Raw genomic sequence first — 53,321 nt, 5'->3', positions numbered from 1 at the left:
GTTCGCGTCTTCAAAACAAAAGCGTGTACCGGCGTCGCCGCGATCGGTCCACCAGTTAATCTGTTTTCCCTTTGCGATGCGCGAAGCTTCTCCGCGAAGCAGGTCCAATTGTCTTCCAGCAGCATGTACGATCAAGCAATGTTCGTTGGGCATTAGATCTCCGAAAGCGGAATTCGCAGAATACGAAGGCCGCAGCTGGGGCAGCTGCGGCCCGGGCATTGGTCAAAACTTCCGGGTGAAAAATTTAAGTGAAGTATCAGCCAGCCCCGGTTTACCGAATCTTCCCGGCACCACTAGTTCCGGCCACAACAAATGTGAGTCGCGGGATTTATTTTCAGACGAACGGTCCCGAGCATCTCGGGGGCTGGAGACGAGACGCTCCGAGACCGCCCGACGCACCAAACTCAACCCGGCACGCCGGTTCATATCCTTCTGCTCGGGATTCAATCCCTCAGTCTAAAAAGATACAGTGTTCTAAATTTAATCGGCCGTTTGGGTGTGGCGTTCTCTAGGGCGATAGATGGTCCTAGGCCCGCGCCTTGCGCTCGAACAGCGGCAGCTCGCGCAGATCATCGCCCTCGGGCGCCACCAGGTCGAAGGCGTAGAGCTGGGCTTCTCCGTTATCCGGCAGCAATGTGCTTCAAATAGCTACCGGAGGGCACGGTAATCCGACAAGCTACCGGGTTTGCTTGCGTCGAGGCCCCGCTTTGGCGGGGTTTGTGTTTTAAGCGGAATGTCCGAGTTGGGTCACAAGCAGCGGTCGAAGTGAGCACGGGCCCCGGGTCCGGTCTGCCGCCGATAGCCGACAATACAATGGTTTCAGCGTTGTTCGGCTGAGGGCCATAGGCAGACATGAACCGATGCCTGCGGACACCCGGTTATTGCTCAGGTCCCTTTAGGCAGCAAGAACCGATAAGCAAGCCGGTGCGATTATTCAGCGCGCGCCAAAACTGGCGCGAGGCGAATTTGTATCATCAATTTGAGTGCCGCCGAAGCGCTTCGAGCGTGAAGCAGATGCCACGCGTGAGCTATCGCAATGCGCAACAATGGCGGCGAGATCGCGACCTCGAAGGTACATCATTTTTGTCGTCAACCCGCCGCGCCGTGCGATCCAAGCGCGCACCGGAGCTGGATAGGTCGTCATTAGTTCTTGCGTCCCGGATGCGCTGACGACGCGTTTGCCGGAGTCATCGAACATCCAGGCCGCATGAAAACCAAGCACCGCATCAGGGGTGGCGCAGACTCGGTCGCTCGGGACTAATCCGAGCACCATGGTGCAGGCCGAAACGCATTTGCCCGTAATGATGACGGACTCACCGGAGTCGCGCACATGTCGGAAGTGCGTCGCATAGTCCCGCATCTTACCGCCGATGTCGGCGCTGATAATTACGGTCGCGGAAGCCGATGTAACGCTTAGCGCCATCAAAACAACAGCAGCAATCAGGTGCGCTCGCATGTCCTTTTCCTCGGCAGTAGCGGATCAATCCCGCGCCACGCGTCGCAAGTCGCGTGCCACCAGCCGATGCCGTTTAGAACGGTCACCTAAAGGCGTGATCTGAATTAGTTTTCTTTTGAAGAGCGCCCCGCTTTCACAAGGGCAGGCAGGTAAGACGGTTCGCTGAGGCTAAAAAATAGGCACGCTCACAGCTCTTTGATGAAGATGAGTGCAGCAGGGGTGTAACCTGCCAGCAACACTTTGGAGTAAGTGCCGGAGGAAAATCATGACTATCAAATACGTCCTTGCCGTCGCACTCGTCACGCCATTCTTGACTGTGTCCAGCATGGCTCAGCAGTACCAAGGCGGCCCCAAATCGTCTGCCCCCATGACACGGCAAAGCGGTGGCGATATCTATGCGCAAGGAATTGATATTTACGCGCCGCGAAGCGACATCTACGCGCAGGGCGTCAGAACCGAAAAATCCCACGCTTATGGCGGTGGCCCAAAGACTGTCGTTCCGCACGGTAGATGAGAGGACTGCGCTTCGGGATCACGCTCTCTATGAGCGAGAGTGACGCGCCATGATGCAAGACATGATGGGCGGCGCCGGTATGTGGGGCATGGGCTTGATCGGCCTTTTGCTGGTGATCGTGCTGATCCTCGCGGCTGCCGCTCTTATTAAGTATCTGTTCAAGGAATAAGGCATCTCTGGATAGATTTCGGCGCTCGCCAGGACAAGCATTGCCCCTGGCCCGCGCCCGCAGCTTTCTAAGAAATTTGCGCTGCTCAAGAATGTTCTGGCGCACCATCGCTCGAAGCTCGTTGGCTCGCTTTTGCTTCTGGAGCAGGAGCGTCTTCTCATTTGTGGGGAGGCTTTGTTGTTCTCCCAACAAACGTCGAGGGGGCGCTCTGTTGAAGCAGTGCTTCGGAGTTTGCGAGGGCCTCTCTCGCCCGGGCGATCAATTTGGCTTCCCGTGCTGCTATGCGAGAATGGCGGGCGAGCATGGCGGCTCAAGGAAGCAGGGGCGGTCGTCATCCCAGCCGACTATCGCATCAGTCGCTGGCCTACGCGCCCGAGGCCATCACGATGGTCACCGCCGACCTCTACATGCCCACCAAGGGCGTGATCGACTCGGCCCGCGCCCAGTACGATGGCATTTCGATGCGATCGATCTCGGCCTATCTGCCGGGCTCATCAACCGCGACGATGCGTCGTGTCGGAGACTGCATCGTTGACGGACCTCGATGAGGGGTGCCGCCACTTCGCTGATCCGCCAGAAGCGGGGGTGCCACGATCTCTGCTTTTGCGTCACTCGTGTCGCAGCAACAAGCGTCAAGCCGTGACCACCGGATCGAAGGCGCCAGCCGATGCTTTGCGGCCAATCAAGAACCACGTCTGCATTTCTCCTTTTCCCTTGATATCGATTGGGCCGCGCCTCTCGAAGCTGAAGTCGTCCTTTAGGCCCTCGTATGCTTTGTCGGTAACTTGAATCTGGCCGGGAATACCCGTTGACTCCATACGCGAGGCCACGTTCACGGCATCGCCCCAAACGTCGTAGAAGAACTTTCGCGTACCAACCACGCCCGCTACAACAGGACCGGTGGCAACACCAATCCGCACCGGCACCGCACGACCCTTTCCATCAACGAGACCTGCCAAAGCCTCGCGCATATCGAGTGCTAACCCGGCGAGCGCGTGAAGGTGATCAGGTCTCCGTGCGGGCACTCCGCCAACAACCATGTAGGCGTCGCCGGAGGTCTTGATCTTTTCCAGCTCGTGCTGTTCGACCAGACCATCGAGTTGGGAAAATACGCGGTTCAAGAAGCTCACAAGTTCTTCCGGCGTTGTGTCGGCTGTACGGAGCGTGAAGCTTGCCATGTCGGCAAATAGGATGGACGCTTCGGCATAAGAGTCGGCGATGATCGTGCCCGGCCGTTCCTTCAATCGATCTGCGACCTTGGCTGGAAGAATGTTAGCCAGCAAGGCATCGGAGCGCTTACGCTCCCGTTCCGCAGCCTCTTCGGCTCGTTCCATTTGCCACACGGCATAAAAGATAATGCCGTAGAGGAGGGCTGAATTGAGAACGATGCTCGCGCTGAAATTTGTGAGAAAGAGCATCGAAGGCGAAACGAAGCCGGTATCGCGCGGCAAGCTTATTTCTACAAGCAAGATCAAGGAGACTGAGACGATCCCGAGTATGATGCTAATAAAATAACGCTCGGTCCCGATGATTAAGATACTCAGCGCGGTTGCAGTGAAATAGCCAATTTGCGTTGCTCCGCTCGTGCCAACCAGTGAAGTGACCCAGAGAATAACCGCATATGAGACGGCCACAAACGCGAGCGGTGCTGTAATCGGTCCATATCGATGAAGTTGGGGCATTGAAGCGTACGTTGTTGCCACGAGAATATCCGCGACACCGACCTTCCACTTCCCATCGAGGAAGCGGACGAATGCCATGCTCGCTGGAATTAACGACGCAAGCCACACTGCGATGTTGAATCCGCGCAGCCGGCGAGCGACCTTTTCGGGATATCTTTCGGTGCCGTACCGAATGTTGGGGTGCCATGCCATTGACGGTTGCTTTCATTATTGCGCCGCAACGTCATCCGGCAGTAGTTTACCTCATTGCGCGCATATCATCGAGACGGATGGCGCTTGCGGAAGCGGCGATCTCGAAACGAGGTTCGCGATGACCTCCAGGTGCTCGATCAGGCGGCTCGGCGCGCTGCTCGTCGCTTTTTTTCTGACCATCTGGCCGTTGGTTCCTCCGGTACGTGCTATTGAGGGCGCTGCGAAGGTTGGCGTAGTGTCCTTTGGCCTGTATGGGGATCAAGGCGTGTTTAGATCCGAGGCGACCGGCGCGGCTCAGGTCGTGGCCGACCGTTTTGAGACTGGACCGATCAACGTGGAGTACAATTCCAAGAAAGGCGGAAGCGCAACGATCGAAGCTCTGACCAAGTCGTTGCAGACGGCAGCCAACCGCTTGGATCCCGAGAACGATGTTCTCTTTTTGATTCTCACCTCGCATGGCTCTCCTGATGGCCTTGCAATCAAGGCGGGGCGGCTGACAGAAACGCTTACACCATCTCGTCTCCGGGACATGCTCGCGAAGACAGGTGTGCGACACAAGGTGGTGGTCATCTCGGCTTGTTATTCGGGGGTTTTTATTCCGCGCCTGGCGACTCCCGATGTGCTGGTCATCACCGCGGCCGATGACAAGCATCCGTCGTTCGGCTGCCAGGACAAGGCCAAGTGGACCTATTTTGGGGACGCTTTTTTCAATGTCGCGCTCCGGAAAGCCGTCAGCCTGAAGGATGCGTTTCTCGATGCGCGCTCACTCGTCCGGAAGCGAGAATTGCGAGAACATTTCGAGCCGTCGAATCCACTCATGGCGGGCGGTGCAGACGTGCTGCCATTGCTCGTCGGACGCCCTTGAACAACGGGCCGTGAGCGCAGAGGCTATTGCTCGCGGGCGCATCGCCGTTTCCGGTCACCCCCGATAAGCAGACTATTTGGCTACCCGCTTAGACTTCGCATTCAGGCCCATGAGCCGACATCGCTCCAATCAGGCGGCGATACTTGTCAGGCTCCTTAGCGGCCGTAGGGGAAGCAGCGGTTGCGATCGAGTGTGAGACCGAAATGCGCTCCCAGTGCAGCGATGGCCGCGTCCTGCTGCGGGTAAGGATCGGCATTGGATGCGGCAACGATGATGATCCGGAACCCGCCGCGATCCTTGCCACCCGGTGGCAGCATCGCTGTAGTCAGTGCATTGCCCTCCCTGTCGCGCAGCGTGAGGAAAAGCGGCATCTCTCGCTGTATATGGGCCTCGAGGCCGATGTCGCGCTCGATCGCGTTGGGCCGCTCGGGATGCCAGGACTGGACTGCCTTCTCCCGCTCGCGGCGGAAATATTTCTCAACTGTGTGGCCCATCAGGCGCGACTCATGCATCGCTTCACCTTCCGTCTCGATACGGAACCAGGTCTTGCCCTTCGGCGCGTCGCAAACATACTGCATTTCGCCCGTCCTGCAATCGCCGCAATTCTAGGGCGGCGGGCCTGCAAAGCCAATATGAGACTCGCTCCCGTGTATAGCGCTGCACGATCAGAGGGGCTAAGAGTTCTTGATTGGACGTTGAAGTTCTAGGGAGCCCAAACAATACTAGGTCGACGGAATAATCCTCTTCAAGGAGCGTCCCGATGCCTGACGTAAGGGAAAAGCAACGCGAAGCCCGCCGGAAGATCATTCGCCAATGGGCGAAGCTTCCGAAGGATAAACGGCAGTCTATGGACGGGATTTCTGAATTCGCCAGGACCGCCGCTCAGCAGAACGAGAACGCATTCGTCCGCAGTCGTCGCGATCCGTATCAGAAGATCATGGGATGGCTATTGCCGCGTGCTCATCTCTGAACGACTGAGTCCTCTGCATGTCCTTCGAAGGCGACACCGAAATTTCGGCAAAGTCATCGAATGTCCCGCCGTGTCCGAACCCCCGGCAGGGCCGTCACAAAGCACGAGATAACTGTGAAGCTGAAAGCAACCATTATCGTCGTAGCGCTGCTAGCTGCAACGGCTGCACATGCCGAGACGATCGATCTGAAATGCTGGGCGCGGGGCCTTACGGGTGGCGAGCGCAACTCGGTCTACATAAGCGGGGAACAGGTTACCGTTAATCTGGACCAGGGGACGATGCACTCTCTGACATTCGGAAGCAATTTGGCCGTCCACGTCACGGATACGCACTTGTTCTTTGAGACGGCGCTTACCCTCGGCAACATTTGGCAACATCTGTTCGACCCGACCGCTGTCTGGCAAGGTTTCATCAACCGCGTCGACGGCACGCTTAAGGCGCATAAACGCGACGGCACTGTTATCAGCGGGCACTGCCAGCTGGTCGGCTGAACGTGCCCATGTCGCGGATGGGTCAATCGCGTCGGTTTAGTCCTGCCGCGATGGCTTCCGGGCAGACCCGATGAGCGGACATATTCAGTGCTCATCGTTAGGTCTCAAACGGGTCCACTAGGAGACATCAACGCTTTCTTCGCCGCCGAACTGTACTTGCGATTTCCGCCGCTGCATTCTGAAGTTCGCCGAGATGACGGGCCGCGAACGCTTCGATGGAGAATGCGTTCTTGAGCCACAGCATATTGATCGCTCCCAGCACGCGGGGTCCGTCCAGCAGGGGAACAGAAATTGAAAACAGGCCGTCTGAGTGCGGCGGTCCGCCATAGTAGCCTCCTGTGTGCATGGAGTTCCGTATGCCATAACCGCGCGCCCGAACCTCATCGAGAATGGCACTCAGCCGCGCAGGTTCGCGCGCCAGCCGATCTTCCGGGCGGGTGGAGGCGCGCAGCAAGCCAATGACGCGCTGACGTTCTTTCGCAGGACAGTACGCAAGATAAGCCGTCCCCACAGCAGACCATAACCAGTTTACCGGCAATCCTATGCGCTCCTGCTGCAACAGGAACGGGCTCCGCGCTCGGGTTGTCTCGCAGATCTCCATGTGATCGCCGGCAGGCACCATCAAATCTGATGGCCAAGATACGCGCTCGCATAATCGGTCCAAAATCGGAGCCGCGACTTCCGCAATCTTGTCGCGATGTTCACGGTGCGACGGCGCATGCTGCGAAAGCATCGCGCCGATGCGATAACGGCCGTCGCCAAGCCGTCGCGTGACGATGCCCGACCGAGCGAGGGTGTGGAGGATCCGAAGCAGGCTGGGCTTGGAGATGCCGGTCAGAATGTAAAGTTCTTGAAGCGAGGAGTCCGGCTGCATTTGCAGCGCCTGAAGCACCTGCAGCCCTCGCTCTAGGCTCTTGATGATTTTAGGTCCCGCCACCAGAGTTCCGTCCATTCAGATTCCACATTGTGGAACATAGCGTTTCACATTGTGAAACGCACGTCGATTTTTATAGCGTCTTTCGTCGACCCGCTGGAAAGTCATGTGCCTGCAGGTTGCGGATTGAGAGTTCATCCCTTGATGGAGACTTCCATGACACCTCGCCAGTTTAGTCACAGAACTGCATTGCCGATCGCGGCCGTAGCGCTTTTGATGGCTTCTAGCCTACCGATTTCAGCACAATCCTTTCCTTCTGGGACTATTCGATTCGTGGCGCCGAACTCGGCCAGTACGCCGCCCGACATTATAAGCCGGATCATTTCAAAGGAATTGGCGGAATCGGAAGGCTGGCGCGTGATCGTCGAGAACCGCCCCGGGGGCGTCACGACCATTGCTGCGACCGACGTCCTGAACCAGCCGGCGGACGGCAACAGCCTCTATGCGATGTCGGTGCCATCGGTCGCGGCACCGTCCCTGTTGCCCAAAATCGCGTTTGACCTCGACAAAGATTTCGATCCCGTCATAAAGGCGACGGTATCCTACAATGTGCTGGTGGTGAATCCGTCCGTGCCGGCTACGACAGTGGCGGAGCTGGTCGCCTTGCTGAAAAGCCAGCCGGACAAGCTGACGTTTTCCTCGGGGGGGTTCGGCACGCCCGCGCATCTGATCGGCGAGCAGTTCAAGCAGCAGACCGGTACGCGCGCCCAGCACGTTCCATACGCGCAATTTTCGCAAGCAATCGGCGACCTGCTCAACGGCACCAACGCCTTCCAGTTCATCACCATTTTGCCCGTGGTAGACCTGATCAAGACCGGCAAGCTGCGGGCTCTGGCAGTGACTGGTCCGAAGCGCGTGCCGGCCCTTCCTGACGTGCCAACCATCGTCGAAGCGGGTTATCCATCGTTGGTGGTTGAGGACTGGACGGGGTTTGCGGTCAAGCACGGCACGCCAAAGGAAGCGGTGACGCAGCTCAACGCAGCGATCAACAAGGCATTACAAAGGCCGTCGGTGCGGGAAGCACTGGGAAAGATCGGCGCCGAAGCCGCAGGCGGCACGTCCGAGCAATTTGGCCGCATGGTCGGCGATCAGATCACGCACTGGCACCAAGTCATCTCCGATGCCGGCATTAAGGTCGAGTAGCAATGACCGCGGATTTCCGGGTGACGCTGCTCGGGACGGGGGTACCGATCCCCCGTCCAGATCGGTTCGGGCCGAGTACGCTTATCGAGGCGGGCAATCACACTCTCCTTATCGATGCTGGTCGCGGCGCCACGATGCGGCTCTTTCAGCTCGGTGTTCCCATCGGCAAACTCGATGCGCTTTTGCTCACGCATTTTCATTCGGACCACACCGTGGGCATTCCCGACCTCTGGTTGACAGGCTGGCTGAGCTCCTATTTCGCCAACCGTCGTCGGCCGTTCAACGTGATCGGCCCGGTCGGCACCGCAAGGCTTATGCATCATCTCGAAGCGGCTTATGCGCAGGACATTGAGATTCGTATCGAGGATGAGAAGCTCGCTCGCGAGCACGCCGCTATCACGGTGAAGGAATTTTCCGAGGACGGCATCGTCTACGAGGCCGGCGATCTAAAGGTTATTGCCTTCTCGGTCGACCATGGTGAGGCGATCAGGCCGGCTTATGGTTACCGGATCGAGTACCAGAGCCGGGTTGCCGTGATCTCCGGCGACACTCGCTACAACGCCAACGTGGTGCGCTACGGCGCGGGCGCCGATCTGCTGGTGCATGAGGTAGCGATGGCGCGCCTTGAACTTTTGGATGAAATTTACATCCAGCGCATCCTCAATCATCACACCTCGCCGCAGGAGGCTGGACGGGTATTTGCAAAGACAAGGCCGAAAATGGCCGCTTTTACCCATCTCGTTATGCTTGCGAGCAGAGCCGTCGCGGCGCCTAGCATAGGGGATTTAATTTCAGCGACGCGCGAGACCTATTCCGGGCCGCTCGTCGTCGGCGAAGATCTGTTGAGTTTCGAGATAGGCGAGACCGTCACAGTTGTAGGTGCAAAATTGGAGAGCTGAAATGTCGGCATCGAGTCAATCGCGACGGTTTAGCCCAGCTTCTTAAGTTAGTTCGGTCTATCCCCTGACAGCCGACAGATCCTTGGCCGTAGGACGTGGCAGCGATGGGCCACAAGCCGACCATCGACTAATGATGACGAACTTCGATTTTCTTAATGCAGGTATTCTTCGTTGAACTCTCCAATGAGCTCCAACTCCGCACGTTGCAGCAACTCTAGCGTTTGGCTTTTGCCAGTCGATCAGGCCGCGACGACGGAGTTCTTGAATGGTGCGGTTGATGTGCACCACCGAAAGGCCGCAGGCATCGGCAAAGTCAGCTTGGGTGAACGGCAAATTCATTTTGCCATTCCCCGCCAGTCCGACTTTTTGTAGTCGCGTTGAGAGTTCGCAGAGTAAGTGCGCAACTCGCGGAAGTGCAGCTCGTGCTCCGAGGTTCTCGACCCATTCTCGGTAAATTGCCGCCTGAATGACGGACTCTCCCCAAAGAGCGTAGGTTAGTCCGGGGAAGTCCCGCAACACCTGTCTGAGTACAACATGGCTCACGGTGGCGATTGTGGACGGACCCGTGCTGCACAGATCATGATCCATCGTTGGTACGTGCAAAGAGTGAAGGTCCGGGATGTCGCCGGGCACGTAGAAGGCGATATCTGATTTCGTTCTGAAATCACCCGTTGCCGCGACAAGAAGCCGCTCATTAACACCCGCCGGAAATGAGCTTCCGAAAATGGAGGACGATTGCAGAAGTCCAATGAGGCGGCTTAGCGGCAGAAGCGAACAGTCTCGCGCGGATACGGGACAAGTTCAGAGACAGGGTTAACGCGGGTCGGAGAAGACGCGCGCGAGGTGTTTCGCGGCCCAGAGACCTGCGTTCGCGATTGCGTCAGAGCAGGCGAGATGACGCGCGGAGGCGTGAGGCAACTGGTGAAGATAATGACGTCTTGGCGAAGATTTCTTCGTTAACGCACCCAGTTGGAGTGTGGGCAAATCCCGTCAAAAGCACGTGTTAGCGGATATCCACTCCTCCGAACCAGCTTCGGTATGATATTGAAAACTCTGTAGCTATCTGAGTTTGAGGAGCGATCACTTCCAGCAGCTACGGTGACAAGCCACGATTTTGCGCCGCCGAGTCCAGAGCATGACTGCGCGCCGGCGGCCGATGCGACCAATCAGTTCTCAGGATGATGACAGGCGACACCCGCATCACCATCAGTCCGCCATTCCGGATACACAGTGCGGCACAGGTCGGACGCGCGCGGACAACGGGGGTGGAAGTGACATCCTGCCGGCGGATTGGCGGCTGATGGAATTTCGCCAACGATGCGTGGCATTTTGCCTCTGATCCCCGGATCGGGGATCGGCGAAGCATCACGCAGCATGCGCGTATAGGGATGGCGTGGTGCGCCGAACACGCGGGCCACCGGGCCGCTCTCGACGATGCGTCCAAGATACATCACCGCGACGCGCGAGCAGAACCACCTGATAACACCGAGATCGTGGCTGACGAATACGAAGGTCAGCCCGCGCCGTGCCTGTAGGTCCTTCAGAAGCAGGAGCACCTGAGCCTGAACGGAGACATCGAGCGCGGAGACCGGCTCGTCGGCAACGATCAGTTCGGGTTCGACAGACAGGGCACGCGCAATCCCGATACGCTGACGCTGGCCACCGGAAAACTCGTGCGGATGGCGGTCGTAGGCGGATGACGGCAGGCCGACTTCCTCCAGCAATGCGATTGCGCGCTCACGCGCGGCACGACCATGGGCGAGGCCATGCACGCCAAGCGGCTCCGTCAGGGTCTGGCCGATCGTACGTCGCGGATTAAGTGACGAATACGGGTCCTGGAAGATGATCTGCATGCGGCGGCGCAGCCGCTGCAGCGTTGATCCATGGGCGCCGGTCACGTCGATATCGGCGAAGCGCACGTGGCCAGCATCCGGCGGAATCAGGCGCAGCACCGCGCGCGCCGCGGTCGACTTACCGCAGCCGGACTCGCCGACGACACCGAACGCCTCACCGCGTGTGACGGCGAAACTGACGCCGTCGACGGCACGGACGATGGTTGTGACCGGTCGGGGGAAACCCTTGGTGACGGTGAAATGCTTGGCGAGGTCGCGGACCTCGAGCAGGGCTTGGGACGCCGTCATTGCGCGTTCGCTTTCGGATCGGTCGCGTCGTAAAGCCCGTCACCGACGAGGTTCAGTCCCAAGACCAAGGCAAGAATGGCGAGGCCCGGCCATATGCACAGCCATGCCGAATCGAGAATATTCTCGAAACCGTCCCGCATCATGCCACCCCAGGTCGGCGTCGGCGGCTTGACACCGAGCCCGATGAAGGAGAGCGAGGCTTCCGTACGCACTGCCGTCGCCATCCAGAGTGTGCCCATGACCAGGAGATCGTTGACGATGCTGGGCAGCACATGCACGAACAGAATGCGCAAATGCGAGAAGCCGAGTGCGCGGCCGGCCTCGATGAAGGCGCGCTCCTTGAGTACCAGAACGGGAGCTCGCGCAATACGCGCGAAGGGGGCTATCGCGGTCAGCGCAATTGCAACGACGAGATTGGTGACGCTCGAGCCAAGCAGGGCCACCATGATCATGCCGAGGATGAGGCTCGGGAACGACAGGAGGACGTCCATCACCTGCATGGTGATGAGATCGAAACGGCCGCCGACATAACCGCTGACCATGCCGATCGCCCCGCCGATGATGACGGCACCGGCGATGGAAAGAAACGACACCAGCAGGGACACCCGCGCGCCCCACAACAGCCGTGATAGCACGTCGCGGCCGAATTGGTCGGTGCCGAGCAGATACTCCGAACCGGGTCCGGCCAGGCGATCGATGATGTTCTGTTCGAGGGGATCATGAGGGGCCAGCCACGGAGCCAGCAGTGCGCCGGCCACGATGATCGCGCAGACGATGACGCCGGCGAGTGTCGTGGGGTCGGTCAAGATCCGGCCGGCCATCGCGCGCCATGGCGAAGGCGGTGCAGAAACGGCCACATCGGTCATTGCTTAACCCTTGGATCGATGAGGCCATAGCTGAGGTCGGTGATCAGGTTCACGACGACGATCAGGAAACAATAGATCACCATCATGCCCTGCAACATGGTGTAGTCGCGCTGGGTCAGCGCGCTGACGATCACCTTGCCGAGGCCGGGCCGGTTGAAGACGATTTCGGTGAGCACCGAATTGCCGATGAGGATGCCGACATAGAGGCCGACCACGGTGACCACCGGAATCAAGGCATTGGAAAAGCCGTGGCGCCAGATGATGGAGCGGCGCGGCACGCCTTTGGCGCGCGCGGTGCGGATGTAGTCCTCTCCCAGAACCTGTAGCATCGAACTGCGAGTCACGCGCACCACATAGGCCGCCATCACGATGCCGAGTGTGATTGCGGGCAGGACGAGTTTGTGCAGGCCGTCGATCCAGTCGCCCGGGCGCGGATTGCCGATCACCGGAAAGAGGTGGAGCTGCAGCGCAAAGACGATCAGGAGAAAGATGCCCGAAACGAAGACGGGAAATGACAGCCCGAGCAACGAAAAGAGACGCGTCATCACGTCGATCGGGCCGTTGCGATGCAGTGCGGCCCAGACGCCGGCCGGGATGCCGATCAGGCAGCCGATCACCATGGCTGCCAACGTCAACACGATCGTGTGCGGCAAGGCTTCGGCAATCTCGGTCCAGACCGGACGGTGCGTGACCATGCTGGTGCCGAGATCGCCGCGCAAGGCGTGGCCCAGGAAGTCGACATATTGTGCGGCGATCCAGCGATCGAGGCCAAGCTCGGCGCGCAGGGCTGCGAGGGCGTCCGGGGTTGCGCGATCGCCCAGGATTGCAATGGCGGGATCGCCCGGGACCACACGCACCAGCAGGAATACGAGCGTCAATACCGCGAGCAGCGTCGGTATCGAGGCAAGCAGCCTGCGGATGATGAAGTTGATCACCGGACGATCCTGTGGCTTTGTCTCGTTGACCTCACTTGAAGTGCGTGGCCTCGGTCAGGAGCGGACCAAGCGATAGCGACGCCTTCAAATCGTAGCCGTAGTCGAGGTCGGTGCGATGCGCCCAGATTTGCAGGGCTTCGGCGAGCGGAACGGCGCAGACGGCTGCGACGATCTTCTTCTGGGCCTCGACCCAAAGGGCTACCTGCTTCTCGGCGTCGACCTCGGTCTTGGCGGCGTCGATATCCTTGTCCGCCACGTCACAGTGACTGAAATTGGTGACCGCCGTTGGTTTTCCGACGATGCTCGCCGAGTGGAAGAACTGGGTCAGGTAGATGTCCGCAACCGGGAAACGCGCCGCCGCGTAATAGACGATCGGGCTCAGATCCTTGCGGATCTGCTGGTGGAACGTGGCATGATCGACCACCTCAATGTCGAGATTGATGCCCGCCTTCTTCAGCTGGGCCTGTACGACCTGCATGCTACCCAGCATCTGCGGCAACTGCGTGTGGATCACCTTGATGGTCACGCCGTCCGGATAGCCAGCGTCCTTGAGCAGCGCCTTGGCTTTGGCGACGTCGGTGCTGACGAGGCCGACATCCTTCGAGGATCCGAGATAGCCCGCCGGAATCACGCTCTGGCCCGGCCGCGCGGTGTCGGCGCCTTGCCATTTGACGAGCTCCGTCCGGTTGACGGCGTAGGCGATCGCCTGCCGCACGCGGATGTCGTCGAGCGGTTTTGCCGTGATGTTGAGATTGAGATTGGCGAGCTCGCCGGGCTCGAAGATGTCGACGACCGAGTTCGGCAGGGCGCGGATGCGGTTGATCCAGGCCTGATCCTGCTTGCCGTAGACGAGGTCGATTTCGCCGTTCTGGAAGGCGAGGTCACGCGAGGAGTCCGAGGGAATGTAGCGATAGCTCACGTGCGCCAGCTTCGGCTTGCCGCGGAAATAGCCGTCGAAGGCTGCGAGCTCGAGCGACTGGTTGGGCGTGTCGGACACGAAGGCGAAGGGGCCGGTACCGACCGGATTGCGCGTGAAGTCCGCGCCATATTTCTCGACCGCCTTGCGGCTGACGATGTAGCCGCCGGAATAGTTCGTGAGCAACCCGAGCAGACTCGGCACCTGCCGCGCCAGCGCGATGTGGACCGTATCAGGGTCCGTTGCCTCAATGGTCTTGAAAGCGGCGAAATCGGCCGAGAAGGCCGATGTCTTGGCTTCGCTGGCTCTTTTGAGACTGAAGACGACGTCATCGGCGGTCAGTTCGCCGAAGTCACCATGAAACTTGACGCCATGACGCAGATGGAACGTCCAGTCGAGCTTGTCGGCGCTCGATTCCCATTTCTCGGCGAGATCCGGCTCGATCTGCGTGGGGTCCATCGTCCCCGGCTTGAAGCGGACAAGACCGTTGTACATCCACGCAACCACCGTGCGGTCGATCGTGCTGACTGCGCGATGGGGATCAAGCTGGCCTACATCCTGGGCGGCCATGCCGACTCTCAGATCGGTCTTGGGTGCGGCCGAAGCGGGTACCGCAATGAGCGTGGCGGCGGCGAGTGCCGCGCTAAGCGTGACGCGAAGCTTCATGTCTCTGTCCCTGCTGGTTGAATGATCCGTCCTGCGCGAAACGATCGATACGAAACGGCTCGAGCGGGACATCCGTGCGGCCGTCGAGGATTAGCTCGCTCATGATGGCCCCGATGACGGGGCCGAGCTGGAAGCCGTGCCCTGAAAACCCGAATGCATGAAACAGGCCGCGCGTCGTGCGGCTGGGGCCGATGACCGGAATGTCGTCCGGCATTTCGCCGTCGATGCCGGTCCAGCTGCGGATCACCTGTACACCCGCGAGCTGCGGCACGAGCTGGAGCGCCTTCGCCATGACCGCATAGCCTGGCTCGGGCAAGGGCCGCGAACGCGGAACATCCGGATCGGATTCCCCGCGGCCGCCGCCGAAGATGACGTTGCCGCGTCGGATTTGACGCAGGTAGACGTCGCCGCCGACAACGCCCAGATTGGGCCTAATGAAGTAGGGTATGGGCTCGGTCACGAGCATGTTCGGGCTGAGCGCCGAAACGGGAACCGGTTCGCCGAATGCCTTGGCGATCGCGCCGCCCCAATAACCGGCTGTGTTGACGAGATGCCGGGCTCGAAATTCGTGCTCGCCCGACTGCACGATGAACTCTGTGCCGTCATGGGTAAGATGGCTGACCGGCATGAATTCACGGATGTCAGCGCCTTTATCGCGCGCGGCTCGCGCAAGCGCTGGGCTTAGCAGACGCGGGTTGGCGGCGCCGTCATCGGGTGCGAGCGAGCCGGCCACGACATCGGAACCCAGCCATGGATATTGCTGATGGACGGCGTTGCCCCCGATCATGATCAGCGGAAGTCCGTTGTCCCGGGCAACGTCGAGATAGGCGACGAGGTTGGCTTCCTCGGCTTCGTTGCGTGCGAGCTTCAGGTGACCGGTCACCTCGAATTCGCAGTCGGTGCCGATGAGCTCCGGCAGCCTTGCCCAGATTTCGCGGGAGCGGCGGGCGAGCGGCAATTCGGCCGGATGCCGTCCCTGCTGGCGTACGCCGCCGTAATTGACGCCGCTGGCTTGTCCGCCGATCTGGCCGCGCTCGAGCAGGATGCACCGCACGCCGCGGCTTGCGAGATGCAAGGCCGTGGAGCAGCCTGCGCCACCGCCACCGACGATCAGCACATCGGTCAGCGTCGCGCTCATGCTGCCTCCGCCGGAAGGATGGGTATCGGCTTGACGGGCGGCTGACCGCGCAGCCGTCCAACCTGCTCTACCGGGCAGGAGAGTGTGGACGCCAGCACTTCGGCCGCCGCTGCGCCGCAGACGCGCCCCTGGCAACGTCCCATGCCGACACGGGTCAGGGCTTTCGCCCGGTTGACCTCCGGCGGCGGAAGCGTGGCCAACGCCTCGTTGGCAGCGGCGCGCAGTTCACCCGCCGTAATCAACTCGCACCGGCACAGGATGGTATCGTCGGCGATATCAGCCGCGAGCTTTGCCGGAAACGGAAATGCCCGTTCCAGCGCTGCGCGGAAGGTGGCGCCGGCCGCCAGAATCGCATCGAGGCGCGCGACTGCGCGCGCATCGACCCCGAGGCCGCGCGCCGCCAGCACAGCCCAGGCGGCGCGAGCGCCGGCCGCCTCGGCGAGATCAGCGCCGCGAATGCCGCTGCCGTCGCCGGCCAGGAATACGCCGTCTACGGAAGTTCGGCCTGAGGGGTCTCGGTGCGGCACCCAATTGTGCTGCACAGGATCGAAGTCGAACGGCACGCCAGCGAGATCAGCGAGCTGCGCCTCGGGCTTCAGCCCCCAGCCGAGCGCAACGGCATCGACCGACGCTTCGTGCCTGGCGCCGCCCGCGTCGCGCCAGCTCAGCGATTCGACCCGGCCGTTGCCCTCGATGGCAAGCGGGGCCGCGCCCTCGACGATGGGAATGCCGTGCGCGCGCAGCCAGGCGATATAATAGAGTCCCTTGGCGAAGGTCGTCCCGCCGCGGATCAGCCCAAACGCTCGTTTCGCCTTGGTGGCGAACGGCGTCGTATCGAGCACGGCCACAACTTGCGCGCCGGCGCGCGCATATTGATAAGCGACGAGATAGAGCAGGGGGCCCGTTCCAACAAAGGCGACCTGCGCGCCGATGGCGCAGCCCTGGGTCTTCAGCGAAATCTGCGATCCGCCCAAGGTGAAGACACCCGGCAGCGTCCAGCCCGGGAGCGGGATCACGCGATCCATGGCACCGGTGCAGAGGATTGTTTGCGCGAACGGCACTGTGTGCGCCTTGCCCTCGCAGATCGTGTCGATGACGCCAGGCCGCAAATTCCAAGCCAGGGTTCGCGGTCGGAAATCGATCGAAGGACGAAGCCGGTCGAAGACGTCGTGGATGGCCCGGGCCTTTGCGGCCTCGAAGCCATAGAGAGTGTACGCGGCGCGGCGGAAGCCGGCGGGTTGGCGTTGATAGATTCGCCCGCCGTTCTCCAGCCCCTCGTCGATCACGACCGGGCGCAGGCCCGCGCCGACAAGAACTTCGGCCGCGCGCGTACCGGCTGGACCAGCGCCGACAATAACAGTGCTCATAGATGCACCATCCTGCGCGTCACGCACATGCCCTCGGTGATCTGCGTGGTGCAGGCGCGCACGCGGCCACCACCCTCGACGTTGACCCAGCAGTCCTGGCACGCCCCCATCAGGCAGAAGCCGGCACGGAGGCCATCGCCGAATTCGCTTGTGCGCAGGTGACCGTCCCGCACGAGGATGGCCGTGAGCAAAGTATCGCCCTCGAGTGCGTCCGCAGGAGTGCCGTCGAGCAGGAACGACACCGTGGGCCGGTCCGTCTCCGCCAGCCGCCGCAATCTCATAGCATGTCCTCCAGCCGGCAATTGATCAGCAGTTCGGCGATCGTCGCCGTGTTGGGCAGTCGCAGGACCGTCGCGATCAGCTCGGCGATGTCGCGCGGATCACTCATTTTTTCGCGCGGCCATTTGGTGACATGGGCGGTCATGTCCGTCGCAACAAAGCTTGGGCAGATCGCAGTCGCGCGAATGCCGTGTTCCCAGCCGTACTGTCGTACGGCATGGGTGAGGGCGAGCAGCGCAAACTTGCTCATCGCATAACCGGCATTGGGATTGCGGACGCGCTTGCCGGACATCGAGGCGACGTTGATCACGCGCCCTTCGCCGCTCTTTGCGAGATGCGGAAGCGCGAGGCGAATGAGCCGCATCGGCGCCTTGACGTTGATCAGCATCATGGCGTCGAGCGCCGTTTCGTCAGGATCGATGAGATTGGCTTCCGGATTGATTCCGGCAGCGTTGATGAGGCCGTCGACCCGGCCGAAGCGCTCGATTGTCGTTGCAACCCATGCTTCCGCCGAGGGCAGTGACTCGGCGTCGTAACGATGCAGCATCAGCCGATCGGACCCGACCAGCCCACGGGAATCGCGCACCCCGGCCGAGACGCGATAACCGCCATCGATCAGGCGCTCCACCACCGCGCGGCCGATCCCGCGCGAGGCACCGGAAACCATGACGACGCGACCATCCGCCTCAAGCACGGGCAAGCTCCTTGCCAAAAGCGTTGGTTGCGACGTGACACCGCGCGAGATGCCGTGGGGCAGCGGCCACCAGAATCTGCGGAACCTCACATCCTTCGCGGCGCAACGGGCAGCGCGGTGCGAAGCGACACCCTTTCGGCATGTCGTTCAAGGGTGGCACGCGTCCCGGAATGGCGGCGAGGGTCTGCTCGGCGCGATCCATCCGCGGGATGGCCGAGAACAGCGCGCGCGTATAGGGATGGGCAGGCGCTGCGAAAATCTCGTGCACAGGCGCTTCTTCGACAATCTGGCCCGCATACATGACCGCGACGCGATCGGCGATCTGGGCAACGACGCCGAGATTGTGCGTGATGAACAGCATCGCCATGCCATGCCGCGCCTTCAGGTCGGCAAGCAGCCCGAGCACCTGCGCCTGAATGGTGACGTCGAGGGCAGTCGTCGGTTCATCGGCGAGCAGCAGCATAGGCTCGCAAGCGAGCGCCATCGCGATCATGACGCGCTGGCGCATGCCGCCTGAGAATTGATGCGGATAATCGTGGAAGCGCTGCTTTGCGGACGGAATCTTCACTTCCTCCAGCACAGCGAGCGCCTTCGCCTGCGCGTCCTCCCGCGACAGGCTGCGATGGACGCGCAGCGCCTCGCCGACCTGCGCGCCGATGCTCATCACCGGATTGAGGCTCGTCATCGGTTCCTGGAAGATCATCGTCATGCGGTCGCCGCGCAGAGCTTCGAATCCGGTCTCATCGAGCGTTCGCAGGTCCGTTCCGTCGAGCAGGATGCGCCCCGCCGACACGCGACCCTGCGGCTGCGGCACGAGACCCATGATGGAGAGGGCGGTGACCGACTTTCCGCAGCCCGACTCGCCGACGAGGGCCAGCGTCTCATTGCGGTCGAGCGTGAAGGAGACGCCGTCGACGGCCGGATACCATTCCGCGCGAACGCGAAATTCGGCTCGAAGATCTTCGACACGCAAGACCGGTTCGCGCATGGGGCGGGACTGCCAAAGCGAGGACGTCACCCGCTATTCAGGTCTTTGATGTCTGTCGTGTCAATGCCATATTCCGATATGTGCAAAGAGGTGGCCCTACTTTTCCAATATATGTAACGCCGGGGGCCCCTAGGCACAGAATGTTTTCATATGATGGATGATGCCTTAGGAAACGGACCTTCCGGAAGTCTGCCGCGCGCGGTTGCACTGCTGCGTGCACTGGCCGCGAGTGGCGGCGAGGGGGCGAGGCTGACGCATGCCGCCCAAACGGCTGGATTGACCCCTGCCTCAGCGCATCGGCTGCTACGCATGCTGATCGATGAAGGCATGGTGGAGCAGGATGTGCGCAGCAAGTACTACCGGCTGAGTGTTGAGTTCTTTTCGCTTGCGGCCCGAGCGGGGAATCCGAGCAATCTGCGCGACATTTGTCGACCTGTGCTGTTGCGGTTGTCCGCGGCGTTGGGCGACACTGTGTTCCTGCTGGTGCGCAGTGGGTATGATGCGGTCTGTCTCGACCGCTGCGAGGGGCCGGTGCCGATACGCTCCTTTACCAACGACGTCGGCGGCAAGGTGATACTTGGCGTTGGCCAAGGCAGCATGGCAATCCTCGCTCACTTGCCGGAAGCGGAGCGCGAGGAGGTGATCCGCTTCAACCTGCCGCGGCTCCTCCATTTCGGCCTGTTCGACGAAGTGTTCTTCCGCAATGAGATCGAGCAGGTTCGGGAAAGCGGCTTTGCCGCGCGCGGGTCGGGGCTTCTGCCGGATATGGCTGGGGTTGCGGTGCCGATTCTCGATCGCGAGCGCCGACCGCTCGCCGCAATCAGCATCGGCACCACAGTCGCGCGGCTCAATGCTGAGCGTTTGCCGACTGTGGTCCAGGTGCTCCGGCGCGAGGCGGAGGCGCTTGCGCCGAAGATTAACCCGTTTGATGCAGCCTTGCGCAGGCCGGGGCAACAGGCCGGCTCGTATTGATATCTCCCATGCGCGGTAAGATGCGTGAGTTCGTGCGGACCATCGCAACGAAGCCGCCAACACACCGTAGCTAGGGCCGTAGAGCGTGCGGGGCGAGGACGGAAAACTCCAGCAATTTCAAAAAGGGTTGACAGACACCCCTACCTCCGAGCGTATCGATGCTTCCAACGCTTCGCCAAGAGCCTGGAGCCTGCTGAGAGGTCGTATTGCCCGGACTGATAATGTTTGATCGCAAACGGAGTCAGTCTGCGGACCGATAATGCGAATGCTATCATTGGGGCCGGGTAGCTCGCGACCGGGTCACTTCTCAACTCACTGTTAGGGAAAGCTCTTGGGATTTCGTCGTGTACCGGAGGAAAACGGGCCGAGAGTTCAGTTCGGCCGACGACGACATCATCACGCCTTTACCTCTTTACCTGGCGAGTGCGTAACTTTTGCTGAGGTGTTGGTGCAGCACCCTTCAATAGAGGATTTGGCCTTCACGAGCCATAGAGCATTTGAATGGTCGCTTATGGCAATAGGGCAGCCAGCTTGCCTTCGGGCTTATCGCGATATCGACGCAATGATCGTACTATCGATCGCATCCAGCCGGTTGACTGGATCGAGATTGGTGAGCGAGAGACCAAGTTCTTCTTGCTGCCGTCAAGCTGCGACCAGCTCTCTCTAAGCCGATCGGCTTGGCACTGCTGGCGTAGGGCGGCTAGACCCAAGTGATCTTTCCATCGCCGATCCAGAAGTGGGCACCGCATTTTTCAGCGGGTACCCACAGGGACGGATGGAAGGTCGGCTTTCCGTTCACCACCGCTAACTGCCATTGCGTGATCGCATCAAATTCACGTCAATCGTGTCACCACATCCGCACGGTTACAAACCGACCGGGTCAACGCTCTGGGCAAGATACTGCCTAGAAATTTAGGCGTTCCAAGTACAGATTCTTCATCTTGACCATGCAGCTTTCCTCCATGCGAGAGCGGGCTTCGATACGAACCGAAGTGCTATTGCCAGGCACCATCGAGTTTGGTCTAAACTCAGTGGCGTGCATGATCCGCAATTTTTCCGAGCAGGGTGCCGCGCTCGACGTAAGCAGCTCGTTCGGCCTGCCCGATTACTTCACGCTCGTTCTAACCCTAGAAGGCCGGCGCTTTTCAGCCCGTGTTATCTGGCGGCAAGACATGCGTATCGGCGTTGCGTTTGAATCAAGCATCTAGCTCACGCGCCTTGTAGCCTTCAGCCCGATCTCGACCAAGCGCCGTCCAGATTGCGGGCGCGCTGCGAAGGTATATCGCTTCGGTCAAGCGGGTTGCGGAAACCTGGGGCATCCAGCTCCGGTGACGAAGCTGGATGCCGTTCACGTGGACGGCTTTTTCCTTTGGGGCAGCCCTTGAAGACTGAATTGAAAACGTGCAGTGCCAATCGTCCGACAACGGATGCCGAAATTGTCGCAGGTGAGCGCGAGCGTCTCCGGCCAGGTTGGCCTACGATGTGCTTAGGACTCGTGCGCCGCGCCGATCGTGCGGAACGTCGCGCCTGCGGCTTTCGTTCGCCGGCGGGGCGACGGCGGTTTTTAGCTAATTTACAAGGAGCGCCGCTCTCGATAGCATCTCCCGATTGCAAATCCGAAATTTTGTTGTGGAGTAGCGTTATGTCGAGTGCGATCGAGATGATTGTGAGCGGGTACGCCAAGCTCGGGGATCGTCAGTCCCTGGAAAATCTGAGGACCCATCGTCGACACTTGGCAATCGACCTGAAAGCCAGAACCGGCTTCGACTGTCGAGCTTCCATTGCTGAGGTCGAGCAGGACATTGCCGCCATAGAAGTGGGCCTCCAGACGCTGTCCGGCCCGATTGGCGGTTGATCACCGCTGGTCATCCAAGGCATTTGAATATCTTGGTGCCCTGCCGTCGCGCTGGCAGGCTCACTCTGCGCACGTGTTCTATGCGGCACTGAGCACTTGCACTACCATTCGAATGACGACTTCGCCGGCCCCCAGCTCCATTTGCCCGGCAAGTAATGGCTACCGTCTTCCGCACACGTTTCCGTTTCGGCGAAATTGACATTGGACGGTTGAGTATGGACGGCGCGGGCAGCATCTGCGGCGACCTTGGTGCGGTCTTCGTCCGGTTTAAGGCTCTGAGCGTGATCGATTGCCATGCGGGGCCTCCGATGTGTTGCGAACACTCTAGCAACACAGTCGGAAGATGCTGTCACCGAACCGCTACATCGGTCGGCCATTCGCTCGGCAGATGGAACACCAATTGTTTCAACGAGTAATAGTTGATCATGCCCCGCGCGGGTTCACGCTGGCGGCGCGTCAGTAACAAGCCCCTGCCGGTGCACGCGACAGGGGCCGTGCAGGTGGATGGCGCAAGGCTCACGCGGATGAGGTGTCGCACCAAGGACCCGCACAACTAGTGAACGCCATCGGCGCGCGATGGATGGGCGCAAATGTTGTGCAATGGGCGCAAATAAGAGGCCAGATGATTTCGCGGTTAGCGCCGTGCCCTTCACTACTCCATAACCTCATATTGGAGTGCCACGCCCTCTGACGTTCTCCAGGCTCTATCGGGGTCGCCTACATCATTCGCCGGCTTGCGGGGTAAGCGGATACTCCTGGCTGAGCCGGCGGGCCGCGAAGGTCCCGAAGCCAAACCAGCCAAGCCGCCATCACAATTCGCTGTTCATTGCCGGATGACTCCGGTTCTTGACCTTGATCCACTCCTTTGAGCGGCCGGCCTGGTAGGGTCGATCCCGACGCTTCGAGACGATACCCTCGAGGCCCATTCCGACGGCTGCTCGGAACAGATCCGGTCCGATCTCGCCCAGCTCGAACGGGGCGATGAAGATTCCGTCCCGGCCGCTCGACACTATCCGTCAAGGCCATTGCCCCAAACTTCAGACTCAGGCTTCTTCATCGAGCCGGACTTACCTCGATGGGGGACCAACGTGCATGGCGAAGCCGGATGCATCCTTTGCTGTCAAGCCAGAGTGCTGATAGCTCTTTTTCCGGTGCCTGACGGCTGCGAGCTGAAGCTCTATGAATGTGCTAGCTGCGCTAGCCGTATGTGGCTGATCACTAGAGCATCGACGCCAAAGCGGGGCAAAGACGAAAGGCAGTTTACGACAATCGACGCTGCGCTAAATGTCGCTGCCCTCGGAGTACGATTGCCCAGTAAACCTATCAGGCGGTGATAGGGATCGAATCGACCCTCCGACACGGCAAGCATCTGTAGGCGTATACGGCGGGCAAATTTGCAACCCGTGGCAGCACCGCAAGGTAATCCATGGGCCGTCTGCACTCCTTGCAGATAAGGATCGGTGGATTCTCCCGCGTCATCGCGGCAGGTTAGGTTCTCCATCTGTGGAGTGCACGACCGGCGAAATACTGGGGGACTATCGAAATTCGGCGGGCGTCAAATCAAAAGCAAAAAGGCCGCCTGCTTGAAAACAAGCGCAGGCGGCGACTATCCAGCCCCGAGGGGGATGATTGCAAAACCCCGGTAATTGTTAGTCTGCACGCGCCATGCCAAGGTTCAACGCGTCAACTTAGGACGTTGGAAAATTTACGGGTGGTCATCGCGACATCTGATTGTCGCCTGGCGACAAAAGCCGGACGTAGGTCCCGCTCTCGTGCAGTTCCATCCAGCCGTTTTTGATCGCGTATTTGATGCCGGCGCCGAACTCGGCGCCCGTCGCGTTGCATCCGGACTTCGACAGGAAAGGGCTGTTGATCCTCTCGATGTGGATGCGGCCGGCTTGGACCGCCTCGACACCCTTGGCGAGCTCGACCAGCTTCCGTGCTGCGACCTCTGGATCAGAATACGGACGCTCATTCATCAGCTTCATTGATCAGCCCCTTGCGGTGCGTCCTATAGGCGATTCTCAATCCATCGGGGCACTCCGAATCTTGCTCGGCAAAATGGCCTGCTCGGTGCCGTTGCTGCCGGCGACAATACAGGACCCGCGCATGCCGCAGGCTGTGCAGACGAACCGCGGCTCGAGCTGCGAAATCCTGAGTTCGTTCGGCCATCGGTCGACGTACACGGCTGCAAGCTTGACGTTGTGGCTGCAGCGATAGTCCAAGCAGAACACGATCAGATCTCGCACGCCCGTCGACCTTAGGTCGCCCAGCGTGATCTTGAGCGGCCGGCCGTCGGCGTGCGTGGGCGTGTGGCGTCGAGAACAGGGCATGGCGCTATCGAAGCGCGGTGCTGGTGGGCTTCTTCCGTGGTTAGCGTTCCGGTGTTGAGCGAGTGAGAACTTCGTAGGCTCGCTCTGCCTGCTCCCTCGTCAAATTGGCTGCCATGTCCGTACCGAGCAGCGCCGGGCCCCGGCGCTCTCGATCGTAAACCATCCAACCTTTGCCCCCCATTCGAATGAAAAATCTGCTTGTGGTTCGCCCACCTTCACCCACCACGGCCTCTTGGTCTCTTTTGCAATCTGTTGAGTAGGCCTCGCTCATTCCGCGGCTGCAAGACACATGTGAATCTAGCCGGGAAAAATATGCAGCTGGAACTGTGCGAAAGCGAACAGAGCCACCCTGCGATCTGTGAGCAGGCTTTTCATTGCTTGGTGCCTTCGAACCAAGCACCTCCAGCGGCCCCGACCCGTCCTCCGCCCAAAGTTGGTCGGGGCCGTGCGAGCTACTGCGCGCCTGGGTGTGGAAAGCGTTCTCTTGTTGCTCGAAATGCGGGCCATCACCCGTCTGCTGATCGCGTTCTGAGGCTTGCACAAACAAGTATAAGCTGTCCCGAGAATCGTTTTATCTTCACCTTAGCCAAACCTCACGGGGGAAGCGGGGAATGGTTAGGCCCGGCGCGCGATCACCGGACAAGAACCGCGCCGGGCCACGAGCGTTTGATTGTCAGAAATACCGTCGGTTCATGCTGGCGGGCCCTCCACCCCGTGAAATTTGGCGCTCGATAGGCTCCTTTCCGGTCACCTTGCACCGGGGAACAGGCCTTTGGCGGCTCGATCTTGAAGCCAAATCGGACGGCTCTCATTTCAACCGCCTGGCGCGTCCCGAAGCATTCCTTGCAGCTTTCATCGGTCTTCATCATGTGACTCCTGAGGCCAGAATGGCCGCACGAGAAATCGGCACGCTGGCAGACGGCCAGCAACGCACCAGGGTTAGGCGCCCCAACCCTCGATCAAGCCACGCGTAATTCGAACGAACATTCTCGCCAATCGATCGCTTGCTCGCGCGGGACTTGTCCTGGACGGAGCCGCCGCGATGGCAGGTCGTCGAAGTAGAAATAGACGCTCCGGCGACCATCAGCGAAGCGTACCTCGAAGCTTCCTGTGCCGGGCACGGCTTCGTGTTTGAGAAGGCGGACACTCGTCGGTACTGCCAAGAGTCAAATAGTTGATTCCCTGTGGCACTGAACGAGCGCGAGCCACTGGGAGTCGTGGTGTGGAAAAGCGGGATCAACTTTAAGGACCCTGTCGAAGTTAAGAGCGCTTCATGAAGAAGGGACGTCCTCGTGCCTCTGCTGATTGCGCGGCCCCGGGCGCTCGTCCCAGGTCACATACCCGCACCATCGACACCGATACATCGTCACCGTCCCATCGATGCGAGCGTTGACCAGTTCGCTCACGATTACGTCGCTGCTGCCGCGGCATCGTCCGCAGGTCGGCAGGGATGCAGGCGTCATGTTGAAATCCGCCGCCTTTCCCACGAGGATAGCTCCAGAGCATGCCTTCACCGCAGACTTCTCTGTGAACGGCCCGGCGCTATCAAAGTTCATACCCGGCGGGGAGAATAGAAACAGGCCGTCAACTCAGGCGGCCTCACTCTTTACTGAGCAGTTCAACCTCCAGAGCCAGTATCTGAAATTAGAACTTGCGTTGTGGCTTCGCGATCATCCATGCCATCGGCGACTTGCCTCAATCGTGCGATCGTGGCTTCCAGTTCTTTCCGTGCGGTGAGGGCGTCCTAAGCTTCCACCTCCTATTCCACCCCCTTCCACCGGCTTCCACCTCATGTGCTACCAACCCCTTATACCCCCAGGGCGGTGGAAGCACCGCCGCTGTGTTCGGTCAGGGACGCTGTCTAGTCGCTCCAGCCGGCCCGCCTACGGTCGGTAGCGGCTCACCGGGAGCCCGATCAAGTGGTTGATGTGGTCTCGCGAGGCCCGTCGTATACGGCGGCGCGTCGTTGCTCGCTGTCCGGAGGTTGACCTTTTCCACGGTGACTGCAGACGCGATCACGACAACGGCGACCACGGCAAGTGCAAACAAGACCAATGCTGTCCGGTGCTGATCCATCAAAAACCCTCCGCGAAGGGCGAAACGCCAAGGCTTGAAATAAATGTCGCTAACCGAGCCCTAACGCGCCAGCGAGGGCTGGGTTTCAAAATTGCAACCACGAAATGTTATAATGCCAACACGAGCAAAGCAATTCCGGCCGCTTCAGTGGCGACCCTACGTTAGACCCGTCTTCAAGTCAGACGCGTTCTACAAATCTGCAGGGTGGCGAGCGCTACGAGCCGCGTGCCTGCAGCGTGACGGTAACCGGTGCACCGAGGCTTTTTGCAGCACCCCGAACGACAGGCTAACGGCGCATCACATTATTGAACGCGGCACGCCCGGTTCGACCGACACGCTGGATAACTTCCGCGATGGAGATGAGCTCATCCTCGATGAGGAAGGGATCGACTTGCGCGACATAGTCGCAGTGCAAAGAGAGGCGGCTCGCGCTCTGACAGGGCTTGCATCGGATAGCGCGATAAGCTTCAGGGGTTCCCAAATCCATCAAATGGCGATCGCGGTGCGCGATGAAACCGGCCCTGTGATGGAAGTCGAGTTCTCGTTCAAGATCATCCGCAGGCTCAAGCGGCCTAAGTCGGCTGGGTCTTCGCCTGCACGCAACGCAAAGGCAGCCGGAGGGGAATCGCAGTGGCGATAGCAATCCTTTGCCGCGACGTCGTAGCGTGTTCGGGGTTGGTTCGACTCGGAAAAGTCTTTCCAGAAATGGGCAAGACTTTTCCGCGTCAAGAGAACGAACTGAGACGAGTCAACGCTGGTGACCGAGTCCGATTCCGAGCTTGATTGCCTTCTGGCGAAGCGAACCTTCAGTGCGCTTCATTTGTTTGGCGATCTTCGCAATCGGTGTGCGTGCCTTTGAGTGCGCACGCAGTTGCTTGACGTCATCTGCGCTGTAAGGGCGGCGTGTTCTTTTCTTGGCTTTTTTTGCCATTTTGAATTCCCGAGTCGCTATTGACCGGGGCCTTCTAAGTAAGATCGTCGCGAATATCAACACCGCACCAGTTGCAACATCTTCTGTCAGTAATTTTGTCGACGATCGCCAAAGCCATACTCATCGAGCGGCCCGCGATTGATGTCCGGTCCGCTACCATTTGCCGACCAATTGCGGACGTTGTCCGGATTCGCAGACGGGCCATAAACTGACATCTCCCAAAGCTGATAAAGAGGCGCGAGAAGGCTGAGATGTTAACTCTCCAATTCGGCTCTTCAGGTGCGGGTCTAACTAGCTAATGTGTTCTCGACGCATGCGATGATCGTGAGTAGTCTCTGTGCCAGGAAAGCACCTAGTGTCGTCGCGATCTTGACTAAGCTCACCAGAACTTGCGGAAGCTGCACTGCCTGCTGCGATGGCTGGCTGCAAATCGAGGTGCGCGGCCACAAGGTGGCCAAAGGGCACCCTTGCCCGTTCAGCGTTGCCCACCAATGTTCGATCTATCCCGAGCGTCCCCAGCATCCCTGCCGCGAATTCGTCTGCGGCTGGCTGGTCGCGTCGAGCCCGCTGCCCGATTGGATGCGGCCGGACCAATCCGGCATGATCATGCTGGCCGCCAACTTTGCCTGGCGCGGCCTGCCCGTCGACGTCGCGGTGCCGGTCGGCGAGCGGCCAAAGAAGAAGGCGCTGGACTGGCTGACGCGGTTCTGCGCCGAGAACAGGCGACTGCTGGTCTACCAGATCGGCGACGAGTGGTTCGCATTCGGGCCGCCCGTGTTCCAGACCGACATTGCCAACCGTCTCGCCCGCGGCGAAACGCCGTGGGGTGACTGAATTAAGCTCGGGGCAAACCCGGAATTCATTGGCCTTTTAGCGCGAAACCGGCGGCAAACACCGCAATGCGGCAGATCGCCGCGCGACACGCTTTATCGGGGATAGTTGCCTGCGAGACACACTCGGTTGCGAAAGCGAGTACCATCACACCAATCACATTGTATATGGTATCTGGCATACATTACGCTCCACTTTATCCCGGGCCCACTGAGAGTCCGCGGCGATAAAGGGGAAACCAATGAGGAAAGCCTTTCTGCTCGGCACAGGCTTCGCGGCCCTTTGTGCAACCAATATTAGCTATCCGTTAAGAGCTGCAACCATAGATGACGTCGTTGCCCGCCTCGATGCGCTCGAGCGCAGCAATGCCAAGCTTGCCAAGGAAAACGCGCAGCTGCGCGATCGCGTCAATCACATGAGCGAGCCGAAGGCCGCGGCGACAGCCGTCGCCCCGGCTTCGCCCAAGGGCAACCCGGTTCTTCACGCGGCGGTCGCGCCGTCCCCAGCGCCGGCACCTGCGGCGCCCGAGCACACCGTCGTCAGCATCGGCGGCGCCCCGCTCTACAGCAAGGCGCCCGGAAGCAATCCGTTCATCGACAACACCACGGTGACACTCTACGGCCACGTCGACCTCTCCGGCGACATCTTCAATGCCGGCGTTTACGATCAGGGCACGAAGTTCGGTGTCTCCAGCAACCTCACCTATTTCGGCGTTCGCGCGCGGCACAACCTCGATCCCTATGGCTATCCCGGATGGGCGGCCATCGCTCAGTTCGAGTCGCTCGTCGAGGTCGCAGCCGTTCCGACCGAGCGCGCAGCGTTCGGCACGCGCGACAGCTTCCTCGGCATGGAGAGCCCGTGGGGTACGATCAAGGCCGGCAAAGCCGACACGCCCTACAAGAAAGCAACGGCGAAGTTCGATCCGTTCTCGGCCACGCTCGGCGACTACAACTCGATCATGGGCAACACCGGCGGCGATCTCCGCGCCGAGTTCGATTGGCGCGCCGCGCATGCGATCTGGTATGAATCGCCGGTGTGGAACGGCTTCCAGGCCACCTTCATGATCTCGCCGGGCCAGAACACGGCGAAGGACAACAGCGACTTCGCCCTCGGCGATTTCAACTGCCCCGCCACCTCGGCGCGCGGCAGCGGCTCGGGTTTCCCGCTCACATCGGCACCGGAAGGCTGCAACGACGGCTCATACGGCAACCTCTACAGCGCATCGCTGACCTACAATCAGGGCGGCTTCACCGGCATCGCCGCTTACGAGCTGCATGAAGGCACAAACCGAACCGGCGACGAGGCGGTGACACCGCTCAGCAACGGCGGTGTGCTGGTCGTGCCACCTGGCGCAGTCGGCATCGCCAACGAATGGGCCGCGAAGGTCGGCGCCGGCTACAAGTTCAACGACGTGATCGGCAGCCTTCAGCTCTACGGCATCTACGAGGTCATGCGCCGTCAGAACACGGTCGCCGCTTTCAACGAGCGATCGCGCGACGGCTACTTTCTGAGCGCGACGCAGACCGTGGACAAGTGGGACCTCAGTGCCTCCTGGGCGCACGCCAATGCCTCGCCGGGCTCGCCGGGCACGGGCGTCATCAACGCCTATCCCACCCCCGGGGTCGCGGTCTCCGCTCCGGCCGGAGCCGCCGACTTCGCGCTTAACACGGTGGACTCCAGCGCCGACCAATACGCCATCGGCGTGAAGTATCACTTCAGCCCATTCGTGAGCTGGTACATGGTCGGCAGTTATCTGCGCAACGGCCCCGGCGCGCATTACTGCCTGGGTGTCAGCGGACACGGCTACGGCGTCTGCGGCCGCGATGCAAACAACAACGTTGTTGCCGGCAACAAGGCCGAAGCCGTCACGACCGGTATGACGTTTGATTTCTGAGGTCATCAGTACCACCGTTAGCGACGAAGGGGAGCCTCTTGGCTCCTCTTCATCGCGATAAATACGTTGCCGGCGCTGACAACGGCTGAGACGCCTCGTCTCGGCGAAGGTGGGTACGCGATGCTTGGCCGAGGTCGGCTAAGGGTCGATTCTGTTGAAAAAGGCCGGCAGTATTCCGTTGTAATGGTTGGGCCGGGGATGAGATCGAAGTGGTCCCTATGCGGGCCTTGCGATAGGTGTGGCGATCAGCTTGGCCATCTTCCGAAGGTTCTGGGCGGTGGCTGCGAGAGTGAACTCGTCGCGTGCGCCGTTTGGGCCTCGTAATCGCAAACGGTTGAGCTTGAGAATGCGCTTGAGGTGCGCAAACAGCATCTCGATCTTCTTCCGCAACCGGCGTGAAGTACGGCCCTCCCATGATCGTGCTATCTCGCGCGCCATGTCGCGAGCGCCCTCGTAGATCGAGCGAGACACTTTGCGGACCAAGTCCTTGGGGCAGCAGCGAGCCTTCAAGGCGCAGCCGGTGCAATCGCGCTTGCTCGCACGGTAGAGCATCGTTGCGCCATCGTTCACCAGTGTTCCGGTTGTGGTCAGCATCTTGCCGCCGGGGCAGGTATAGACGTCGCTGGTGTGGTCATAGGTGAAGTCCTCGCGCGAAAAGGTCCCGTCCGCGCGGACCGACTTGTCGAACACCGTCACGTGCGGCTCGATCCCGTGCTCGTAAACCAGCCAGCCGAGCTTCTCGGCCGAGCCGTAGCCGCTGTCGCCGAGGAGCCTGGTGGGGTAAAGGTCGAACCGTTTGAGCGAGCGCTCAATCATGCGCTTGGCAGCCAACACCTCCGCCCTGCCGGATTGCCGTGGTTGCCTCGACATCGACGATGATCGCGTTCTCGACGTCGACCAGATAGTTTGTCGAGTAGGCGAAGAAGGCTTGGCCGCCGTGCGCGCCGTCCAGCGTGCCGCCGGATCGGCGGGCGACACGAACTTCGGGATGACCTCGGTCGCTGCTGCGAAAGCGGCATCGTCGAGGACGGCGAGGTACTCGCCTATCGCCCGGCCTGCCGCCTCCGGTGGGAGGCCCTTGTCCCCTTCAATCCCCTTTTGCCGATTGGCGTCGGCCTTGATCAGGCTCGCATCGACGGCAAATCCTTCACCGCCGACCAGCCGCTCCTCGATACAACGGTGCAAGGCGTTCTCGAACACGCGACGGAAGAGATCGCCTTCTCGGAAGCGACCATGTCTGTTCTTGGAGAATGTCGAGTGATCCGGCACCGCACCGTCCAGGCCGAGCCGGCAGAACCACCGGTAGGCCAAATTGAGATGAACCTCATCGCACCGCCGCCGCTCCGATCGGATGCCGAAGCAATAGCCGATCAGGAGCATCCGTATCATCAGCTCGGGATCGATCGAAGGCCGGCCGATCTTACTGTAGAAGGACGCCAGGTCCTGCCTAATCTGTTCAAGATCGACAAATCTATCGATCGAGCGAAGCAAGTGGTCGGAAGGGACGTACCTCTCGAGCGAGAACTCATAGAACAAAGCAGCCTGTTCGACTTGCCGATGTCCCATCATGATCTTCGGCGGTGCCTCGCTCTGGGTGATGGGCGGCAAGTCGGTCCTGCCAATTAGACAGACTGAATCACTGGCATCTCTGAGTCGCAACTGCGGCCTTTTTCAACAGAATCGGTCAAAGGCTGCCCTCGGCAGCCAGCATGCCCTTGGTCGGGTCATCTCTCGGAAGCCGACACCACCGTGCTCTGGGCTGAGGTCAGCCACGGGCCCTGGCTGTGTGAAAAGCCACGAGTCGGCTACGATTCCTCCGTTTCCTGATGGGGGATACGGATGGGACGCTTCGTTGAAGGCGCGGACAGATCCCAGCTGACGCTCTTGCCGGAATGTCTGGAGGATTGGGTAAGCGAGGACAACGCGGTCCATGTGATCGATGTGTTCGTCGAGGCGCTCGACCTGCATGGAATGTGGTTTGAGCGTACGATCGCCAAGGAGACGGGCCGGCCCTCCTATCATCCGGCAGTCCTTCTGAAGCTCTACATTTACGGTTATCTCAATCGAGTGCAATCCAGTCGCCGCCTGGAACGTGAGGCGTGCCGCAATATCGAGGTGATGTGGCTGATCGGCCGCCTGGCTCCCGACCACAAGACGATCGCCGATTTCCGGAAGGACAATGGTGCGGCGATCCGGAAAGTTTGTGCGAAGTTCATTGCACTATGCCGGCAAATGGGCCTGTTGCAGACCCCAAGCGTCGCAATCGACGGCAGCAAGTTCAAGGCGGTGAACAACCGCGACCGCAACTTCACGCATGCCAAGATGGCGAGGCGGATGGCGCAGATCGAGGAAAGCGTCGGTCGATATCTACGTCAACTCGATAGCGCCGATCGGCAGGATCCATCGGAAGCGATCAGCATCAAAACGACGAGGATCAAGGAAAAGATCGCTCGGCTGAAGCAGGAGATGAGCCGCCTGGAAGTGCTCGATGCGCAGATGCGCAACACGCCGGATCAACAGATATCGCTCACCGATCCGGATGCCCGTTCGATGGCCACCAGCGGACGCGGATCGGGTGTCGTCGGCTACAATGTCCAGGTCGCGGTCGACACCGAACACCATCTGATTGTTACGCACGAGGTCATAAACGTCGGCAACGACCGTGGGCAGCTTGCTCGGATGTCGAAACAAGCCAAAGAAGTGCTCGAAGTGGACAAACTCGAGGCGGTCGCGGACCGTGGCTACTTCGACGGAGAGGAGATATTAGCCTGCGAAGAGGCTGGCGTTGCAGTCACCTTGCCCAAGCCCATGACGTCGAACGCCAAGGCGGAGGGCCGGTTCGGCAAACAGGACTTCGCCTACCTGCCTGATCAGGACGTCTACCGCTGCCCATCCGGCCAGTTGCTGCCCTATCACTACACCAACATCGAGCATGGAATGACGCTGCGCCGTTACTGGTCGACGGCGGCCTGCCAAGGCTGCGCGATCAAGAGCCAATGTACGCCGTCCAAGGAGCGCCGCATCACGCGCTGGGAGCACGAGCATGTGGTCGAGGAAGTCCAGAGACGGCTCGATTCCAATCCCAACGCCATGCGGACGCGGCGCGAGACGGTCGAGCATCCCTTCGGCACGATCAAAGCCCGTATGGGTGCGACCCACTTCCTGACGAAGCGCCTACGGAACGTCGCCGCCGAGATGGCGCTGCATGTTCTCGCCTATAACCTCACACGGGTGATGAACATCGTCGGCAAAGCGAGCCTGATTGCAGCCATCCGCGCCGCCTGAAGGCCCGGGAAGTGCGTCCAAAAGCGCAATACCGCGTCGCGATTCCTACTTTGGCCGGTCATTGGACGATCCGAGGCGAGAACCTCGGCCGTCTGCAAGGATTGGCGACCACGGTCGCGTGCCGACTATCTGTTTGCACACAACCAAGGCCAGAAGGAGACATTCGGCAGTGCGAACGACCAACGAGGCAAAATTCAGCTGCGTGGTGCGCGCCGCCGAGGCGGGGCTCAATCCGTGGGCTGCGGGCCCTCGTAGCCCTCGATCACGATGATATGGATGTCGCGCCCGCGCGCAGTGCCCTCGCCTTGGTGTATTCAGGTGAGCGGTAGCAGGCGAGCGCGGTTTCGTAGTCCTTGAACTCGATCACGATGTTGCGGTCGCGCGCCTTGCCCTCCACCGCCTCGAATGTGCCGCCGCGTACCAGGAATTTCGCGTGGTATTTGCAGAGCACCGCCGCGAGGGCGGGGCCGTAGGCTTTGGTGTATTCGGGTTTGATCACATCGATGCGCCCGATCCAATACCCGTTCGGCATGTTGTCCTCCTCATTTTTGCATTCTCAAATTAAGAGGGGCCGCTGGGAAGCGAAGGGCCATTTCGGACTCATGCACCGCAGTAGTGGCAGTACGGCGACCCGCGCGCGCTCGCGGCCGACGTCGCCTTACCCCCGTTCGACAACGACTGTTCCCCTCACCACGAACAGGGTTCGGCTGCCGTCAGTTACCGCAATGGAGACATAGGTGTAGGGGACGCTCCGCAGCTCTTTTGAGGCCGTCTGGCATCCGCTGCGCGGCTCGGTGACATGCTGCCCCATCCGTCGGGAACAGTTCTCCACGCAGGTCTTCTGTCTTTTGGCTCGCGCATGCTAATGAAAGAAGTAACGAGGCATTGCAGCTTCCTCCATTCATGAGCAACCAAGGATGAGCGGCTTGGTTCAAGAGCCGGAGTTGGTTCCTAACGCATTCGTGTAGAAGATATGCTGATTGAGAAGATCGGCCTATTAGCTGCATCGGCCACCTCCAGTGACCAATCTTGGCCCGGTCGATACCTGCCGTCGATCTCGTTATGTGGGTGACGACGTCGTCCCAGGCGTGCTCTTCTTCGGCGGGATAGTTGATCAGCACGTGTTTCGGCACCGAAGTCGGGACCTCATCCGTGGTTGATTCAAAATCGAATTCAGCACTTTGAGAGGGGGCCCCAATCGGCGCCGATTGGGACCCTCTGAAAGAACAACTTCTCAAATGTTATCAGCCTATTGCGCCCGGTAAGGCAGGGATCCCATTTGGATCAGCAATGACAGCTTGATCCTGTCCGGCCCGAGGGGTGCACTCCAGAGAAGGGCTCAATCAGTGCGCCGAATGACACGCTTGGCGCGAGTTGCAGAAGAGGAGCACGCCGCCGACCTGCTCGAGCCGAAGCTCGGCCACAACGGCCGGGAAGTTGGGGACCAGCATGAGCGCCACGCCGCTCCATTGATATTAGCACTGCCTATCTCGCTGAAACAACCCGGCGTGATCATCTGACTATCAGCTGCTTTGCCGATGCAGCAGGGTGAACCGCGTATCGATTACAGCCTGTTCCGGCCCGATGTCGGGATGCAGGATCCGAGCGATTATAAGTCGCGCGGCTTCCTTGCCGATCAGGTCGCCGGGCGGGCGGATTGTCGTCAGCGATGGATTTGCGGCTGCGCTGAAGCTCAAGTCGCCAAAGCCGACCACCGACAGGCGCTGGGGGATAGAGATGCCAAGCCGTTGACATTCGAAAATTACGCCCAGGGCGACATGATCGTTGGAGCAGGCGACCCCGTCGACATTCGGAAACCGATGCATGGCCTCGCCAAGCAGCATGGCGCCGACTTCGGCGCTCGCCGGAGCGGGGTGCTGGATGATCTCTGCGGTGACGTCAGGGACGTTTCGAGCCGTCTCGACGAAGCCTTGGGCACGCCGCGCCGCGCGGCGATCCTCGTGGAGACGGGCGCCGAGATACAGTAATCGCTTGCGCCCGCGCTGAACAAGATGCGACGCAGCGGCGTGACCAACCTGGTCGTGGTGGAAGCCGACTGCCATGTCCATGGTTGGGGAACCAAGCTCCCAGATCTCGACAACAGGCACCTTGCTGTCGCGGAGCAGCCTGCGCGTTGCCGGGCTGTGAGAAAGGCCGGTCAAGACGACAGCGGCGGGGGCCCAGGACAGTGCCGTGCGGACCAGGTTCTCCTCGTCGTGCTCCTTGTACTCGGTGTGGCTGAGCATCACCTGTAGTCGCTGCTTGCCGAGTTCGTCCTGCAGGGCAGCGACGGTCTCGGCGAAGAACGCATTGCGGACCGATGGCACGATGATGCTCACGACGCGCGATGAGGCCGCTGCCAGGCCACCGGCCATCAGGTTCGGCACGTAATCGAGCGCTTCGATGGCGCGTGCGATCGCCCCGCTCGCCGCGGCCGAGACCGCATCTGGCTTTCTGAAATAGAGGGACACGGTGGAGGGCGACAGCTCTGCGCGCGCCGCCACATCCATGATCGTGACCCGTTGCATCTTGCGCCGGGTGCGTGTGGGCTTTGATGCGGCCATGCGGTCGTGGCTCAAGATAATAGCGCTATTACTTAGCTGAAGCTTGGAAGCCATACAACCTCGTTTCGCCTGTCTAACGATATAGTTTGTGAAATCAGCTAGATATCATGGAATTGTACATCATAGTTCGCCGGATTGAGCTGGGTGTGGCTCAGTCGTTGATTTCCATAAATCGCAGCGCTACTATAGATGATCACCGCGGCTGCAAGAACCGTCGGGACGGGAGAACGGGCTCATGGCTTCGGTCAGCCTGCGCAAGCTTGAGAAGAGCTACGGCGCGTTTCGCGTCGTCAAGGCGATCGACCTCGAGATCACGGACGGTGAATTCGTCGTGCTCGTCGGTCCGTCCGGCTGCGGCAAGTCGACCACGCTGCGCATGATCGCCGGCCTTGAACGCATCAGCGGCGGCGAGATCCGGATCGGCGATCGCATCGTCAACGATCTGCCGCCGCGCGAGCGCGACATCGCCATGGTTTTCCAGGACTACGCGCTCTACCCGCACAAGACGGTGCGCGAGAACATGGGCTTTAGCCTGAAGGTGCGCGGCGCGAATGCGGCGGACGCGGACGCCAAGATCAGGGACGCGGCGGAGGTGCTCGGCATCACGCATCTGCTCGACCGGCGGCCGGGACAGCTCTCCGGCGGTCAACGTCAGCGCGTTGCGATGGGCCGCGCCATCGTCCGGCGGCCGCAGGTCTTCCTGTTCGACGAACCGCTCTCCAATCTCGACGCAAAACTGCGCGGGCAGGTGCGCACGGAGATCAAGCGGCTGCATCAGACGATCGGGACCACCATCGTCTATGTCACCCACGACCAGGTCGAGGCGATGACCTTGGCCGACCGCATCGTCATCCTGCGCGGTGGCGATATCGAACAGATCGGCACGCCGGACCAAGTCTACAATGATCCGGCGAGCGTTTTCGTCGGTGGCTTCGTCGGCGCTCCTTCGATGAATTTTGCGAAGGCCAGGGCCGCCCGAGGCTATCTCGACTTCGCCGACGGCAACCGTCTGCCGCTTGCGAGCCTCGCCGGCACAAAACTCTGGGCCGCCGACGGGCGTGAATTCATCGTGGGCATCAGGCCCGAGCATTTCACGCCCCTGATGTCCGACATCGGCCTGAACTGCCAGGTTCAGGTCGTCGAGCCGCTCGGCTCCGATACGCTGGTGCATTTTGCGGTGGGCGGCGCGACGCTGACCGCGCGGCTGCCGCCCGAGCTGCGCCCGCAAGCCGGCGAAGCCATCAAGCTGGGGCTGGACCCCGCGAAGATTCACCTGTTCGATCCGGAGACGGAGCGCGCCTTGCAGTAAAGAGTGCGCAGCGAGACCACCAACAGCAAGCAAGCCGCAACAAGCGGCGATTATCCGGGAGGAAGGCATGAGTTCAGGACGCATTTCCAAGATGGCGGGATTGCTACTCGCGTGTGCCGCGGCCGCATTCGCAACCGGGGCATCCGCCGAGACAAATTTGAAGGTGTTCGTCACGAGCCAGGGGCAGCCCGCCATCTGGCGCACGCTGCTTGATCAGTACGAAGCGCGCAATCCCGGCGTCAAGGTCAGTATCGAGCTCGGCGGTACGACCTCGGACATGCAGGCGCAATATCTCAACACGGTGCTCACGGCGAAGGACTCCTCCCTCGACGTGCTGATGCTCGACGTGATCCGCCCGGCGCAGTTTGCGGCGGCGGGCTGGACCAGCCCGATCGCAAGCGACATGTCTTCCTATCTGCGCGCCTATGCCGAGGCGAACACGATCGACGGCAAGGTGGTGGCGCTCCCCGCCTTCGCCGATTCCATGTTTCTGTATTACCGCAAGGACCTGCTGGACAAATACGGGCTTCAGCCGCCAAAAACCTGGGACGAACTCGCGGACGCCGCCAAGAAGGTCGCGGACGGCGAGAACAATCCGAACCTGCAGGGTCTGTCGTTCCAGGGCAAGGCGATCGAAGGTGCGGTCTGCACCTTCCTGGTGCCGTACTGGAGCCAGGGCAAGGTGGTGACCAAGCATGGCAAGCTCGATTTCGATCGCGAGGCGGCGACTAAATCGCTCGCGCTCTGGAAGGGTTTTGCCGAGAGCGGCGTCGCCAAGAAGAACATTGCCGAGGTCGCGACCGACGATACGCGCAAGGAGTTCCAGGCCGGCAACGTCCTGTTCGCGGTGAACTGGGCCTATGCATGGGCAATGTCGCAGGGCGCCGAGTCCGCGGTCGCGGGCAAGGTTGGCGTCGCACGGCTTCCGGCCGTCAAGGGCGGCGAACAGGCGACCTGCCTTGGCGGCTGGGAGTGGGGCGTTTCCGCCTTTTCCAAGCATCAGGACGAAGCGAAGAAGCTGGTTGAATATTTATCGAGTCCAGAAGTCTCCAAATTCGTGGCCATCAACGGCTCCCTGCTGCCGACCTACGGCAAGCTTTACAAGGACGCCGACGTGACCAAGGCGGTGCCGTGGTTCGCCGACGCGCAGTCGATCGTCGAGACGGCAAAGTCGCGGCCGGTGACGCCGCGCTACAACGAGGTCAGTGAAGCGATCCGGACCACGGTCAACGCGGTGCTGGCGGGCGCGACCACGCCGGCGGACGGCGCCGCTCAGATCGAGGCACGCCTGAAGCGGATCATCCGCTAAAGCGCGTACTGCAGTCCGGATCGGACCTGATGACGACGACATCGATGTTCAAGAGCGAGGCCGATCGCCCGGTTGTGCGGCGTTCGTGGCTGTCGCGCTGGTCCGACCCTGATGACACCACACTTGCCGTGATGCTTCTGGCGCCCGCCGCGATCCTGCTCGGCGTGATGATCGTCTATCCGGTGAGCCGGCTGATCTACACCAGCTTTCTCGACCTCTCGCTGACGTCGGGCCTGCCGGCGCGGTTCGCGGGGCTCGCGAACTTCAAGCAGATGCCCGACGATCCGGTGTTCTGGCAGGCGACCTGGAACACGGTGCTGATCACGCTCATCACCGTGCCCGGCTCGCTCGTCGTCGGGTTCGCACTCGCGCTGCTCGCCAATCTGCCATTCCAGATGAAATGGCCGGTCAGGCTTTCGCTGCTCATTCCCTGGGCGTTGCCGCTCTCCTTCGCCGGCCTGATCTTCGGCTGGTTCTTCCATTCCGAGTACGGCGTCGTCAACGACGTGCTCAACCGGATCGGCCTGCCGGGCGTGATCTGGTTTAACTCGCCGCGGCTCGCCTTCGCCGCGATCTGCCTGGCCATCATCTGGAAGGCCTCGTCCTTCATGGCGATGATCATTCTCGCAGGCCTGCAGACCATTCCGCGTTCGCTTTACGAGGCCGCCGACGTCGACGGCGCCGGGCGCGTGCGGCAGTTCTTCGAGATCACGCTGCCGCTGCTGACGCCCACGATCGTCGTCGCGCTGATCTTCCGCACTATCACCGCGCTGCAGACTTTCGACATTCCCTACATGATGACGGGCGGAGGGCCGGGCACCGAAACCGCGACGCTGGCCATGTACATTCATCAAAACACGGTGTCGTTCCTTGACCTGGGCTACGGGTCGGCGCTCGCCGTGGTGATGTTCGGCCTGTCGATGCTGGTCACCGCGCTATACTTGCGCATGATCCGCGGCAGCGGGGCTGCATCATGACCACGGCTGCCGCCTCTACGTTCGACTCGGCTCTGTCAGGCAAGCCGCTGCGGGCCATCGCCGCGCTCATTCTCATCGTCAACGGCCTATTCCCGGCGCTTTGGATCCTGCTGACCTCATTCAAGACCGAGGCGGAGCTCACGCAGAAGCCGATCACCTGGCTCCCGCACGCTGCAACGCTGCGGAATTACATCCAGGCGTTCTCCGACCAGCCGCTGCTCACCTTCCTGTTCAACAGCTTCATGGTCGCGCTGCTCTCGACCGCGCTGACGCTGCTGGTCTCGGTGCTCGCAGCCTACGCGCTCGCGCGGCTGAACTTGCGGTTCAGGGGGCTGATCATGTCCGTCATCATCGCAGTCTCCACCTTTCCGCTGGTGACGCTGCTGGTCCCGCTGTTCGAGACGATGCGCGCTCTCAATCTCCTCAATTCGTGGACGGCATTGATCCTGCCCTACACCGTGCTGAGCCTGCCCGTCTGCACCCTGGTGCTGACCTCCTTCTTTGAAGGTATTCCGCGCGATCTGGAGAATGCGGCCATGATCGACGGCTGCACGCGGTTCGGCGCCCTGTTCAGGGTGGTGGTGCCGCTGTCGGCGCCCGGTGTCTTCACCGCCGGCATCCTCGCCTTCGTCAACGCCTGGGACGAATTCCTGCTGGCCCTGTCGTTCAACTCCAATCCGGGATTGCGCACGCTGCCGGTCGGCATCCAGCTCTATCAGGGCGAGTTTGCGTTTCCCTGGCCGGTGATCTCGGCTGCGCTTGTGGTCGGCATCGTGCCCATCGCGATCCTGATCGTGATTTTCCAGGAGCGCGTCGTCTCGGGGTTGACCGCAGGTGGCGTCAAGGGCTGACGGAAAGGCCGGAAGAAATGGACTTGAAACTTGACACGACCTCGTCCGGCTTTGTGCTGTCCATTTCGGGTCGCCGGATACTGTTGCACAGCGCTGCGGCGCCATGTTTCTTCATCGGCCGCGGCAATGACCGCATCGAAATGCATCGCGGCCGCTTCGAAATCGAGGATCGCCTCGTCGAACGCTGCCCGCTCGCGCATGCCGAGATCGACGGCAACACGATCATGTTGTCCTCTGCCACCGGGCAGCCGCCGCGCCTCGCGGCGACGCTTGAGGGCAATGCGCTGAAGCTGCGCTCGCTCGATTCCGCCGTGAATCGATTCTGGCTGCGCGTCGTGGCTGACCGCGACGAGCATATCTGGGGCGGCGGCGAGCAATTCTCCTATTTTGATCTGCGTGGACGACGGTATCCGTTGTGGAGTTCGGAGCCGGGCGTCGGACGCGACAAGACGACGGAGATCACCTTCAAGGCGGACGCGACCGGCCACGCGGGCGGCGACTACTATCACACCAACTATCCGCAGCCGACCTACATCTCCTCAGCGCGCTACGCGCTTCACGTCGAGACGTCAGCCTACAGCGTGTTCGATTTTCGCGAGAGCGAGTTTCACGAGATCGAGGCCTGGGCCGTCCCTGAACGCATCGAGTTGTTTGCCGCGCCGTCGTTCGTCGCGCTGGTGGAGACGCTGTCCGATCGGTTCGGTCGCCAACCACCGCTTCCGGAGTGGATCTACAATGGCGCGATCATCGGCCTGAAGGACGGCGCGAACTCGTTCACGCGCCTCGCGACCATGCGCACGGCGGGCGTCAAGGTGTCCGGTCTCTGGTGCGAGGACTGGGTCGGGATTCGACAGACAACCTTCGGTGCGCGGCTGTTCTGGGACTGGAAGGCGAACGAGACGCGTTATCCTGGCCTGCGGCAGCGCATCGCCGAATTGAACGACCAGGGCGTCCGCTTTCTCGGTTACGTGAACCCGTATCTCGCCAGCGATGGCGTCCTGTTCGCGGAAGCCGAGAATGCCGGCTATTTCGTCAAGGATGCCTCCGGACAAACGGCCCTGATCGATTTCGGTGAATTCCACTGCGGCACCGTGGATTTCACCAATCCGCATGCCGCGGCATGGTTCTCCGAAGTCATCATCGGCAGGAACATGCTCGACTACGGCCTATCCGGCTGGATGGCTGATTTCGGGGAATATCTGCCGGTCGAGGTGCGTCTTGCCAGCGGCATCGATGCAAGGCTTGCGCACAACCTCTGGCCGACGCTGTGGGCCGAAGTGAATGCGAAGGCGGTGGCGAGCCGCGGCCGCACCGGCGAGGTCGTGTTCTTCATGCGATCCGGCTTTACGGGCGTGCAGAAGTTCTGCCCGTGGCTATGGGCCGGCGATCAATCGGTCGACTTTTCCAGGCATGACGGGCTGGTCACGGTGATCTGCGCCGCCCTGTCGTCGGGATTACTCGGCAACGCCTATCACCACTCCGACATCGGCGGCTACACCAGCCTATTCGGCAGTGTGCGCACACCCGAGCTGCTGATGCGTTGGAGCGAGATGGCGGCCTTTACGCCTGTGATGCGCAGCCACGAAGGCAACAGGCCCCGTGACAATCTTCAGCTCGACGGCGATCCGACGGTTCTCGCGCATTTCGCTGCGATGACGTCGATCTACGTTCACCTCTCGCCTTACCTGCGGGCGTTGTCGCTGGAAGCTGCGCGCCGGGGCCTGCCGGTGCAACGTCCGCTGTTTCTCCATCACGAAGACGACCGGCGAACCTATGGCATTCAGGATTGCTACCTTTATGGCCGTGATCTGCTTGTCGCGCCCGTCTGGCAGGCGGGTCAGGATCAGCGGAGCCTCTACCTTCCGACAGGGACCGACTGGATTCATGTCTGGACCGGCCAGTCATTTGCAGGCGGACAGGACCTATCTGTCGCGGCGCCGTTGGGACGGCCGCCAGTGTTCTATCGCGCGGATAGTGAGTTCGAGGTTCTTTTTGTTGAATTGCGGGATTTGTGAAGCCTCCTAGATTGCTGCGTTTAGGCTGACTTTCTTCCAGACGCCCTCGTTCGCCGCTCTCGCCAGTTGGGATTCCGACGCGCTCCTGCGCCAGCAGCGGCGCTCGCTGACCAATGGTGCGATGATGCGCAAGCTTCGATCCCCACCAGGCATGGCAGCAACTTCTGGAAACACGCCAAGATGTAGCGGCGCCTCAACTAACGGCGTACGACCACCTGACCGGCTGCATCAACGCCGTGCACTTGGAAGACCGACTTCGCAATATCAAGGCCAATCGTCGAAATCGACTGCATAGGTTGCTCCTCCGAATCGTGGGAGCCTCAAGACGGCACCATTCCTTGGCACTCTCGTGCCGGTGGAGGAGCGGTCCACAGCATCAAAAGCGGACTTTGGAGATGTCGTTCCCATCTCAAATTATGGGGTCAGCGGTTGGTGCGCATCAACCGGAACGCATACCGTCATCGGCCACGAGGATGGTGGCGGTCATGCGGCTTGCTCGAGCCTTGCGTCAATCTCCTGGCGCAGCGCCTCGAAATCGATCGGTTTGGTCAATAGGTTGGTCGCGCCTTTCTCCAGCGCTTTGCGCTTGGTTTCGGCATCGCCATAAGCTGTGATCATGATGACGGGAACATCGGGTCGGGCCGACCGCACGATCGGCAGCATCTCCAGCCCGCTCATCCCGGGCATGTTGATATCCGACAGGATCAGGATGAGGGTGGCATCGCGAATCTCGAGCGCGCGTTGCAGCGCGACCGGCGCCGAACGTGCAAACTCCATTAGAAAACGGCCGCGCCGCAGATCGCGCCTGAAGTGCTGACGGAACAGCACTTCCACGTCGGGCTCGTCATCTACGACCAGGATATAAACGCTCAACTCTTGCCTCCGGTCTGCAGTGGTGCGGTCGCAGTGCGCGGCAGCGTGATGATGAATTCGGTAAAGGCGCCAGGCTCGGTATCGACGTCGATCCGTCCGCCATGCTGCTTTACGATGATATCATGGCAAATAGAAAGGCCGAGCCCTGTTCCTTCGCCGGCCGGCTTGGTGGTGAAGAATGGATTGAATATGTTCTCCTTGACCTCAGCAGGAATGCCGGCGCCATTGTCGCGAAACCGGATTTCAACGGCGCTGCCGAGATTTCTTGTTGCTGCGCTCAGCCTTGGCTCGAAACCGTCGCCGGCGCCTTCCTTGCGCTTCGTGGCTGCGTAAAAGCCGTTTGAAATCAGGTTGAGGAACACTCGCGTGATTTCCTGCGGGTAGAGTTCGACCGTCCCCGCGGTGGGGTCGAGGTATCGCTCGACCGTGATGTTGAAGCCCGGCTTCTCCGCGCGCGCACCGTGATAGGCGAGGTTGAGACTTTCCTCGACGATCGCGTTGATGTCGGCGGGACGACGCTCGCCAGAACCTTGGCGCGAATGCTGCAGCATGTTCTTGACGATGGAATCGGCCCGCTTGCCGTGCTGGACGATCTTGCCCAGATTGGCGCGCAGGGTGCCGGCCAATTCGGTGATCTCGGTGCGCGCATTGTCGTCGAGCGTCACTCGCCCGAGCGCCTCATGCAGTTCGTCGATCAGTTCCACCGATACGCTGGAGAAGTTGTTGACGAAATTGAGCGGGTTCTTGATCTCATGCGCGATGCCCGCCGTGAGCTGACCAAGTGAGGCCAACTTTTCGGTCTGGACCAGGCGATCCTGAGCCGCCTGCAAGTCACGCAATGCGGCCTCGGCGGCATCGCGTGCCGCGCCGATAGCTTCCTCCGCGCGCTTTCGCTCCGTGATGTCGGCATAGATCATCACGAAGCCGCCGTCCGGCACTGGATTGCGGCGCACCTCGACGACGCGACCGTCCGGACGCGTCCGTTCGTAACGCATTTCGTGCCTCGTATCTTCGAGGGAGCGGCTCAGTTGCGTTTCGAGATCGGCCGAGCCGAACTCGCCGCGCGCAGCAAGATAGTGGAAAAGTTCGGCAAGGCGCGGCCGCGCGGCAAGCAGGGACTCCGGCAGGTCGAGCATCTCCTGCAAATTGTGGTTCCATGCCGCCAGGCGACCCGCGGCGTCGAACATTGCGACAGCGTCACCCATATTGTCGAAGGTTGTGCGTAGTTCGGCCTGGCGCTCGCGTAACTCTCCCAACAGCCGCGCATTCTCGATCGCGATCGCGGCTTGTGCGGCAAATCCCTCCAAGATGGCGATCGCGTCCTCGGTGAAGGGCCTGACTTCGCGTCGGCCGCAGACGATCATTCCGAGAAGCGTCTCGTCGCGACGCAGCGGCACGAACAGCGCGGTACGAATCCCGCCAAGTTCGACTGCACCTCGCATCACCGGATGGTCGATTTCGGCGCAGTCGGCGAGGTGCACGAGGCGCTCGCCGGCGAGCAGGCGCCGGCCGGCGGGATGATCTGATGCCCGAAAACCCCGTCGCAAGATATCGGCGAATTGTTCCGGCAGATCATGCACCGCGACAGCGCGGAACCGATCGCCATCGTAGACCTGCAGGCTGCCATAAGCGACATCGCAGAGGCGGTGTGCCTTCAGCAGGATGGTATTGAACACCGGCGCGAGATTGCCCGGCGATGAATTGATGACTTGCAGCACTTCGGCGGTCGCGGTTTGTCGCTCGAGCGCTTCGCGTTGCTCGGTCAAGAGCCGCGCATTCTCGATTGCGATGACCGCCTGGTCGGCGAAGGTGCACACCAGTTCGATCTGCCGTTCGGTAAACGGCTCAGGTCGTTGGCGCGCCATGCTCATCATACCAATCGGCTCGCCGTCGCGCAGCAGCGGCACGCCGAGGAGCGCGCGTACTCTCGCGAGCTCGAAGATCTCGGGAAACTGATATTCCGCGTCGGCGGTGATATCGGCGATCTGAACGGCGCGGCGTTGCGAGATGACGCGTCCGGTCATCGTGCGCTGGCCCGAAAGCCCGGAAACCGGATGAGTATCAAGGTACTTCTGCAATCTGACGGCGCCAGCCGCCGCTTCAGGAGTCGAACTGACGGCCGCGATGTAGCGGAAGACGTCGCCATCGCGCTGCGAGATGAACGCCATCTCAGCCTCGCATAAATGCGCCGAGGTCCGGGCGACCGTCTCCAGCACGGGCTTGAGGTCGAAGGTCGAGCGGCTGATGACCTTCAGCACATCGGCGGTCGCGGTCTGATGCTGCAAGGATTCAGTCAAGTCGGCTGTGCGCTCGCGTAGCTCGCCCAGGAGCCGCGCGTTCTCAATGGCAATGACGGCTTGAGCAGCAAAATTCCGGACCAGCGCAATCTGCTTGTCGTTGAACGCGCGTACTTCCTGCCGGAAAAACACCAGCGTGCCGATGACGTTGCTCTCCTTGAGCATTGGCACAGCCAGGACAGTACGATAGCCGCCGAGCTCGGCGGCTGCCACCGCCAAAGGGTCGCCTTGAAGGTAAGGTTGCTCGATGGTGATGTCTGTCGTTTGCGCAACCTGCTTGGTTGCTACTGCGCGGCCAAAGGTGATGTGCGGATTGGGCCGTACCGGCCCGCGCAGCATGAAATCAACGAATGCTTGCGGCGCGTTGTGGGCCGCGCCCAGTCGAAAAGCATCACCCTCTGCCAGCATCAGCATGCCGAACTTGGCCTGGCAGATGCGCGAGGCGTTCTCCAGGATCGCAGCAAACACTGGCTGAAGATCGCCTGGGGAACGACTGATGATCTGGAGCACTTCGGAGGTTGCCGTCCGCTGTTCCAATGCTTCTGTAAGCTCGTCGGTGCGCTGGCGCAGTTCGCCCAGGAGCCGCGCGTTGTCGATGGCAATCACGGCCTGTGCGGCGAAGTTCTGTACGAGCGCGATCTCCTTATCGGAGAATGGTCGCACCTCCTGACGGTAGACGTTGAAAGCGCCAAGCAGGGCGTTATCCTTGCGCAGCGCGATGCTGATCAGCGTGCGCGCGCCGCCCAGGTCGACATAGGCGCGGCGCACGTGATTGCCGGCCTGATAGAGCTCTGTCGCCGCCAAATCCACAACATGAACCAGACTTTGACCGCGCACGATGTCCAGAAGACTTGCCGAAGCCGCCACCGGCACAGGCTCGCGGACAAACTCGGCGAGCGCGGCTGGCACCGCGTAGGTGGCGGCGACGCTAAATCGCTCCCCGTCGTAAGTCCAAAGAGTGCCAAACCCGGCTCTGCACAGCTCTATCGCTTTCTCGAGCATCGCCTGAAACACCAGGGCGAGATCGCCGGGCGAGGAATTGATGACCTGCAGCACCTCCGCGGTCGCGGCCTCCCGCTCACGTGCTTCTTTCAGTTCGCGGGTGCGCGTGTCTAGCTGCTGTTGCAGGTCGGCAATGGATGGGGCTGCGCTCGACGGGTTGGGCGCTTTGCGCCCGCTCACGCGCCGCTCCTTGACCGGATGCTCACTTCCGCTGCGTCGCCGCATCTCGCTCCCCCGGATGGGTCAGAACGATGCTCAAGCTTATACAAATCCGCAGTTTCGCGCCATGGCCGGGAAGCCGCTATGGGTCAAAGGCTGCCCTCGGCAGCCAGCATGCCCTTGGTCGGGTCATCTCTCGGAAGCCGACACCACCGTGCTCTGGGCTGAGGTCAGCCACGGGCCACAAGCTGAAATACACTTTCTCGACGCTCGCTACGGACTGGCTGTGCGCCGCGGCGTTTGGGCCCGAGTATGAAATACTACCTACCATCGGTCCTGAACGCGCGTTTGCCAGCCCCCCTGTGATCGGCATCACATACCGTCCGCTTGCCTTTCGCCACGCTCTGGATACGCTGCTACCATTGATTTGGGACTGTAATGGGCGCGCTTCGTCTTCTTTTGATCATTTTTGCCGTGTGGCTCGGATGCGGACCGGCGATGGCCGAACGGCGCGTTGCGCTGGTGATCGGCAATTCGGCCTACAAGAGCGCCCCGAGGCTCGCCAATCCGGTTAACGACGCCACTCTGGTCGGTGGCATGTTCAAGACGGCCGGCTTCGACGATGTCGATGTAAGGCTCGACCTCAATGCCGCCGACATGCGCAGGTCGTTGCGCGAGTTTGCGGGCCGGACCCGCGATGCCGACGTTGCCGTCATTTATTATGCCGGCCACGGCATCGAGCTCGACGGCACCAACTATTGATCCCCACTGATGCCGCGCTGGAGACAGACGGTGACGTGCTCGACGAGACCGTTGCGCTTGACCGCGCGCTGTTCGCCGTGGAACCGGCCAAGCAGCTGCGGCTCGTCATCCTGGATGCCTGCCGCGACAATCCTTTCGCCAAGACGATGAAGCGGACGGTCGCCTCGCGCGCGATCGGCCGAGGCCTTGCCAAGGTCGAGCCGACCAGCCCGAACACCATGATCGCCTTCGCGGCGAAGGCGGGCTCAACGGCCTCGGACGGCGATAGCAAGAACAGCCCGTTTGCCACCGCGCTGGTCGAACGCCTGCCGACGCCGGGGCTCGATCTCGGCAAGGCTTTTCGTTTCGTCCGTGACGACGTGCTCAAGGCCACCGGCAACAAGCAGGAGCCCTTTGTCTATGGTTCGCTCGGCGGCGATGACGTGGCGCTTGTGCCGGCGAAGCCGGTCGCGGCTGGACCGCAGGCCAGCCCGGACAGCGAAATCCGGCGGGACTACGAGCTCGCGCTCCAGATTGGCACCCGCGACGTTCTGATCCTCTTTCATCAACCGCTATCCAAGCGGCTTCTATACCGACCTTGCGAAGGGCCAATTGAGCAAGATTGTCGCCGAAGAAACCCGGGCCGCCGCCGCGGAAAAGGCGAGGCAAGCCGAGGACGAGAAGTCTCGGCTTGCCGCCGAGCGGGCCAAGAAAGCTGAACAGGAGAAGGCAGCTGCGGCCGCCAAAGCGGCAGAGGACGCGCGGCTAGCGGCAGAGAAGGCCAAGCAGATTGAGGAAGTCAAGGCAGCCGCAGCAGAGCAGCGCAGGAAGGATGCAGAAGCCGCCGTCGCCAAGGCGCTGGCCGACAAGCAGGCCGCCGAGAAGGCGCTCGCCGACAAGATCGCAAGCGACAAGGCGGCCGCAGAAATGGCTGCGAAGCAGGCGGCGGACGCGAAAGCGCGGGAGAGCGAACAGAAAGTTGCCGCCGTTGACCCGACCTCTTCACCGTCGAGCCTATCTCCGCAGGAGACTGCGAGGCTGATACAGTCCGAACTCCGCCGGGTCGGCTGTCTCGCGGCCGCGGCCGACTGCGACTGGAACGCGTCATCGCAACGCTCGCTGACGCTATTCAACAAATACGCGGGAACGAAGTTTGACGCCAAGCAGGCGAGCTTCGAAGCGCTCGATGCCATCAAGGCCAAATCAGGCCGGGTCTGCCCGCTGGTCTGCGAGCACGGCTTCAAGGCCGATGGCGATGCCTGCGTCAAGGTCACCTGCCGCGCGGGCTATCGCGTCAACGACGCCAACGAGTGTGGGAAGACGCCGGACAAGAAGCCGGTTGCCACCCGCGAGGCCAAGCCGCGAGACGACGAGAGAAAGAAGAGCGAAGCCACGCCTGCAAAGCCGCAGGCCACGGGGCAGATCTATTGCAACTCTCAGATATGCCGTCCAGTGCGACAAGGGTGCCGCTTGCAGCTGCCCAAGGGTGCTTTCACTCACGGAATAATGACTGAGGTCTGCGATTGATAACGAGCTTCTCTTTGCTAACGAAGTCCGTTTCGGGTCTTGGCTGCGTGAAAACGCTAAGACGCTTGAGCGCGATAGAAGAAGTTGTTTGTCCAAGACCGATGTCGCGCGCAAGGTCGAAAGTGCCTTCAACTTTGACGACGAACTGTAGAATCCAATTCTAGTCGTGTTTCGCACTTTTGCGTTTTCACGCAGCCAGGGTGAAGAGCGACATAATTGCTGCGCGGCAGTAAAATGTCGCGATGAGCCAAAGGCGACATCCAGTCACCCCTCAGACCGTCTCGGTAAGGGACGTGCTGGATAGAAGCTGCGTTCAGCACGTGACGAGATCGGTATGGCCAAATCCCTTGGTGTAGTCGAGCACTGAGATCACGGTTGGCGTCAGCCGAAAGATGCGAACATCTCCGGGCATCGGCAGCGCAGCCGGCATGGATTTCTGTTCCGGATATCTCTGGAATAGCAGCCGCAACGCTTTTTCGCCTTCGACCGGATCGTTGACCACTTCGGCCCGCGCCGCCATGGACAGCCCGGTGATTTCCATTACCTGCGGCGTGTCGTCGTCGATCGCGAGAGATGCGCGGTTATCGCGGGTCAGATTGGATGCTTTTTGGCTTTCTTTCCCGCACAGGAAATAGATCGCAAAGCCGTCGTTGGCGTAGCCCACGGTAGTTACCTGGGGCCAGCCGTCCGGACGCAGCGTCGCGATACGCATGGTGCGGTGCTGATCGAGTAATGCCTGAATCTTTCGCCTGGATACGTCGTCCATGGTCATAGACCTTCACGTTCGCCCACAGCATGAAACACAATAGCAAAGGTGAGCGAGGCGAGGTTGAGGCAAATCAAGACGAAAGCTGGGGCGTGGGCCGAGCTCGATCGTGCTACGGCCGGTGCAGCGATGAGAGTCCGCCGTTAGTTGCCGCATCGGCCGTATCCGCGCATGTCTTCGATCCAGCGCGCACGTTTATGCTCGTCCGCGAATGTAAGTCCACAGAGACTTTTGTGGATCGGCTTTATTACCAGCAATAGACCGCCGCAGGCATACCCATTGTTACAACGATGCGGTCCGAACGCCCGGTAAGCAGGCGCCTCGGGAAATGTCTCTCCCTGGCGAAGCCCGGCCGGAAGATTTGTTCTAGAAAACCTTTGGACATCGCCGGCATCGTTCCCGGGGGTTCATCGCAGCAACCGCTGACACCTATCAGCGCCCGCATTCCCTCAACGTTCGTGCGGTGGAAGCTGGCAACTAGCGGCACGGAAGTCGGCCTAGTCGTACCGCTCAAGGCGCCGCCAACCAGTGTACATGCAATCCCATTAACTTGAACGCGATGAAGGCATGTTCTGCTTTGTTTGATTTACCTCTCGTGCCACCATTGGGGATGCGGAGGTCCACGATGCAGCGGTGTGTCTCATTGGGTGCGGTCATCCTCGGTAGTCTGCTCGCCGGCAGCGGTGTCGCCGGAATCGTCGCGCCGAGCCAAAGCTCGGAAGTGGTGGACAAGCAGGCCGCGCCTTCCGTCGACGTCGAACTCGTCATCGCGGTCGACGTCTCCTATTCCATGGACATGGACGAGCTCGCGGTCCAGCGGGAGGGCTACGCACAGGCCATCGTGTCCAAGGAATTCCTGCAGGCGCTGCGCTCCGGTCCAAACGGCAAAATCTCGGTGACCTACTTCGAATGGTCGGCCTCCAGGGACCAGAAGATCATCTTTCCCTGGCGCGTCGTCGACGGCCCCGAGACAGCCGACGCCGTCGCCAACGAGATCATGCAGACGCCGGTCCGCCGGGGATCGCGGACCTCGATCTCTGGAGCCATCCTTTTCGCCATGCCGCTGTTCGACCAGGATCCGCAGCGGGGATTGCGGCGCGTGATCGACATTTCCGGCGACGGACCGAACAACAACGGCGACCCGGTCACGCGGGTTCGCGACGAGGCGCTGGCGAAAGGCATCGTCATCAACGGACTGCCGATCATGATCAAGGAGCCGTCCTATTCTACAATGGATATCGACAATCTCGATTGGTACTACGAAGATTGCGTCATCGGCGGGCCCGGCTCGTTCGTCGTGACGATCAAGGACCGTGACCAGTTTAAGGAGGCGATCCGTACGAAACTTCTGCTCGAGGTCGCCGGAAGGAGGCCCGAACACCGCATCGTTCCGGTAGCTGAAAAGGAGCCGCGCGTCAGTTGCACGATTGGCGAGAAGATCTGGCAGGATCGCTGGGGGCGATGAGACGGGCTTCGTCCAAGCGGGCGTACGCATGACTGATTGACCGCCCTCTCTCTTGCGCTCGCGGTCAAGTTGCGGAAACATCCGACGGCCGATCGCCATCGGGCTAAAGGCGAGGAAAAACGAACTTGAGCATAGGGTGGGGAACGACGCAACGCCCTTGCACCAGGCGCCGAATCGCTGGAAGTCGGTCCCGTAGGCCCTGCGCGTTGCCTGGACCTTCGCTGCCTTGGCATGTCCGACAGCCACGGCGATCTCGGGAGCCATTTTTGCCGATGAGCCACTAGGAACCGGGCTCGCCTTGGTGTCCTGATTGATGAGTGCCATGCATCAAACGGGTCGGGCAGGGGCCGGTGGTCTGGGCTAATTTCTACACTGCCTATCAATGCGCCGACCTGATCGGGAAACGCATTGCGCCACTCATTGCAGAGGAGCGCGTGCGGTCGCTGGAGGAGTTCAACGTCGGAGAGCCGCCCGCCAGGGGATTTCCCCTGCCAGCGCGAGAGAGCGTAGCGGATGGCAGCGACGAGCTTGATCTTCTGGCTGATGAGAGCCAGCTTGGCGCGCAGTCATACCTCGAAGGCATCGGCCAGTGGCCGGCTTCTCTGCTGACGCCGAGGCGACGCTCCTCCGCGCTGGGGCCGCGGATCTCATTCTCGGCGCGGGACCGGGCTGTCGCGAGTTCGTAGAAGTTGCGCCGCATGCGCACCCAGCAGAAGGCGAGTTCGACCTCGCCACATTCGGCAAGCTTTGGATAGGCATTGTAGCCATCGACCTGCTGGACGCCCTTGAAGCCGACAAGTTGGCTGAACAGCCGCTCGGCTTTGCGGCCGGGTGCATAGACTAGGCGATACCGGGTGGCGAGGCTGCCCCTAGGCCTGTCGTCGGCGGCGTAGGCCCAGAGCTGGCCGGACTTGGTGCGTCCTCGACCAGGACCGAGCACCGGCACCGTCGTCTCGTCGGCCAACAGCTTAGACCTCGCTCGAAGCACCCTGAGAAGGCGCTCATGCAGCGGGCGCAGATGGAAGGCAGCATGCCCAACCCAGTCCGTCAGTGGCGATCGATCGAGAGCGATGCCCTGGCGGGCATAGATCTGGGTCTGCCGGTACAGCGGCAGATGATCGGCATGTTTGGACACCAAGACCTCGGCGACGGTTGCCTCCGTCGGCAGTCAACCGGGCCGGAGCCTCGGCCTGCAGGACGCCATCTTCGCAGGCTCGGCAGGCCGATTTGGGACTCTGATGACGACAACGCGGAACTGTGCCGGCACCATGTCCAGCCGCTCGCTCTTGTCTTCCGATCTGGTACAGGCCCCTGTTATCGACCGTGGCTGCGTCCTGTCAGAGCGACGAGTGCATGGAACTCTGGTCGATCACGCGTTTGCGAGTGCAGCAATTGCGGCCGGATTCTATTCGGTAAAATTTGATTTTTGTAGATCGACCGTGAGGGATCAGTTTTCGAGGCATGCATTGATCAATCGTGGCCCAATACGTTCAAGCGCATTGCCGATTTGTAACTTAGAGTTGTGTTGTCGCGATCACATGGCGACCTCTGGAGCAAATGATGTACTTCACACTCATCAAGTCGGAGGCGGCATCGGCATCGATGCAATGCAGTCCGTCATTGCCGGAAGCTCTCCTCACCACGGTGCGGCTGCGGTTCTCGACGCTGGCGGCCCGACTTTCAGAGCCGCATGACCGATCCTCGGCTATCAGGCTTGCCGAGGAAGCCGGCTGCCCCGGACGGAGTGAAGGCCGTGGCCCTCCTCTCCCGGGTGTCGCGCTAGATATGAGAGCGCGCGATTGCTGTCCAATTGTCAGCGAGGCCCGCCCAAGGGACGTCGCCAAACAACTGAGCGAGAGCAAATAATCTAATGGCTACGACGCGCGCGATCCATGACATGAGCCAGTCAAGGAAGGCCGCTGCAAGCGGCTGGATCGGGTCGGCTCTCGAATATTATGACTTCTTCATCTACGCGACCGCCGC

General features: G+C 60.9%; 46 protein-coding genes and 5 pseudogenes. 22 read left to right on the top strand and 29 right to left on the bottom strand.

Annotated elements, in window-relative coordinates; translation table 11 throughout:
• Positions 1-934: 934 nt before the first annotated feature.
• A complete protein-coding gene (locus XH98_RS15645) occupies positions 935-1,456 on the bottom strand; it encodes a hypothetical protein (protein ID WP_271597795.1) in 522 nt (173 codons plus the stop codon).
• A 265-nt stretch (positions 1,457-1,721) separates the two neighbouring features.
• Between XH98_RS15645 and XH98_RS15640 the strand changes: the two genes are divergently transcribed.
• Positions 1,722-1,970 carry a hypothetical protein gene (locus tag XH98_RS15640; RefSeq protein WP_271619146.1) on the top strand — a complete coding sequence of 83 codons (249 nt, stop codon included), beginning with the start codon at positions 1,722-1,724 and terminating at the stop codon, positions 1,968-1,970.
• Between the two features lie 471 nt (positions 1,971-2,441).
• Positions 2,442-2,687, top strand: a complete 246-nt coding sequence (locus tag XH98_RS15635) for a hypothetical protein (RefSeq protein WP_271619145.1) — start codon at positions 2,442-2,444, stop codon at positions 2,685-2,687.
• 84 nt (positions 2,688-2,771) lie between these two features.
• On the opposite strand, the gene XH98_RS15630 is transcribed toward XH98_RS15635, so the two are convergent.
• Positions 2,772-4,013: an adenylate/guanylate cyclase domain-containing protein gene (locus XH98_RS15630; protein ID WP_271619144.1), complete on the bottom strand. Its 1,242-nt coding sequence runs from the start codon at positions 4,011-4,013 to the stop codon at positions 2,772-2,774.
• A gap of 118 nt (positions 4,014-4,131) precedes the next feature.
• Between XH98_RS15630 and XH98_RS15625 the strand changes: the two genes are divergently transcribed.
• On the top strand, positions 4,132-4,878 hold the full coding sequence (locus XH98_RS15625; RefSeq protein WP_271619143.1) for a C13 family peptidase: 747 nt from the start codon (positions 4,132-4,134) through the stop codon (positions 4,876-4,878).
• A 155-nt stretch (positions 4,879-5,033) separates the two neighbouring features.
• Here XH98_RS15625 and XH98_RS15620 read toward each other — a convergent pair whose 3' ends face one another.
• The gene (locus XH98_RS15620; RefSeq protein ID WP_271619142.1) at positions 5,034-5,456 is read right to left on the bottom strand and encodes a hypothetical protein; all 423 of its coding nucleotides are present in this window, start codon (positions 5,454-5,456) and stop codon (positions 5,034-5,036) included.
• 182 nt (positions 5,457-5,638) lie between these two features.
• Here XH98_RS15620 and XH98_RS15615 point away from each other — a divergent pair, with 182 nt between their 5' ends.
• Positions 5,639-5,848 carry a hypothetical protein gene (locus tag XH98_RS15615; protein WP_260370480.1) on the top strand — a complete coding sequence of 70 codons (210 nt, stop codon included), beginning with the start codon at positions 5,639-5,641 and terminating at the stop codon, positions 5,846-5,848.
• Between the two features lie 114 nt (positions 5,849-5,962).
• A complete protein-coding gene (locus tag XH98_RS15610; protein ID WP_271619141.1) occupies positions 5,963-6,340 on the top strand; it encodes a hypothetical protein in 378 nt (125 codons plus the stop codon).
• Between the two features lie 127 nt (positions 6,341-6,467).
• Here the strand turns inward: XH98_RS15610 and XH98_RS15605 are convergent, their stop codons facing one another.
• A complete protein-coding gene (locus tag XH98_RS15605; protein WP_271619140.1) occupies positions 6,468-7,292 on the bottom strand; it encodes a helix-turn-helix domain-containing protein in 825 nt (274 codons plus the stop codon).
• A gap of 138 nt (positions 7,293-7,430) precedes the next feature.
• Between XH98_RS15605 and XH98_RS15600 the strand changes: the two genes are divergently transcribed.
• Positions 7,431-8,417: a Bug family tripartite tricarboxylate transporter substrate binding protein gene (locus XH98_RS15600; RefSeq protein WP_271619139.1), complete on the top strand. Its 987-nt coding sequence runs from the start codon at positions 7,431-7,433 to the stop codon at positions 8,415-8,417.
• Between the two features lie 2 nt (positions 8,418-8,419).
• Positions 8,420-9,316, top strand: a complete 897-nt coding sequence (locus tag XH98_RS15595; RefSeq protein ID WP_271619138.1) for an MBL fold metallo-hydrolase — start codon at positions 8,420-8,422, stop codon at positions 9,314-9,316.
• A gap of 57 nt (positions 9,317-9,373) precedes the next feature.
• Here the strand turns inward: XH98_RS15595 and XH98_RS15590 are convergent, their stop codons facing one another.
• The 10 genes from XH98_RS15590 to XH98_RS15545 all read right to left on the bottom strand — a co-directional run bounded on the left by XH98_RS15590 (position 9,374) and on the right by XH98_RS15545 (position 19,306).
• Positions 9,374-9,904: a Crp/Fnr family transcriptional regulator gene (locus XH98_RS15590; RefSeq protein ID WP_271619137.1), complete on the bottom strand. Its 531-nt coding sequence runs from the start codon at positions 9,902-9,904 to the stop codon at positions 9,374-9,376.
• Between the two features lie 578 nt (positions 9,905-10,482).
• The gene (locus XH98_RS15585; protein ID WP_271619136.1) at positions 10,483-11,457 is read right to left on the bottom strand and encodes an ABC transporter ATP-binding protein; all 975 of its coding nucleotides are present in this window, start codon (positions 11,455-11,457) and stop codon (positions 10,483-10,485) included.
• Complete coding sequence (locus tag XH98_RS15580; RefSeq protein WP_271619135.1) at positions 11,454-12,323, bottom strand: ABC transporter permease; 870 nt, start codon at positions 12,321-12,323, stop codon at positions 11,454-11,456. The genes XH98_RS15585 and XH98_RS15580 overlap by 4 nt, the downstream gene beginning before the upstream one ends.
• Complete coding sequence (locus tag XH98_RS15575) at positions 12,320-13,258, bottom strand: ABC transporter permease (protein WP_271597678.1); 939 nt, start codon at positions 13,256-13,258, stop codon at positions 12,320-12,322. The genes XH98_RS15580 and XH98_RS15575 overlap by 4 nt, the downstream gene beginning before the upstream one ends.
• 31 nt (positions 13,259-13,289) lie before the next feature.
• Positions 13,290-14,840 carry an ABC transporter substrate-binding protein gene (locus tag XH98_RS15570; RefSeq protein ID WP_271619134.1) on the bottom strand — a complete coding sequence of 517 codons (1,551 nt, stop codon included), beginning with the start codon at positions 14,838-14,840 and terminating at the stop codon, positions 13,290-13,292.
• Positions 14,818-15,978: an NAD(P)/FAD-dependent oxidoreductase gene (locus XH98_RS15565; protein WP_271619133.1), complete on the bottom strand. Its 1,161-nt coding sequence runs from the start codon at positions 15,976-15,978 to the stop codon at positions 14,818-14,820. The genes XH98_RS15570 and XH98_RS15565 overlap by 23 nt, the downstream gene beginning before the upstream one ends.
• Entirely contained in the window at positions 15,975-17,345 is a 1,371-nt protein-coding gene (locus tag XH98_RS15560; RefSeq protein WP_271597675.1) for an NAD(P)/FAD-dependent oxidoreductase, read from the bottom strand. Before XH98_RS15560 ends, XH98_RS15565 begins: the two co-directional genes overlap by 4 nt.
• On the bottom strand, positions 17,342-17,626 hold the full coding sequence (locus XH98_RS15555; RefSeq protein ID WP_271619132.1) for a (2Fe-2S)-binding protein: 285 nt from the start codon (positions 17,624-17,626) through the stop codon (positions 17,342-17,344). The genes XH98_RS15560 and XH98_RS15555 overlap by 4 nt, the downstream gene beginning before the upstream one ends.
• Positions 17,623-18,318, bottom strand: a complete 696-nt coding sequence (locus XH98_RS15550; RefSeq protein ID WP_271619131.1) for an SDR family NAD(P)-dependent oxidoreductase — start codon at positions 18,316-18,318, stop codon at positions 17,623-17,625. Before XH98_RS15550 ends, XH98_RS15555 begins: the two co-directional genes overlap by 4 nt.
• Positions 18,311-19,306, bottom strand: a complete 996-nt coding sequence (locus tag XH98_RS15545) for an ABC transporter ATP-binding protein (protein WP_271597672.1) — start codon at positions 19,304-19,306, stop codon at positions 18,311-18,313. The genes XH98_RS15550 and XH98_RS15545 overlap by 8 nt, the downstream gene beginning before the upstream one ends.
• Positions 19,307-19,456: 150 nt before the next feature.
• Here XH98_RS15545 and XH98_RS15540 point away from each other — a divergent pair, with 150 nt between their 5' ends.
• The gene (locus XH98_RS15540) at positions 19,457-20,278 is read left to right on the top strand and encodes an IclR family transcriptional regulator (protein ID WP_271597671.1); all 822 of its coding nucleotides are present in this window, start codon (positions 19,457-19,459) and stop codon (positions 20,276-20,278) included.
• 700 nt (positions 20,279-20,978) lie between these two features.
• Here the strand turns inward: XH98_RS15540 and XH98_RS41115 are convergent.
• Entirely contained in the window at positions 20,979-21,101 is a 123-nt protein-coding gene (locus XH98_RS41115; protein WP_442868591.1) for a DUF6527 family protein, read from the bottom strand.
• Positions 21,102-21,225: 124 nt separating this feature from the next.
• Here XH98_RS41115 and XH98_RS15535 point away from each other — a divergent pair, with 124 nt between their 5' ends.
• Together XH98_RS15535 and XH98_RS15530 are read left to right on the top strand one after the other, a co-directional pair.
• Positions 21,226-21,486, top strand: coding sequence for a PilZ domain-containing protein (locus tag XH98_RS15535; protein ID WP_271597691.1), 261 nt, complete (start codon positions 21,226-21,228; stop codon positions 21,484-21,486).
• A gap of 434 nt (positions 21,487-21,920) precedes the next feature.
• A complete protein-coding gene (locus XH98_RS15530) occupies positions 21,921-22,133 on the top strand; it encodes a hypothetical protein (protein WP_271597670.1) in 213 nt (70 codons plus the stop codon).
• A gap of 101 nt (positions 22,134-22,234) precedes the next feature.
• Here XH98_RS15530 and XH98_RS15525 read toward each other — a convergent pair whose 3' ends face one another.
• The 4 genes from XH98_RS15525 to XH98_RS15515 all read right to left on the bottom strand — a co-directional run bounded on the left by XH98_RS15525 (position 22,235) and on the right by XH98_RS15515 (position 24,466).
• Positions 22,235-22,429, bottom strand: a complete 195-nt coding sequence (locus XH98_RS15525) for a hypothetical protein (RefSeq protein WP_271619130.1) — start codon at positions 22,427-22,429, stop codon at positions 22,235-22,237.
• Positions 22,430-22,942: 513 nt separating this feature from the next.
• The gene (locus XH98_RS40915; protein WP_333932041.1) at positions 22,943-23,143 is read right to left on the bottom strand and encodes an ATP-dependent DNA ligase; all 201 of its coding nucleotides are present in this window, start codon (positions 23,141-23,143) and stop codon (positions 22,943-22,945) included.
• A gap of 705 nt (positions 23,144-23,848) precedes the next feature.
• Positions 23,849-24,121, bottom strand: a complete 273-nt coding sequence (locus XH98_RS15520; RefSeq protein WP_271619129.1) for a hypothetical protein — start codon at positions 24,119-24,121, stop codon at positions 23,849-23,851.
• A gap of 36 nt (positions 24,122-24,157) precedes the next feature.
• A complete protein-coding gene (locus tag XH98_RS15515; protein WP_271619128.1) occupies positions 24,158-24,466 on the bottom strand; it encodes a hypothetical protein in 309 nt (102 codons plus the stop codon).
• A 2,188-nt stretch (positions 24,467-26,654) separates the two neighbouring features.
• On the opposite strand from XH98_RS15515, the gene XH98_RS41110 reads away from it, so the two are divergent.
• The gene (locus XH98_RS41110) at positions 26,655-27,182 is read left to right on the top strand and encodes an HNH endonuclease (protein WP_442868588.1); all 528 of its coding nucleotides are present in this window, start codon (positions 26,655-26,657) and stop codon (positions 27,180-27,182) included.
• Between the two features lie 108 nt (positions 27,183-27,290).
• Here XH98_RS41110 and XH98_RS15510 read toward each other — a convergent pair whose 3' ends face one another.
• Positions 27,291-27,473 (bottom strand): hypothetical protein, encoded by a 183-nt coding sequence (locus XH98_RS15510; protein WP_271619127.1) that lies wholly within the window; start codon positions 27,471-27,473, stop codon positions 27,291-27,293.
• Between the two features lie 318 nt (positions 27,474-27,791).
• Between XH98_RS15510 and XH98_RS15505 the strand changes: the two genes are divergently transcribed.
• The gene (locus tag XH98_RS15505; protein WP_271597666.1) at positions 27,792-28,307 is read left to right on the top strand and encodes a hypothetical protein; all 516 of its coding nucleotides are present in this window, start codon (positions 27,792-27,794) and stop codon (positions 28,305-28,307) included.
• 238 nt (positions 28,308-28,545) lie between these two features.
• A complete protein-coding gene (locus tag XH98_RS15500) occupies positions 28,546-30,198 on the top strand; it encodes a porin (RefSeq protein WP_271619126.1) in 1,653 nt (550 codons plus the stop codon).
• A 216-nt stretch (positions 30,199-30,414) separates the two neighbouring features.
• Here XH98_RS15500 and XH98_RS15495 read toward each other — a convergent pair.
• Positions 30,415-31,767, bottom strand: a pseudogene (locus XH98_RS15495) (transposase).
• 270 nt (positions 31,768-32,037) lie between these two features.
• Between XH98_RS15495 and XH98_RS15490 the strand changes: the two are divergent.
• Complete coding sequence (locus XH98_RS15490) at positions 32,038-33,483, top strand: IS1182 family transposase (protein WP_271619125.1); 1,446 nt, start codon at positions 32,038-32,040, stop codon at positions 33,481-33,483.
• Between the two features lie 262 nt (positions 33,484-33,745).
• On the opposite strand, the gene XH98_RS15485 is transcribed toward XH98_RS15490, so the two are convergent.
• On the bottom strand, positions 33,746-34,015 hold the full coding sequence (locus tag XH98_RS15485; RefSeq protein WP_442868587.1) for a DUF1330 domain-containing protein: 270 nt from the start codon (positions 34,013-34,015) through the stop codon (positions 33,746-33,748).
• An 823-nt stretch (positions 34,016-34,838) separates the two neighbouring features.
• Between XH98_RS15485 and XH98_RS15480 the strand changes: the two genes are divergently transcribed.
• On the top strand, positions 34,839-35,003 hold the full coding sequence (locus XH98_RS15480; RefSeq protein WP_271619124.1) for a hypothetical protein: 165 nt from the start codon (positions 34,839-34,841) through the stop codon (positions 35,001-35,003).
• Positions 35,004-35,006: 3 nt separating this feature from the next.
• Here XH98_RS15480 and XH98_RS15475 read toward each other — a convergent pair whose 3' ends face one another.
• Complete coding sequence (locus tag XH98_RS15475; RefSeq protein WP_271597664.1) at positions 35,007-36,101, bottom strand: LacI family DNA-binding transcriptional regulator; 1,095 nt, start codon at positions 36,099-36,101, stop codon at positions 35,007-35,009.
• Positions 36,102-36,282: 181 nt separating this feature from the next.
• On the opposite strand from XH98_RS15475, the gene XH98_RS15470 reads away from it, so the two are divergent.
• The 5 genes from XH98_RS15470 (at position 36,283) to XH98_RS15450 (ending at position 42,508) form a co-directional block, all read left to right on the top strand.
• Positions 36,283-37,356: an ABC transporter ATP-binding protein gene (locus tag XH98_RS15470; protein ID WP_271619123.1), complete on the top strand. Its 1,074-nt coding sequence runs from the start codon at positions 36,283-36,285 to the stop codon at positions 37,354-37,356.
• 91 nt (positions 37,357-37,447) lie between these two features.
• Positions 37,448-38,665: an ABC transporter substrate-binding protein gene (locus XH98_RS15465; protein WP_442868590.1), complete on the top strand. Its 1,218-nt coding sequence runs from the start codon at positions 37,448-37,450 to the stop codon at positions 38,663-38,665.
• 29 nt (positions 38,666-38,694) lie between these two features.
• Positions 38,695-39,642, top strand: a complete 948-nt coding sequence (locus XH98_RS15460; protein ID WP_442868586.1) for a carbohydrate ABC transporter permease — start codon at positions 38,695-38,697, stop codon at positions 39,640-39,642.
• Entirely contained in the window at positions 39,639-40,493 is an 855-nt protein-coding gene (locus XH98_RS15455) for a carbohydrate ABC transporter permease (RefSeq protein ID WP_271619121.1), read from the top strand. Before XH98_RS15460 ends, XH98_RS15455 begins: the two co-directional genes overlap by 4 nt.
• A complete protein-coding gene (locus XH98_RS15450; protein ID WP_271619147.1) occupies positions 40,490-42,508 on the top strand; it encodes an alpha-glucosidase in 2,019 nt (672 codons plus the stop codon). Before XH98_RS15455 ends, XH98_RS15450 begins: the two co-directional genes overlap by 4 nt.
• 107 nt (positions 42,509-42,615) lie before the next feature.
• On the opposite strand, the pseudogene XH98_RS15445 reads toward XH98_RS15450, so the two are convergent.
• The 4 genes and pseudogenes from XH98_RS15445 to XH98_RS41100 all read right to left on the bottom strand — a co-directional run.
• A pseudogene (locus tag XH98_RS15445) lies at positions 42,616-42,801 on the bottom strand (IS110 family transposase); the annotation flags it as partial.
• A gap of 190 nt (positions 42,802-42,991) precedes the next feature.
• The gene (locus tag XH98_RS15440; protein WP_271619120.1) at positions 42,992-43,381 is read right to left on the bottom strand and encodes a response regulator; all 390 of its coding nucleotides are present in this window, start codon (positions 43,379-43,381) and stop codon (positions 42,992-42,994) included.
• The gene (locus tag XH98_RS41105) at positions 43,378-44,586 is read right to left on the bottom strand and encodes a sensor histidine kinase (RefSeq protein WP_442868589.1); all 1,209 of its coding nucleotides are present in this window, start codon (positions 44,584-44,586) and stop codon (positions 43,378-43,380) included. The genes XH98_RS15440 and XH98_RS41105 overlap by 4 nt, the downstream gene beginning before the upstream one ends.
• Before the next feature lie 120 nt (positions 44,587-44,706).
• A pseudogene (locus tag XH98_RS41100) lies at positions 44,707-46,905 on the bottom strand (GAF domain-containing protein); the annotation flags it as partial.
• A 372-nt stretch (positions 46,906-47,277) separates the two neighbouring features.
• Between XH98_RS41100 and XH98_RS15430 the strand changes: the two are divergent.
• Positions 47,278-49,107, top strand: a pseudogene (locus XH98_RS15430) (caspase family protein).
• A gap of 313 nt (positions 49,108-49,420) precedes the next feature.
• Here the strand turns inward: XH98_RS15430 and XH98_RS15425 are convergent.
• The gene (locus tag XH98_RS15425; protein ID WP_271619118.1) at positions 49,421-49,873 is read right to left on the bottom strand and encodes a pyridoxamine 5'-phosphate oxidase family protein; all 453 of its coding nucleotides are present in this window, start codon (positions 49,871-49,873) and stop codon (positions 49,421-49,423) included.
• Positions 49,874-50,498: 625 nt separating this feature from the next.
• On the opposite strand from XH98_RS15425, the gene XH98_RS15415 reads away from it, so the two are divergent.
• Positions 50,499-51,338: a DUF1194 domain-containing protein gene (locus tag XH98_RS15415; protein ID WP_271619116.1), complete on the top strand. Its 840-nt coding sequence runs from the start codon at positions 50,499-50,501 to the stop codon at positions 51,336-51,338.
• 485 nt (positions 51,339-51,823) lie between these two features.
• Here the strand turns inward: XH98_RS15415 and tnpC are convergent.
• A pseudogene (gene tnpC, locus XH98_RS15405) lies at positions 51,824-52,632 on the bottom strand (IS66 family transposase); the annotation flags it as partial.
• Positions 52,633-53,321 lie beyond the last annotated feature (689 nt).

The organism is Bradyrhizobium sp. CCBAU 51745, assembly GCF_028128715.1.
Classification (GTDB): domain Bacteria; phylum Pseudomonadota; class Alphaproteobacteria; order Rhizobiales; family Xanthobacteraceae; genus Bradyrhizobium; species Bradyrhizobium manausense.
This window is presented reverse-complemented; position numbering and strand designations above follow the sequence as displayed.

What these genes read in the sequence shown, in the direction of transcription:
- XH98_RS15645 (WP_271597795.1), bottom strand. Translation starts at nt 1,456, where the DNA reads ATGCGAGCGCACCTGATTGCTGCTGTTGTTTTGATGGCGCTAAGCGTT.
- XH98_RS15640 (WP_271619146.1), top strand. Translation starts at nt 1,722, where the DNA reads ATGACTATCAAATACGTCCTTGCCGTCGCACTCGTCACGCCATTCTTG.
- XH98_RS15635 (WP_271619145.1), top strand. Translation starts at nt 2,442, where the DNA reads ATGGCGGCTCAAGGAAGCAGGGGCGGTCGTCATCCCAGCCGACTATCG.
- XH98_RS15630 (WP_271619144.1), bottom strand. Translation starts at nt 4,013, where the DNA reads ATGGCATGGCACCCCAACATTCGGTACGGCACCGAAAGATATCCCGAA.
- XH98_RS15625 (WP_271619143.1), top strand. Translation starts at nt 4,132, where the DNA reads ATGACCTCCAGGTGCTCGATCAGGCGGCTCGGCGCGCTGCTCGTCGCT.
- XH98_RS15620 (WP_271619142.1), bottom strand. Translation starts at nt 5,456, where the DNA reads ATGCAGTATGTTTGCGACGCGCCGAAGGGCAAGACCTGGTTCCGTATC.
- XH98_RS15615 (WP_260370480.1), top strand. Translation starts at nt 5,639, where the DNA reads ATGCCTGACGTAAGGGAAAAGCAACGCGAAGCCCGCCGGAAGATCATT.
- XH98_RS15605 (WP_271619140.1), bottom strand. Translation starts at nt 7,292, where the DNA reads ATGGACGGAACTCTGGTGGCGGGACCTAAAATCATCAAGAGCCTAGAG.
- XH98_RS15600 (WP_271619139.1), top strand. Translation starts at nt 7,431, where the DNA reads ATGACACCTCGCCAGTTTAGTCACAGAACTGCATTGCCGATCGCGGCC.
- XH98_RS15595 (WP_271619138.1), top strand. Translation starts at nt 8,420, where the DNA reads ATGACCGCGGATTTCCGGGTGACGCTGCTCGGGACGGGGGTACCGATC.
- XH98_RS15590 (WP_271619137.1), bottom strand. Translation starts at nt 9,904, where the DNA reads ATGGATCATGATCTGTGCAGCACGGGTCCGTCCACAATCGCCACCGTG.
- XH98_RS15585 (WP_271619136.1), bottom strand. Translation starts at nt 11,457, where the DNA reads ATGACGGCGTCCCAAGCCCTGCTCGAGGTCCGCGACCTCGCCAAGCAT.
- XH98_RS15580 (WP_271619135.1), bottom strand. Translation starts at nt 12,323, where the DNA reads ATGACCGATGTGGCCGTTTCTGCACCGCCTTCGCCATGGCGCGCGATG.
- XH98_RS15570 (WP_271619134.1), bottom strand. Translation starts at nt 14,840, where the DNA reads ATGAAGCTTCGCGTCACGCTTAGCGCGGCACTCGCCGCCGCCACGCTC.
- XH98_RS15565 (WP_271619133.1), bottom strand. Translation starts at nt 15,978, where the DNA reads ATGAGCGCGACGCTGACCGATGTGCTGATCGTCGGTGGCGGTGGCGCA.
- XH98_RS15560 (WP_271597675.1), bottom strand. Translation starts at nt 17,345, where the DNA reads ATGAGCACTGTTATTGTCGGCGCTGGTCCAGCCGGTACGCGCGCGGCC.
- XH98_RS15555 (WP_271619132.1), bottom strand. Translation starts at nt 17,626, where the DNA reads ATGAGATTGCGGCGGCTGGCGGAGACGGACCGGCCCACGGTGTCGTTC.
- XH98_RS15545 (WP_271597672.1), bottom strand. Translation starts at nt 19,306, where the DNA reads ATGCGCGAACCGGTCTTGCGTGTCGAAGATCTTCGAGCCGAATTTCGC.
- XH98_RS15540 (WP_271597671.1), top strand. Translation starts at nt 19,457, where the DNA reads ATGATGGATGATGCCTTAGGAAACGGACCTTCCGGAAGTCTGCCGCGC.
- XH98_RS15535 (WP_271597691.1), top strand. Translation starts at nt 21,226, where the DNA reads ATGCAGCTTTCCTCCATGCGAGAGCGGGCTTCGATACGAACCGAAGTG.
- XH98_RS15530 (WP_271597670.1), top strand. Translation starts at nt 21,921, where the DNA reads ATGTCGAGTGCGATCGAGATGATTGTGAGCGGGTACGCCAAGCTCGGG.
- XH98_RS15525 (WP_271619130.1), bottom strand. Translation starts at nt 22,429, where the DNA reads ATGGCAATCGATCACGCTCAGAGCCTTAAACCGGACGAAGACCGCACC.
- XH98_RS15520 (WP_271619129.1), bottom strand. Translation starts at nt 24,121, where the DNA reads ATGAAGCTGATGAATGAGCGTCCGTATTCTGATCCAGAGGTCGCAGCA.
- XH98_RS15515 (WP_271619128.1), bottom strand. Translation starts at nt 24,466, where the DNA reads ATGCCCTGTTCTCGACGCCACACGCCCACGCACGCCGACGGCCGGCCG.
- XH98_RS41110 (WP_442868588.1), top strand. Translation starts at nt 26,655, where the DNA reads ATGCCAACACGAGCAAAGCAATTCCGGCCGCTTCAGTGGCGACCCTAC.
- XH98_RS15510 (WP_271619127.1), bottom strand. Translation starts at nt 27,473, where the DNA reads ATGGCAAAAAAAGCCAAGAAAAGAACACGCCGCCCTTACAGCGCAGAT.
- XH98_RS15505 (WP_271597666.1), top strand. Translation starts at nt 27,792, where the DNA reads ATGATCGTGAGTAGTCTCTGTGCCAGGAAAGCACCTAGTGTCGTCGCG.
- XH98_RS15500 (WP_271619126.1), top strand. Translation starts at nt 28,546, where the DNA reads ATGAGGAAAGCCTTTCTGCTCGGCACAGGCTTCGCGGCCCTTTGTGCA.
- XH98_RS15490 (WP_271619125.1), top strand. Translation starts at nt 32,038, where the DNA reads ATGGGACGCTTCGTTGAAGGCGCGGACAGATCCCAGCTGACGCTCTTG.
- XH98_RS15485 (WP_442868587.1), bottom strand. Translation starts at nt 34,015, where the DNA reads ATGCCGAACGGGTATTGGATCGGGCGCATCGATGTGATCAAACCCGAA.
- XH98_RS15480 (WP_271619124.1), top strand. Translation starts at nt 34,839, where the DNA reads ATGACACGCTTGGCGCGAGTTGCAGAAGAGGAGCACGCCGCCGACCTG.
- XH98_RS15475 (WP_271597664.1), bottom strand. Translation starts at nt 36,101, where the DNA reads ATGGCTTCCAAGCTTCAGCTAAGTAATAGCGCTATTATCTTGAGCCAC.
- XH98_RS15470 (WP_271619123.1), top strand. Translation starts at nt 36,283, where the DNA reads ATGGCTTCGGTCAGCCTGCGCAAGCTTGAGAAGAGCTACGGCGCGTTT.
- XH98_RS15465 (WP_442868590.1), top strand. Translation starts at nt 37,448, where the DNA reads ATGGCGGGATTGCTACTCGCGTGTGCCGCGGCCGCATTCGCAACCGGG.
- XH98_RS15460 (WP_442868586.1), top strand. Translation starts at nt 38,695, where the DNA reads ATGACGACGACATCGATGTTCAAGAGCGAGGCCGATCGCCCGGTTGTG.
- XH98_RS15455 (WP_271619121.1), top strand. Translation starts at nt 39,639, where the DNA reads ATGACCACGGCTGCCGCCTCTACGTTCGACTCGGCTCTGTCAGGCAAG.
- XH98_RS41105 (WP_442868589.1), bottom strand. Translation starts at nt 44,586, where the DNA reads ATGGGTGACGCTGTCGCAATGTTCGACGCCGCGGGTCGCCTGGCGGCA.
- XH98_RS15425 (WP_271619118.1), bottom strand. Translation starts at nt 49,873, where the DNA reads ATGGACGACGTATCCAGGCGAAAGATTCAGGCATTACTCGATCAGCAC.
- XH98_RS15415 (WP_271619116.1), top strand. Translation starts at nt 50,499, where the DNA reads ATGCAGCGGTGTGTCTCATTGGGTGCGGTCATCCTCGGTAGTCTGCTC.